Genomic DNA, 57443 nt, shown 5'->3' with positions numbered 1-57443 from the left:
GGCGGACTGTTAATCCGTATGTCACTGGTTCGAGTCCAGTCAGAGGAGCCATATTAGAAAAGCCCGCTTAGGAAACTAAGCGGGCTTTTTGCTTTTGCATTTTCTGGAAGGCGATGAAGAGCGAGAGTCGTCAGCCACCGTAAAATTCGTTATCATCCGCCACCCACTCCGTTTACGGCCAGTCTGATGCCTGCAATTATCGATACCTTTATCGCCCCGCCGTGCCATGACCAGATAGAAATTCTCTATCAGGACGAACATCTGGTACTGATCAACAAACCCGCCGGGCTGCTCAGTCTCTCGGGGAAGAATCCGCAAAACCTCGATTCGGTACATCACCGGCTGGTAAAGATATTCCCCGGCTGCACGCTGGTCCACCGTCTTGATTTCGGGACGTCCGGGTTGATGGTGATTGCCCGTAATAAGACAATTAATGCCGCACTCTGCCAGCAGTTCAGCAACCGCACGGTGACAAAAGAGTACAGCGCCCTGCTATGCGGGCATCTGGACGAAGATGAAGGGGTGATAGACGCGGCGATTGCTAAAGATCCGGCGCTGTTTCCGCTGATGTCGATTTGCGCAGTCACTGGCAAACCCGCCCGCTCCCGTTATCGGGTCACGGAGCGGATTTATCATGGGCTGGAATATGGGACGTTACTGCCATTGACGCGGGTAGAACTCACCCCGGAGACCGGACGCACGCACCAGTTGCGTATCCACTGCCAACAACTTGGCCATCCTATTTTAGGCTGCGACCTGTATGGTGGCCTCCGCCAGCCGGGTACGGAACGGACGCCGCGGCTGATGCTGCATGCCAGTGAGCTGCATTTTGTGCATCCCGTCAGCGAACAGCGTATCACTGCCCGTAATGCCAGCCCGTTCTGAAAACGTTGATTACCACATCAAATCATCAGGCACTTTAAAATCAGCATACGGATCTTCTTCATCCTGCTCTTCCTGACTCAGCGCACTGTTTAAGACAATACTGTTTGCATCGCGCTGGGCGATTTTGTCGGCAACGCTGGCGGGGATAATCGCGTACTGACTCTCACCGCTGCTCTCCACCACCATGCGGGCGATGGCCAGGCGACCACTGATGAGCTGCGCCTGAGTGGTCTTATCCACAAAGATTTTTTTGATTAAATTATTGTCTGTGAAGTTAAAACCAATGTCGCCTTTTGAATCGATTTTGTTCATTTCAATCAGCTGCTTTACCTGAGCTTTATATTCTTTCGATAAAGCCGCTTGCTTTTGTTGTTCGCTCAGCTCCTTATCACGCTCGAGTTGCGCCTTTTTATTTTCTTCCACCGCCTCTCTGGCCTCACGGGCCTGAACACGTGATTTTTTTGCCGTTCTCTGGACTTTGTCCATTTTTTTGCTGGACACTAATCCCGCTTTTAGCAGCTGCTCTTGTAAGGTAAGTTTTGTCATGTTCGTTTCTGAATCCGTTGAATAATAGGTGGGATTATACCTGTAATTTTTGATGCTATGCCAGATTGCAGGGGTTGAACACCGTGCAGCGTAATTTTCACCCCTCCCGCACCAATTAAACATTGGCGTCACCGGCCAGACACGCCATATTTAGGGTGACCTGATGATGAATGAAGAAAAAGGAAAAGCGTATGGATAACAAGTCCCTTACCGCTGTAGAGGCGATTGATAAACTCGAAGAAATGTACAATAACTCGGTCGCGGCACTGCGGGATGCGATTAAAGATTTCATCGTTCAGGGCACGCTGCCGGACGTGGCTGCACGCGCAGCAGGATTGTTCGTTTACCCGGAACTGCGCGTCAGCTGGGACGGCGTGACCCCTGCGAAAAATCCCACCCGCGCCTATGGCCGCTTTTCTCACCCCGGACGTTATGCCACGACCATCACCCACCCCGAGCTTTTCCACCGTTACCTGATCGAGCAGCTGTCTTTGCTTGAGGAAGAATACAATGCGGTGATTGAGGTCGTGCCGTCGCAGCAAGAGATCCCTTATTCCTACGTGATCGATGGTTCCGATTTGATGCTCGATCGCTCAATGAGCGCAGGACTGGCGAAACACTTTCCGACTACTGAGCTCTCGCAGATTGGCGATGAAACCGCGGATGGCCTGTATTATCCCGGTGACACATTCCCGCTCTCTCATTTCAATGCGCTGCGTGCTGATTTCTCCCTCGCGCGTCTGCGCCATTACACCGGGACGCTGATCGAGCATTTCCAGCCTTACGTGTTGTTCACCAACTACACCCGTTATGTCGATGAGTTTGTCAGCTGGGCGTGCGCACAAATTGCCGATCCCGACAGTCCGTACGAAGCACTGGCCTGCGCAGGCAGCGTGTTTATTACTGCTGATACGCTCTATCCTGAACAGGCCGTTTCGGATTTGGCGTGGAAAAAACATCAGATGCCCGCCTACCATCTTATCGCCCGCGATGGCGCCGGGATAACGTTAGTGAACATCGGTGTCGGCCCGGCAAATGCTAAAACCATTTGCGACCATCTGGCCGTATTACGCCCGCATGTCTGGCTGATGATTGGTCACTGCGGCGGATTACGCGAAACACAATCCATCGGTGATTACGTTCTGGCACACGCTTATCTGCGCGATGATCACGTTCTTGATGCCGTCCTGCCACCGGATATTCCGATCCCGAGCATTGCCGAAGTGCAGCGCGCGTTGTACGACGCCACCAAAAAAATGAGCGGTATGCCGGGCGAGGAAGTGAAACAACGTCTGCGCACCGGGACGGTGGTCACCACCGATGACCGTAACTGGGAGCTGCGCTACGCTGCCTCGGCGCTGCGTTTTAATCTCAGCCGCGCTGTGGCCGTGGATATGGAGAGCGCAACTATTGCCGCACAGGGTTATCGCTTTCGCGTGCCGTACGGCACCCTGCTCTGCGTCTCCGATAAACCGCTGCACGGCGAAATCAAGCTTCCGGGTCAGGCCAACAAGTTCTATGAAGGGGCAATTTCGGAGCATTTGCAAATAGGTATCTGCGCCATCGACCTGCTGCGTGCCGAGGGCGATCATCTGCATTCGCGCAAATTACGTACCTTTAACGAACCGCCTTTCCGATAATTGTTTTTTAACACTTTAATTACCCCGCTTCTTAAAAAAGACTTTGCATAATGCAGAGTCTTTTACCATCATAAATTAAAACGCTGTTCTACTTTCTGGCATCTGGAATTCTCTTGCAAAACGTCATCGTCTCTTTGCGCAAAACCATCGAGCGCACGCCCTGGTATCCGAAACGGCGTTCTTACCGCACCCTGTTCTGGCGTGAAATCACGCCCCTCGCTGTGCCTATTTTCTTCGAGAATGCCTGCGTTCTGCTGATGGGCGTCCTGAGTACGTTTCTGGTCAGCTGGCTGGGTAAAGAAGCAATGGCGGGCGTCGGGCTGGCAGACAGTTTCAACATGGTCATTATTTCCTTCTTCGCCGCAGTGGATCTTGGCACTACGGTCGTGGTCGCCTTCAGCCTCGGTAAGCTGGATCATGAACGTGCGCGTGCTGCGGCGCGACAGTCGCTGGCTATCATGACTGTTTTTGCAGTACTGCTGGCGATCGCACTCCAGTTTTCCGGCCATGTGATTATCGACATGATCGCCGGTAACGCCGAGCCACAAGTCAAAGAAATGGCGCTGTCTTATCTGCAAATGAGCAGCTGGAGTTATCCGGCGGCGGCAATTGCGCTTATCGGCTCCGGAGCGCTGCGCGGTGCAGGTAACACCAAAATTCCAATGCTGCTGAACGGCGGCATGAACATCCTCAATCTGGTGATCAGCAGCGTGCTGATTTATGGTTGTTTCGGCTGGCACGGGCTGGGCTTTATCGGCGCGGGTCTCGGGCTGACCATTGCCCGTTACATCGGTGCGATAGCGGTCATCGCGGTACTAATGGTCGGCTTTAATCCCTCACTTAAAATCTCGCTAAAAAGTTATTTCTTGCCGCTCAATACCAATATTCTGCGCGAAGTACTGGGCATTGGCATTCCCGCCAGCATCGAATCAGTACTCTTTAACGGTGGGAAATTACTGACGCAGGTATTCGTCGCCGGGATGGGCACCAATGTCATTGCCGGTAACTTTATCGCCTTCTCCATCGCGGCCTTGATCAACCTGCCGGGAAATGCGCTGGGCTCGGCGTCGACCATCATTGTCGGCACACGTCTGGGTAAAGGGCAAATAGCGCAATCCGAGCGCCAGCTGCGTCACATTTTCTGGCTGTCGACCTTCGGACTGTGCGTACTGGCGTTTCTGTCCGTTCCTTTCGCAGGCCTGCTGGCGCGTTTTTACACTAATGAAGAAGATGTCATCGACGTGGTCAAAATTCTGATCTGGCTGAATGCCGCGTTTATGCCCTTCTGGGCGGCATCCTGGGTTCTCCCCGCCGGTCTGAAAGGCGCGAGAGATGCCCGTTTTACCATGTACGTGTCGATGGTGGGCATGTGGGGCTGTCGAATCGTCGTGGGGTATTTCCTTGGGATCGTGCTCGGTTTCGGCGTCGTGGGCATCTGGCTCGGCATGTTCCTCGACTGGATCGTGCGAGGAGTCTTCTTCTACTGGCGCATGGCCAGCGGCCGCTGGCTGTGGAAGTACCCGAAGTCGAAGAGGACCGAGTAACTCCGGTTCATGCGCGCCGGTACATCCGGCGCGGGTGCCCGATCTTTCCGTAAAGCATTTCCACCCGTAAATCCCCCTTCTGCACACAGTGCTCCAGATACCGTCGCGCAGTGGTTTTACTCAGACGGGTTTCGCTCACCACATCATCCACTGAATAACAATGTTCTGCGTCAGTTGAGAAAATGCCTTGTACGAGATTCAGCGTATTTTCTTCAATGCCCTTATTAACTGTTTTCGGCACAAAATCCTTGGCCTGAAGCTGATAAAGAGTATCGACGTGTTGCTGATCGACCACCTTCCATGTACGTTGCGTCTGGCTGAACTGGATGAAACGTTCAAGCGATTGTTGCAGACGATTCCATAAGACAGGCTTAAGAATGTAGTCAAACGCCCCGCTACGGATTGCCTGACTACAGGTGTTCATGTCACTGGCCGCGGTAATGAAAATCACCGAACAGTTCGTTTTTTTCAGCAGGTCATTTTCAAGCAAAGAAATCCCCTGTCCGTCCGGCAGATAATTGTCCAGCAGCAACAGTTGCGGTCGCTTTTCTTCTATCAGTATTTTCGCCTCACGTAACGTATAGGCTACTCCGACCAGTCGCAGCCAGCGGTGATTATCAATCAGCTCGGCATACAGCTGCGCCAGCTGGTTTTCATCTTCCACAATTATCACGTCAATAAGTTCAGCTTGTGTCATTTAGAGTTTCCTGGTTTCTGAAAATTGAGGGGGATAAAGACCGTTGCCGCGATCGAGGTTGGCATGATCAGGAATAAAAACGGAGAAAATGGCGCCGGAGGGTGAATTCTCAGAGACTTCAATAAAGCCGCCAGCGCGATGGACGTAGCTGGCGACCAGATGCAGCCCTAATCCGTGGTCTCCCTCGTGTTTAGATGTCACGCCGAGAGAGAAAATTCTTTCCCTCTGTTCTTGCGCGATCCCAACACCGTGATCCGCCACTTCAATCACCAATTCATCAGCGCCAGAAACGATATAGACCTCTACCAGCGCTTTATCGCAGCCGCGCAATAACGTGGCCTCAATAGCGTTATCGAGTAAATTCCCGATGACCGACATTAGCTCGGTTTCGCTCAGCGTCGCGGGTAAACGCGTGAGTACGCAGGTTGGGTCAAAGACCAGTTCGACACCCTTTTCACGTGCACGGGCGTATTTCCCCAGCAGAAGCCCGCAAACGCCAGGTGAACAGAACCGGGCAGAGACAAAATCAAGCAATTCTTGTATGCTTTCAGACTGCGCCTCGATGTAGCAGATAGCATCCTTATAGCGCCCCATATGCAACAGACCCGCCAGAGTCGCCGTCCAGTTAAGCTGTTCATGACGCATAACTCGCAGATTGTCAGCATACCGCTGCACCTGGCTGAGCTGAATGCTCAAGCGGTCAATATCGCTGCAATCACGAAAAGTGATCACCCAACCCTGTAACTGGCCTTCAAGCATGATCCGCACGCGGCTGGCGATAACGGTCAGGTGGTTGAACAGACAGATTTCGTCGTGAATATCTTTTTCCAGCATCACTTCAGGTGAAAAGAAACTGACTGGCCTAATCACCTGTGCCAGTAACTGGCCCCGCAGTTCGCGAGAGGGCGCGTCCAGATCCAGCAGTTTTTTTGCTGCCTGGTTAATCACCGCGATGCGGTATTGGTCGTCAATGGCAATCACTCCTTCATAGATAGACTCCATCAGCGCCTTTTGCTGACGCACCAGCAGGCCAATTTCACGAGGTTCCAGCGAGAACATCTGCTTTTTAATCGAGCGGGAGAAAAACCATGAGAATGTAAACAGCGCCAGTAGCAACGTGGCAGCCGCCAGTAGAATACTGATGACTTTCTCAAGGGTCAGGCTATTGATATGGCTGGTGAGATAGCCTACGGATACGATACCAATTACCCGTCCTTCGCTGTTTACGATCGGTGCTTTGCTGCGCAATGATAATCCGATGCCACCGAGGCGGATGGTCGTAGTACTTTTCCCTGCCAGCACCTCAACGTTATCATCTCCCACCAGCGTTTTACCGACGCGGTCAGCATAGATCGAATGAAACAGATGAATAGCCTTACCGTCACCGATCACCATATAGCTGGCATCGCTTCGCGACGAGATACTTCTCATTAAACGGTTAATTGCGGAAATATCTTTCTCCTCCACGGCACTAATAAGTGAAGGAATAAGTGCAATTTCCTCGGCCTGCACTTTTGCGCGGGTCCCCATATCCTCATATAACTGACGTTCAATATCGCGATAGTAATACCCTCCCACCACAGAGAAGAGCAAAACAAATAAAACCACCAGATAAAGAAAGAGCTTTATCTGGAAAGAGGGTTTTAACCACATAAGAGCACCCATAATAAAAACAGAAGTAAATATAAAAATATTGAGATGACTTTATCACTCAGACGTTTTCATGCCAGTGTCTAAAACCAAAGTTGCGAGATGTGCCGCAGAACAATATCAGGTACCGCAAGCCCTGTACGGGGATCCACATAAATACCAACAGCTATTTCACTCAGAATTAACAACAATAATATAATTACAAATAACACCATAAAAACCATGGGAAAATAAACCCACCAGCTTCTTTAGTTTAAATTAAAACCATAAAAACCATTCACTCCTTTAAAATACCTTTTTAAATTTGCGGTACTTCACATAATACTGACTATTATCTCTTTTACACTCCCTGCACAAATTGACACAGGGGATTCATCATGAGTACAACCGACGATACTTATTCTGTTGCCGTGGGCTCTTCGCCCGTAAAACAACTCTCATTAAAAGAAAAGTGGTGGAATATTCTCGACACATGGAAAATAGGTATTATTCCGCTGCCTTTATTTGTTTTAGCTGGTGTGCTGATCGCTATCGACTGTATGGATGGCAAGCTGCCCAGCGATATCGTGGTAATGGTCGCCACTTTAGCCTTCTTCGGCTTTGCCTGCGGCGAATTCGGCAAGCGCCTGCCATTCATTGGCAAGATGGGCGCAGCGGCGATTTGCGCCACTTTCATCCCTTCTGCAATGGTGTATTACGGCTTGCTGCCGGATGTTGTGGTGGAATCGACCACTAAGTTCTATAAAAGCACCAACATTCTGTACCTCTACATCTGCTGCATTATTGTCGGCAGCATCATGAGCATGGATCGCAAAGTGCTGATTCAGGGCTTTATGCGCATCTTCTTTCCTATGCTGTGCGGCGAAGTAGTCGGCATGCTGGTCGGCATGGGCGTCGGTTTGGCGTTGGGTATGGAACCCTTCCAAATCTTCTTTTTCCTGATATTACCCATTATGGCCGGCGGCGTGGGTGAAGGTGCGATCCCGCTTTCCATCGGATATGCCGCTTTACTCCATATGGATCAGGGTGTAGCGCTGGGACGGATACTGCCTATCGTGATGCTCGGCGGCCTGACTGCGATTGTCATCTCGGGCAGTCTGAACCAACTCGGCAAACGTTATCCACACCTGACCGGTGAAGGCCAACTGATGCCGTCTTCAAAAAATGCCACAACAAGCTCCAGCGGACTGAGCGGCGGCGGCAAAGTTGACGTCACCACCATCGCAGCCGGCGCCCTTCTGGCGGTTCTGTTGTACATGATCGGCATGCTGTTACACAAAATCATTGGCCTGCCTGCACCGGTTGGCATGCTATTCGCCGCAGTTGCACTGAAGCTGGCACACGGCGTCTCCCCTCGCCTGCTCGAAGGTTCTCAGGTGGTGTACAAATTCTTCCAGACGTCCGTGACCTACCCGATTTTGTTCGCCGTTGGCGTTGCCATCACGCCGTGGAATGAACTCATCGCCGCATTCACCCTTTCCAATCTGCTGGTCATTGTCAGCACTGTCAGCGCACTGGTTGCCACTGGTTTCTTTGTCGGCAAGAAAATCGGTATGCACCCGATTGATGTCGCCATCGTCTCCTGCTGCCAGAGCGGTCAGGGCGGCACTGGCGACGTGGCCATTCTCACTGCCGGAAACCGCATGTCACTGATGCCATTCGCACAAATCGCGACCCGTATTGGTGGTGCGATCAACGTTTCGGTATCCCTGTTGATTCTGGGCAACTTCCTTGTCTGATGCACGTTCAGGCAAGTCCGCAAATAATTTTCATTGATTTAATTCAGGACACATTTATGAAACTGGCAAGTTATCTCTCTCAGGGGCGCAAGTCCTACGGCATCGCAACAGAGAACGGCATGATCGATCTTGGCCGTCGTATCGGTCAGCGCTTCCCGGATCTCAAATCTTTGCTTGCGGGCAACGGACTGCCACAGGCGCAAGCATTCGCTTCAAGCCCGGTCGATCTCGCGTTCAGCGACGTCAGGTTTCTGCCGGTCATTCAAAATCCGGAGAAGATCCTTTGCGTAGGTATGAACTACGCCGAAAAACGCAAAGAATTTGATCAGCATAATCCGGCACCGACACTGTTCGTGCGTTTTGCAGACTCTCAAACCGGCCACGCCAATCCCATCATTAAACCTAACCGCTCCGTGGAGTTTGATTATGAAGGCGAGCTGGCCGTGATCATCGGATCCGCGGGGGAAAACATTGCCCGTGAAGACGCTCTGTCACACGTCGCAGGTTATAGCTGTTATATGGATGGCTCTGCGCGTGACTGGCAGCACACCTGGTTTACCGCCGGTAAAAACTGGCGTCAGACCGGGGCATTCGGACCCTGGATGACCACCGCAGATGAGATCCCAGACCCGCACAGTCTGGCGATCCGCACGTGGCTGAATGGCAACATGGTGCAGGAAGACAATACCCGCAGCATGATCCACAAAGTCGCGGAACTTATTGAGTACATCAGCACCTTCACCTCACTGAGCGCCGGTGACGTCATCATTACAGGTTCTCCAGGCGGTGTCGGCAAGAAACGCGTGCCACCGCTGTTTATGAAACCCGGTGATCGCATCGAGGTAGAAATCGAAAAAATTGGTCATCTGAGCAATGTGATTGTTGCACAAGAACGGCAGATGGCTCCTGCCCCTGCGGTGCTCTGATATTGAAGAATGAATACTGACAAAACAAAGCCCGGTAACAGATTTAAGGAACGCACTATGTTCAGCCATGAAGATCCGGACTTTCACGTGATCTCCGTCAGCCAGCCGCCGCAGGGCATGTTGGAAGATATTCGCGCCCTGTTGCAACAAAGCCAGCTCGGCATGGATGACGACATTGAGAGATTCGTGGTCGCCTGCGCTGGCAAACGGGTGATCGGTTGTGCCGGGCTGGTCAGTAGCACGATTAAATGCGTAGCAGTCGCTGCCGACTGGCGCGGAGGAAATCTTAGCGCCCGGCTGTTGGGGGAAGTGGAAAATCTGGCCGTTCAGAGCGGGCATTTTCATCTGTTTCTCTACACCCGTCCCGCCAATCTCGAACGCTTTCGCAGCTGCGGTTTTTACCCGCTGGTGCAATGGAATGACGTGGCTGTGCTTATGGAAAATACGCCCGTCGGCATTCGCCATTACTGTCGCTCGCTGCAACGCCATGTTCACAGCGGCCAGCGGATTGGTGCGGTGGTGATGAATGCTAATCCGTTTACTCTCGGCCACCGTTATCTGGCGGAACAGGCTGCGACGACGTGCAACTGGCTGCACGTTTTTGTGGTGAGCGAGGACGTCTCTTATTTTCCATTTCAGGAGCGACTGGAGATGGTTCGTCAGGGCGTCGCCGACCTGACAAATGTGACGGTTCATGCCGGCTCGGAGTATCTGATTTCACGGGGTACGTTTCCCGGCTATTTCCTTAAGGACGCCGGACTGGTGAATCAGGCCTGGAGCGTGATGGATTTGCTGATATTTCGTCAATATATCGCCCCGGCACTAGGCATTACGCACCGTTTCGTCGGCAGTGAACCTTTCTGCCCGGTCACGCATCAGTACAACTGCGATATGTACGATTGGCTGGAAACACCCGCGAGCTCCGCATCACCGCCGCTGGCCGTGGTAGAACTGTCGCGAAAACGCCACGGCAATGGCAAAGCCATTTCGGCCTCTGAAGTTCGCGCGCTGCTCGAAATGCATCAGTTGCCGCGCATCCGCGACATCGTGCCGGATAGCACTTATGCCCATATAGCACAGCACTATTGCACCGTCCTGACCTCTGGCGGGATAACCGCAGACGAACTGACACGGAGAGACGTGTTACAGGTTCAACATCATTTTGCTGACGCATAACGTTTCTTTGTGTAGCCATAAACCTTGCAGGAAAACATCGAATGAACATTGTTAAAGAAGCACTGGCAGGTACGGTGGAATCCAGCGATTTGCTGGTGAAAATCGCCCCCGCCAGTGAGCTGAATGTGGTTATCAACAGCGAGGTGGCCAAACAGTTTGGCGATCAGATCCGCAGTGTTGTTTACGACACGCTGAACGCGCTGGGTGTTACCGCCTGTTTGCTGATTATAGAAGATAAAGGCGCGCTGGACTGCGTCATCCGCGCCCGCGTACAGAGCGCGATACTGCGTGCTGCTCACGCCGAAGACATCAACTGGGAGACATTACGATGAAAAAACTTCGCCGCAGCATGCTGTTCCTGCCGGGTGCCAGCGCCGCAATGTTGTCCACGGCGTTTATCTACCGCCCGGATTCCATCATGTTTGACCTAGAGGACGCTGTTTCCCTGCGCGAAAAAGACAGCGCCCGTATTCTGGTCTTTCATGCGCTGCAACATCCCATGTATCGCGACATTGAAACCGTGGTGCGGATCAACCAGCTCTCTACACCGTTTGGCCTCAAAGATTTGGAAGCCGTGGTGCGCGCGGGCGCAGACGTGGTCAGGCTGCCAAAAACCGATACGCCGGAAGATATCTTTGAGCTGGAAGCGCATATCGAACGTATCGAGAGAGACTGCGGCCGCAGGGTCGGATCCACCAAAGTAATGGCCGCGATTGAATCCGCCATTGGTGTGATCAACGCCGTCGCCATCGCCCGCTGCTCAAAGCGCCTTATCGGTATTGCTCTGGCGGCTTTTGACTACGTGATGGATATGCAAACGGAGCGCGGCGACGGTACAGAATTATTCTACGCACGCTGCGCGGTACTTCACGCCGCGCGCGCTGCCGGAATTGATGCCTTTGACGTGGTGTACTCCGACATTAATGACGATGCGGGTTTCCTGCGTGAAGTCGAGCTTATCCGCAAAATGGGGTTCAACGGTAAATCGCTGATTAATCCGCGACAGATAGAACTGCTACATAACGCTTACGCACCGACGCAGGAAGATGTGGATTACGCACACCGCGTTATCGCTGCTGCCGAAGAAGGCGAAAGCAAGGGGCTGGGCGTGATCTCCCTGAACGGCAAAATGATTGACGGCCCGATCATCAATCACGCACAGGTGGTGCTTGAACGCGCCAGTGCTTCCGGCATGCGCCGCTAGTTCACACTTTGCAGGAAACTAAAATGAGTCATTTGACTGAGGCATTGCACGTTAACTCCCCCTATATGAACGATAAGCATCTGCAACATCTGGTGCCTTTTGAAGGGGCACACCGCGCGACGCCCTATCTCGCCAATCCGGACGCCCGTTTGCACCGCAAACTATGCAATTCACTGGAGCACGCTATTGCACGCAGTGGACTGAAAGACGGTATGACTATCTCCTTCCATCATGCCTTTCGCGAGGGCGATCAGGTGATTAACTGCGTCGTCGAAACGTTGGCACGTCTGGGGTTTAAAAATTTGACGCTGGCCTCCAGCTCCCTGATGTCGTGCAATGACGCGCTGATCGAACCGATTCGAAGCGGTGTCATTAGGAGAATTTATACCTCAGGAATGCGCGGCAAGCTTGCGGATGCCATTTCTCATGGCCTGATGGAAGAACCGGTTCAAATTCATTCGCACGGCGGTCGCGTCAAATTATTGCAGGACGGCGAACTGAAGATCGACGTCGCCTTCCTGGGGGTTCCATGTAGCGACGAGTTTGGCAACGCCAACGGCACACACGGAAAATCCTGCTGCGGTTCACTCGGCTACGCGATGGTAGATGCGCAATTTGCCCGCACCGTTGTCCTCCTGACCGAAGCTCTGGTCCCCTTCCCGAACCTGCCCGCCAGTCTGATCCAGGATCAGGTGGATTACATAGTAAAAGTCGATCAGGTGGGCGATCCGGCAAAAATCAGCGTCGGTGCCGCCCGCGTCACCAGTAACCCGCGTGAACTGATGATTGCCCGCACCGCCGCCGAAGTCATTGAACATTCGGGCTACTTCAAAACGGGTTTTTCGATGCAAACCGGTTCTGGCGCGGCGGCCACCGCCTGCACCCGTTTTATGGAGGAAAAAATGGAGCGCAACCAGATCACTGCCCGTTTTGCCCTTGGCGGCATCACAGGCAGTCTGGTGGATTTGCATGAAAAAGGGTTGATCGAAACATTACTTGATACTCAGTGCTTCGACGCTCAGGCAGCGGCCTCGCTTGAGCGGAATCCACAGCATGTGGAAATCTCCACTAACGTTTATGCCAATCCCGGCGCTAAAGCTGCGTGCTGTGATCAGCTGGATATCGTGATTTTAAGCGCACTCGAAATCGATACCGACTTCAACGTCAACGTGATCACCGGTTCTGACGGCGTGATGCGCGGAGCCTCGGGCGGACATTGCGACGTCGCCAGCGCCGCCAATTTAACGATCGTAGTCGCGCCGCTGCTGCGCAGCCGGATCCCGACCGTCGTTCGCCGCGTAACAACCCGCGTCACACCAGGAGAAAGCATCGATGTGCTGGTGACCGATCACGGCATTGCGGTGAATCCGGCGAGACCTGAAATCCGGCAGCGACTTATTGATGCAGGAATGAGAGTCATGGATATCGAATCACTGTATCAGCGGACCATCTCCCTGACCGGCGTGCCGAAACCTATCGAGTTCACTTCACGTATCGTGGGGGTTATCCGCTACCGCGACGGCAGTGTTATCGATGTCGTTCATCAGGTAAAAGAGGACGCATAATGATACATATGACGCCTGTGTTTGCAGGCGTCAGTCTGGAGGAAATGCTGGCGGCGAAAGAACAGCGCGCCGCACGGCAAACCAACTGGCTGACACATTTCTCACATACGCTGATTTCGCTCACGCTGGTATCGCCGGGGCCGATGAAAGATTCGCTGACTTACCGGCAGGTGATGCGTGAAGCGTTACGGTGCGCCGAAGACACACTGCAGCGGCACAGTTGGCTTGTGCTGAAACACCAGGTTCTCTGGTTGCCAACCGGCGCAGAGGCGTTTTGGTGCATTGAGCACACTGCGCAAGAAGTGAAAGCGGCAATGGTTGAACTGGAGCATTCGCACGTACTGGGTCGGCTGTGGGATTTCGACGTGATTTGCCCGCAGGCGGGTGTCGTTGGCCGCCGGTCGCTGGGTTACGCTGGCCGCCGTTGCCTCATCTGCGAAGAACCGGCACATGCCTGCGCTCGTTCGCATCAGCATCCACTGGCGCAGGTGCTGGCAAAGATGGAGGCGCTGATCGATGGCTGGCAACGCACTCACTGATTTACCCTTTTCCACGCATACTGGCGAAATCAATATCACCGAACGGGCTACGCTGGCGCTTCGCGAAGAAGTCTGGCTGACGCCCAAACCGGGTCTGGTCGACAGCGCCAATAACGGTGCACATTCCGACATGAGTCTGCCGCTTTTTCTGCGCAGCATCGATGCTATCTCACCGTGGCTGAAACAATTTTACGCCCTCGGTCAGCAAAGTTTTTTGCAACCTGCGGGCTCAATGCTGATGGTTATCCGTCCTGCCGGGCTAGCCTGCGAACAGGCAATGTTTAGCGCAACTCGTGGCGTGAATACTCACAAGGGCGGAATTTTCTCTTTGGGATTGCTCTGTACGGCGGCAGGCCGTCTGACGGCACGCCAGCTGCCGCTCACGCGTTCCGGTTTATGCGCAGAAGTGGCTGCGATGACGCAAGGGCTGGTCGAACGTGAACTGATGCCCTTCCGCCGTCCGGTGACCGCCGGTGAGCGCCTGTTTCAGGCACACGGAATGACTGGCGCGCGCGGAGAAGTGCAGAGCGGATTCCTCACCCTGCGTCGTCACATCTTCCCGCACTGGTTTGAGGAAACTTGCCCGCATCGCCGCAGCCTGAGCGCACTACTGCGCCTGATGGCGGTAAATCCGGACACCAATCTGGTGTCACGCGGCGGGCTGGGCGGGCTGCATTTCGTGCAAGGCTATGCCCGGCGGTTACTGGGATCCGGCTGGAGCACGGAGGATTTACAGGAAATGGATCAGGCACTGATCGCCCGAAATCTCAGTCCCGGCGGCAGCGCGGATTTGCTGGCTGTTGCCACTGTGCTGATGGCTTTTCCATAGTGAACGCTACATCAGACTTAGTGTCGATGCGGGTTGCCAGCCATAGCAACCCGCAGTAGTCCTCTATGTGCCCACAATCTTGTCGGGGCCGGACTTACTCATAAAGGGCGAACCACGCAAGCTGGAACCTTTGTCACTCCCCCTTTTCATTTAGATCACTTAATAATCAATCTATTACCTTCACCTTGCCAACTCATTACCGCTCTCGCTCGAATAATATAGATCCTAGATCAAAAAAAGTCATTTAAATCTTAACGGGTTGATATTAATACACTCTTCAATAAATAATTACTAATTAATAAATAAAGTATTTCCATCATTTTTTAAGCATTAAAGTTTTTTCAATAAAGTTAATCCTAATTTATTCTATTGAAAAATGAACTTTTCTAGCCTAATTATTTTCGAGGGTTTTTATGCAAGATAAAATCAACATCCTTATTAACCAATATGGCGGAAAACATAATAAACTCGTGCAGGCCGATTACATTAAAAACAATCAATGGGGACGTATAGACCCAACGAAGAGAAAAGGTGCCTGGGTTTCTAGTTTCTATAATCCGACTCTCAAACAAGTAGTATATGGTCTGGATGATGGTGTTTACGCAGGGTTGGTAAGCGCATATCTTGCTACGGGCAGGCATTAGGTGTAAGAGTCAGCCAGGATACTATAAAATTCTTCGATCCAAACTTCGGGGAATTTATTTTGCCGTATCATAATGGCAATGGTGAAAATATGGGTTCATTTATCGGAAGGTTTTTACAAATGATCTATCCAAAACTTGATAGGTTTGATGTTCTTCATTTCAAAGTTTTATAATCAATATGATCTATTAAAACCACGCTTCATCTTAATACATAAATCTCCTCATTATTATCCTTCCGAATTAGCGTAATGCTTTATCGGTTTCCTTTGAAATATTAGGGTAATAATTTGGGTAATGACTGTTGGGTTACCAGCGTTAAGAGAGTTTGCCACATATCTTGCTGCAAACTCTCTATAACGTTATGAAACTTTATTCAGCAATGACCGGTTTTTGCAAATCCACCGACGTTTTAGATTTCTGGCAGCAGAGATAGATAATCCCTAACAGCGGGATCCAGCCGAGGAGAATACCCAGTACCACATTCAGCATGGCGTAGGTCTCAGGCGTTGCATATTGATTTAGGATGATGTTCAGCAATCGTGAAATGACGCCCGCCAGATAGACGCCGCCAAACCACCAACCGGAGCGGCCAATGTCGTGCATACGGCGGATACCGACGGCGAGCAGTGGCAACGCCAGTACGAGCGCGAAAAGGCTATACGCCATTCCGGCATACAACACGCCGATGTAAGGATCGCCCGCCATAGAGAAGAATGACACGATGCCCATCACCAGCAGGACCATCAACAAGATATTACCCAGCGTGAAGACCCAAAACTCCTTTCTGGTCGCCCTGCCCGCAAATTTCACATAGCCTTTCCAGCCCTGTAAATAACACTGCCATAAGGTCATTCCTTCATTTCCTTTTGTCTTTTTAAAAGTCTGAGGGATTTAAACCGTTTCTTACTGGCCGCGCAACTGCGAAGCAAGTTTATCGAGCTGATCGGCGATCTGGTTCAGGTCTTTGTCCTGTCCGCCCGGTGCACGGGTGGAATTACGCACAACCAGCCTGGCCGGTAAGACTTTAGAAACAGTAACGTCATTTTTAGTCGCCAGCAGACGTTCGACCGCCTCTTTGCTTTGCAGATCCAGATCCAGCGACACCGTGGTCAGCGCCGGATGGAAGAACGCGCTGTCGTAGGTGTCATCGTAGCCAACGATCGACACCTGCTGTGGAATGGCCACATTATGCTGATGCAGCGCGCTGATAACGCCCAGCGCCATCTGGTCATTTCCCACCAGTATCGCGGTAAACTGCGGCGTTTCACGCAGCATTTGCAGCGCGTTGTAATAGCCACTTTTCGCGCTCCAGTCGCCGTGAATCACCGTCACCGGTTCTAACCCTTTCTCCATCAGCGTCTCCTGCCAGCTTTTGAGACGCAGGCGCGATGACACCGAATCCTCCGGCCCCGCCAGCAGCGCGAACTCCCGGTGGCCTAACTCCAGCAGATACTCGACGCTGGCGCGCGACCCGTCGGCAGGATTGAAGCAGACGTTAAACACCGGGCTGGTCGGATCGACGTCGACGAACAAGCACAAAATGTCGCGATTGTTCTCGTAGATCTGCTCCGCTTCGGCACTTTCCAGCGGGATGTTGATAATAACGCGATCGACCCGCTGGGATTTCAGCTCGTTAATGGAATCCTGAATGCTTTGATTCACGTCCTCGTCAATCATCGAAATCAGCACCTGATAACCGGCCTGATACGCATATTTTTTGACGGAAGCGGCTATTTGCGAAGGAGCGTGGAGCGCCAGCGACGTGGTAACCAGCCCCAGTGTGAAACTTTGTTTACCGACCAGCTGCTGTGCCAGTCGGTTCGGTACATAACGCAGGACTTCAATCGCCTGCTCGACTTTAAGACGGGTGGCGTCAGATACGTTGGCGGACTTGTTCAAAACCCGCGAAACGGTCTGATAAGACACGCCAGCGTAGCGGGCAACATCTTCTAATGTCGAACTTTTCGATTTCATTCTCTTTCCCTGCCTGGAATCTGTGAACGTAGCTTACCCCCACATCAATCGACTCAAACTACGGGATCTCATCTAAAAGTTCAATCTGGCGTACCAGATACTGCATAAGTTATACGTTAACATTGCATAATCTTGTGATTTAAATCACTACCCGTTTATTTATACGCCACAAGTTCTGGATCTAAATCACAATTCAGAATGTGTAAAATTGATCATTATTGTTTCTGGGTATCTTATAGATTCCGTAAATGTGAACGTCATACAATCATAAGGAAAAAGAATGAAACACAACTTACGCACTCTGGCTGTGGCGGTTTCCCTCGCCATCACGGCAGGCCCTGCAGTGGCAAACGATATTGATTTTCATGGCTATCTGCGTTCAGGGCTGGGTGTTTCCGGCAGTGGCAGCTTAGAACAGTTCCAGAAAAATAAAGTCGGTCGACTGGGCAACGAAAACGACACTTACGGTGAAGTCGAACTGGGCAGTGAAGTCTACAAAAAGGACGACGTGAGTTTTTATGTCGATTCCATGGTCAGTATGGTTTCCGACGGCTCAAATGATGATGAAAGTACCGTTAACGACGACGCGCAGTTCGGCCTGCGTCAGCTGAATCTGCAAATCAAAGGGCTCGTGCCCTGGGATAAAGATGCGGTGATCTGGGGCGGTAAACGCTACTACCAGCGCCACGACTTACACATCATCGACACCAAGTACTGGAATATCTCCGGTGCGGGTGCCGGGGTGGAAAACCTGAAGCTGGGCGAAGGTGCGCTGTCTGTGGCGTGGATCCGAGGCGATGCCAATGACGTAGATTACCGCGTCGACGGCGACAATGACGTCAACATCAACTACATCGACGTGCGTTATGCCGGGATCAAACCGTGGAGCGGTGCGTGGATGGAAATCGGCGCTGACTACGCCATGCCGAATCTCACGCACGATCAGAAAGAGTACGGCGGCCTGTATGACGCGGATAACGGCGTGATGCTGACCGGCGAAATCAGTCAGGACATGTGGGGCGGCTATAACAAACTGGTTTTACAGTACGCGGACAAAGGCCTGGCGCAGAACATGATCTCCCAGGGTGGCGGTTGGTATGACATGTGGAATTACACCAATGATGCCACCGGTTATCGCGGTATCATCACGGGTCTGATCCCCATCACCAGCAAGTTCAGCCTTAACCACGTGCTGACCTATGGCCACGCGGATAACATCACGGCATACACCGACACGACCGAACTGGTCTCGCTGGTCGGCCGTGCGCAGTATCAGTGGACGGATTATGTCCGTACCATCGGTGAAGTGGGTACTTTCTACCAGAAAGATGATTACAAGAACGGCTCCAACTACAAGCAAGGCGGCCAGAAATACACCCTGGCGATGGGTCTGGCGGCAGGTCCTGAATTTATGTCTCGCCCTGAACTGCGCGTGTTTGCGTCTTATCTGAATGACTCAGAGCACGGCGATACGTTTGAAGATCATACTAAATCCGACACCTGGAACTTTGGGGTTCAGGTTGAGGCCTGGTGGTAAGTTGTTTGTTCATGAAGTAAATGCTGTGCCTGAAATACCGTAATAAAATAAATCTGTGTCTGATTACACTAAGAAATAACCTCATTGTTCTAAATGCTCAGGGTTTAACGCATTTTGTCTTGTAGGGGATCGTGACGTTTTTTGTACCCACGCAGCATCATAATTATTAAAGCGTTAGGATAAACAAAAAGGCAGCCAATTTATCCGGCTGCCTTTTTATTTCACTGCGTTTTAAATTTCACTTTGTATTCAAATAATCTTAATTGCTCTGTAAGCCAAACTTCTCAGTCATCAGTTTCTTCAGGCTGTCGGACTGCTTACCGAATATCGCATGCACTTCCTGGCCGATAATCACCACGCCAATTGCGCCGGTCTGCTGGATAGCGCCTGAATTAACGCGCTTTAATTCTCTGACCTTCACGCGCAGACGGGTAATACAGGCATCGACATTTATAATATTATCGTGCCCGCCAAGCGCTTCTATTAATAACGCTACGTCGGTGGACGGTGGTACTTCATCTTTCAGGTTTTTATTCTTCGCCGAGAACACATGCATAAAGTCTTTAATATTGACCATGATTAATCCTCTCTTGCAGAAATGAAAAAACGTGCAGCAGGGAATATTCCCCGCGGCACGTCAGGAGTAAAACTTATTGTGTGATTTTACGCGTCAGGATCTGACAGCCAAATGCCGGTAACGTCAGTTTTCGCGGCAGATTTCCACCGTGAACGATATCCTGATAATCCTGCGGCAATGTAACGGTCTGGCTGTCAGCATTATAGTTTTGCAGGAAGATAAACTCACTTTCGCCATCAGTGCGGCGTGCGGCGGTAACCCCTTCCGGCAGCAGCGTATCGATAGCACGCGGCAACTTCATTTCATTCGCCAGCGCAGTAAAGAAATCGGTATGGAACTGCTGGTCGTTACGCGATGCCACGTAATACGCCTGCCCTTTACCGTACAAATTCACGGTCACGGCCGGATTACCGGCATAGAAATCGTCGCCGTAGGTGGCCAGCGCTGCCGCCCCTTCCAGATGGATCACTTCGCAAAGCTGCGAGGCGCGGTACGGGCCGCTGAGCCCCAGCGCGTTGCCTTCGACACCCGCAACGCTGTTGTGCTGGTCATCGGTCAGGCTGTCGATCTCTTCCGCCCAGATACCCAGCACCGGACGCAACGGTCCGGGGAATCCATTAAGGAAGCATAAATCGGTTTCGTTGACGATGCCGCTCCAGTAGGTGGCGACAAAGCGTCCGCCTGTCTGAACGAAGTTGCTGATGCGTTCACCGACGCCTTCACGCACCATATAAAGCATTGGGGCGATCACCAGATGGTAGCCCTGCAAATCACAGTCTGCGTTGATAACGTCCACCGCAATTCCCTGCGCCCACAGGGCACGGTAATGATCGGCGACGGTATTTTCGTAATGCAGCCCGGCGTTACGCGGCCCCATCGCATCATCCATCGCCCAGCGGCTTTCCCAGTCGAAGATGATGGCGACTTTGGCTTCCACGCGGCTGCCCGCCACCGGCGCTAATGCCGATAAAATCGAACCAAGTTCAGCGACTTCGCGCCCGACGCGGGTATCTATGTGCCCGACGTGATCGACTACCGCACCGTGGAATTTCTCGGATGAACCGCGGCTTTTACGCCACTGAAAATACTGGACGGAATCGGCTCCGTGGGCGACCGCCTGCAAGGAAGACAGAATGTGCATTCCCGGTTTTTTAAGTTTGCTGGTCGGCTGCCAGTTAGTGAAACTCGGCGTCGATTCCATCAGCACAAAAGGCTTACCCTGCTTGAGGGTACGCATCAGATCGTGATACATCGCGGTATAGGCAGCGAGACCGATATCATCCTTTCGGGTGTGCCACATCGGGTAGCTGTCCCATGAGATGAAATCCAGCACTCCGGCGAGTTTCCAGTAATCGTAATCGTAGAAATATTCCATGAAGTTGGTGGTCGCGGGCAACGCCGGATTTTCGGCTTTCAGCGGTCGGATCTCTTCGCTGCAAAAACGCGTGACCTGAAAGGTGTTAAAGCGCCGCCAGTCGAGATTTAAACCGTGCACGCCACTTTCACCCTGCGGCGATGGCGATTCAAGCTGTGACCAGCCGGTATAAGTATGGCTCCAGAAGGTGCTCCACCAGGCTTTGTTCAGCGCATCGAGCGTGACATAACGGGCTTTCAGCCAGTCGCGGAACTGCTCCTGACAAGTATCGCAATGGCATTCGCCGCCATATTCATTGGAGATGTGCCAGCCAATCACCGCCGGATGGTGCGCGTAACGCTTCGCCAGCTGGCCGTTCATCAGCTGCACTTTTTCGCGGTAAACCGGTGAGCTCATGCAATGATTGTGACGCCCGCCGTGCAGGGCGGGAACGCGGTCGCGCCCGACGCGCAGAACCTGCGGATATTTCTGCGACATCCAGGCCGGACGCGCGCCGCTTGGGGTGGCGAGAAACACCGAAATACCGTTTTCATGCAGGCGGTTTAGCACCTGATCCATCCAGTCAAAGGTGTAGCGGCCTTCTTCAGGCTCCAATGCTGACCAGCTGAAAATCCCCACTGACATCACGTTGCAGCGTGCTTCTTTCATCATTTCGACATCGCGCACCAGCACGTCGGGGTGATCCAGCCATTGCTCGGGGTTATAATCCGCGCCGTGTAACAGACCGGAAACCTTACTGCTCAGAAGAGGGAATTTCGTCATGCTTAATCCTTTAAATCCGTAAGAAATAGACAGTGCTCCCCGGCCAAGGCGACCGGGGAAAAGAGAATCAGTTGAAAACTTTGATGGAAGGTAAAACCTGACCTTCACAGCTGAACAGCGCCTGGTTTTCGCGGGCGTTGCCCTCTTTCCAGTGGTCGTTGATGTAGGTCATTCCGGCCGATGTCGCCCAGCCCGCGCCGTTCACCGGGATCCAGGTGGGTTCCCAGTAGAACAAGCCTTTGCCACGGTTCCCCGGCACGGCTACCAGACTTTTGATCATGTCGCTGAGGAAATCGGCCTGCCCCTGTACGGTGCCCGGATAACCGCCGTCTTTGGCTTCTTTCTCGTTGAAGCTGTTCTCGGCGGCATCGCAGTTTTTAGTGCTGTAGCCATACGCTACTTCGACAACGATCACGTCTTTGTTGTAGCGTTTACTGATGTCGTCCATGTTAGTTTGCAGCGCGGAAATCGGGCCGTTCCAGTAGGTGTAAAACGACAGGCCAATAACGTCGTAAGGCACGTTGCGTTGATTAATCTCATCGAACCACCAGCGGAAGGTATCGTTCTTAGTGCCTTCGGCCAGATGCAGCATAATTTTAATTTTCGACGGGTCTTTCTCATCCGCCCGCACGCCGGAAATTGCCGCATTCAGCAGTCCGGCCAGACGGTCAAACTCGCCGCCGCCCTCACCCCAGCTTTTGCCCTCAGGCCACAAGATCCCTCCGTTCATTTCATTGCCGACCTGCACCATATCAGGCACCACGCCCTGCTGGCGGAACTGCGCTATCACATCACGGCTGTAATCGTGAATGGCGGTTTTCAGCTGCGGATAATCCATCTTCGCCCAGCTTTTTGGCCTGAACTGTTTGCCCGGATCGGTCCAGAAGTCGCTGTAATGGAAGTCGAGCAGGATTTTGAAGCCCTGCGCTTTGGCACGCTTCGCCAGTTCCAGCGTGGTCGCCAGGTCGTTATTGCCGCCGCCGTAGGGCTTGCCCGCTGCATCTTTCGGATCGACCCACAAACGCAGGCGCACGTAGTTAAAACCGTTCTGTTTGAGGATCACTATCGCATCCTGCTGCTTGTGGTTCTCATCAAAGAACTTGCCGCCGTGCTTTTCCACATCAATCAGTGTGGAAATGTCCGCGCCTTTGATGAAATCTGCCGGAACGTTGGCGACCTTTTTTATGCTGACGTTTTCCGCCACGCAGGAAAATGACATCGCCAGTAACAGGCAGGCAACCGTACTTTTGTTGAAAATCTTTTTATTCAGGAAAGTCATGATGATCATCCTTTAGTACTGCCAGCGGTCAGGCCGGAGACGAAGTATTTTTGTAAGGCGAGATAGAAAATGGCAACGGGAACCGCGATCAGCACCGCACCGGCGGCGTACATTGTGTAGTTCGCCCCCATTTTCTGCGCGACCAGGTTGTACAAGCCGATCGGCAGCGTGTATTTATCCGGTGTGCGCAAAATGGTGCTGGAGAGAATGAAATCCCCCAGCGGCCCGGTGAAAGAGAACAGTGCAATCACCGCCAGAATGGGCTTCGACAGCGGCATGATGATTTCGATAAAGATGCGGAAATTGCCCGCACCATCCATTCGCGCCGATTCATCCAGATCTTTCGGGATGGCGTCCAGATAGCCTTTCATCAGATACGTATTCATCGGGATCATGCCGCCGACGTATATCAGCACCAGTGCCAGATGGCTGTTAATCAGCCCCAGCAACTGCGCCAGTACAAAGATGGCAATCAGCGCCGAAAACTGCGGGATCATTTGCAATAACAGGAACAGCATCAGCCCGTCTTTTCGGCCTTTAAAGCGAAAGCGCGAGAAGGAATAGGCGGTGAAACTGACACAAATCAGCGTCAGTACCATGGTCAGGAAACTGATTTTCATTGAGTTCCAGTACCAGCCGACATAGTTCACGTCGCCGTTAAACAGGTCTTTGTAATGCTGGAACGACACGTTTTCCGGAATAATCGACGTACTGAGCAGGCTGTTACCGGCATTCAGCGACGCGCCGACGGTCCAGATCAGCGGATAAATAATAATGACCGCCACGATCAGCAACAAAAAATAGCTCAGCGACAGGCGGATAAACTTACTTCTTTTAATACTGCTGTTCTTACTCATCAACCGACTCCCGCTTACGCCATATCATCTTGTTTAAATGAATTGGTTGAACGGAATTGCCACAATGCAATACCGACAACAAATATTGACAGCAAAATCGTAATAGTCGCGGCAATGGCATATTGCGATGAAGACATGGTGAGTTTATATATCCATGACACCAGAATATCCGTTCCGCCCGCATTCGATCCGGCCACTGCCGGGCCACCGTTATTAAACAGGTAGATAATATTGAAGTTATTAAAGTTGAAGGTGTATTGCGTAATAATAATCGGCGCAATCGAATACAGTACCAGCGGCAGCGTAATGGTTTTTAATTTCTTCCAGGTACTTGCGCCGTCCATCGTCGCCGCTTCATATAAATCATTCGGGATCGCCTGCAACACGCCGGTGGTCATCGCGAAGACAAACGGGAAGCCCAGCCAGGTCTGCATCATGATAAGCGCAGTTTTGGTCCAGAACGGATCAGTCATCCACGCTTTCGGCTCAATCCCCAGCGCTGCCAGAATGCCGTTGTTGATAACGCCGAAGGAATCATTAAACATCCCGGCGAACACCAGAATGGTCACGAAGCCAGGCACCGCCCACGGCAAAATCAGGATGGTGCGGATCAGCGCCTTGAAGCGTAAATCTTTCTGATTCACCAGAATCGCCAGCATCACGCCAACGGTGCACTGCAGCGTGGTTGCCAGTACGGTCCAGACCACCGTCCACTGTAAAACGTCCAGCAGCGTTGAGCGCCAGATATTGAGCGTGAAGATATTAATAAAGTTTTTGAACCCCACCCAGTCAACTAATTTCGCCGGTGGCGTGTGGTATAGATTGTAATTAGTGAAGGCGATGGAGAAGCCGAAAATAATCGGAAATACCACCACAAACACCAGCAAAATAAAACCTGGCGTGATCATCAGATAAGGAAACCCTTCGCGCAGCAATAAATGATATTGCTTTCTGACGCCGGGTAATTCCATACCCAGATCACGTCGCTTGCCGTTTACCCAGGCATCGCGCAGGCTCCAATAATAAAAGGCGACGCCAAAGGCAGCGATCAGGACGCTGATAATCCCTTTAGCTAAAAGAAAGATGGAATTATCGCGTGGAACTTCTTCGCCCAGCGTATATAACCCCCACAAGCCCTGTTGCAGAAAATCATAAAACACACCGGCGAAGCAAAACAGAATGATAAAAAAGATGACTCCCTTGGCCCATTGTCGGTTATAGAACTGACCAAAACCGGGGATCAGCGCCACCGTCAGTGCCACCGGCGCATGATGGCTGACGGAATCGGGCACGTGGTTTTCCTCGTCAAGACGCATAGACACAAAGATATTCCTTTTACTGGTGAGGGAGTGAAATCACTCCCTCCTTTCAGACGTACAGGTTAGTTAGCGAGTTTGTAGCGAATTACTCGTTGCTGGCTTTCGCCGCTTCGATTTGCATCTGAATGTTCTTCACGGCGTCATTGAGCGCAGCCTGTACCGGCTGCTTGCCGGTTACACCGAGCTGAATGCCGTTATTAGCGGGTCCCCAGACTTCCTGCATTTCCGGTACGCCCGGCATGGCCGTTGCGTGGGTAGACTGCAATGCCACGGCGTTGGCTTTTTCATCGTTCTTAATCATCGGATCATTGACCAGCGCAGTCAGTGCCGGGATTTCCTTGGTCACTTCGTAGCGCACTTTGGCGTACTCAGGCTGGTTGATGAAGGTGATGAATTTCTCCGCCAGCGGTTTCTGTTTGCTGTAGGTCGATACCGCATACCCTTTTACGCCGAGGAATGAGCTCATCGGTTTGCCATTCGGCAGCAGAGGTAACGGCTTCACGCCGTAGTTAATGCCTGCCGCTTCATAAGGCTGGAACGCCCACGGGCCGGTGATCACCGCGGCTGCTTTCTTCTCGGTAAACAGAGAATCGATAGCATTCAGGCCGTTATCGCCAGTAATTCCTGCCGGGAATAAACCGTCGGCATAGAATTTTTTCAGGTAGGTGACGGCTTCAACACTACCCGGTTTATTCAGGCCGATGTCTTCGACATTCAATTCGCCTTTGGCGTCTTTGCCGAAGATGTAGCCCCCCATGGAGGAAATTGCGCCGTAGGCGTAATACACCTCATCGAACTTGGCCAGCAGGCCATATTTGCCTTTCGCCCTCTCCTCTTTAGAGAAGGCGTAATATTCATCAAGGGTATCCGGTGCTTTTGGCAGCAGGTCTTTGTTGTAAATCAGCACCAGGGTTTCGACCGCTTTTGGCACGCCGTAGGTTTGCCCTTTCTGCTGGAATGCGTTGATGGCCGACGGCGTAAAGCTGTCGGTAAAGGCTTTGTCGAGCGTTAGCGGAGCCAGTAATCCTTGAACCACGGCGGTGCCCAGCTGGTCATTCGGAATAACTACCACATCAGGACCAATTCCCGCCGGGCCATCCAGACGCAATTTTTCGGTTTGTTGCGCGTAAGGCGTTTCTTGCACCACCACTTTAACGTTGTTCTCTTTTTCAAAGGCTTTAACGGCGTCGGCAATACCTGAAGATTTCTTAATATCTTCCCAGACGAGTAACTGCCCCTCGGCTGCCCGGACGGCCTGGCTGCTAAGGCTTAAAGACATCAGTACCAAGGCAGTAAGGTGTGTGATTTTCATTGTTGCTCCTGGATGTGAAGGTATAACATTTTATGTGTGTGACCTGACGACCCCCAATCAACACCCATGCTAAAAACCCTTTTAAAACCTGCAAGCACGGTGATCAATGTCGTTTCTCAATTCGTGTTATACGTTAAACTTTGAATATCAAAATCACTACCAAAAGATGTGTATTGTGTGATCTCCTCTCCAAAATTCGAACCGCCCTGTGCAAACGTTTACACAAGGTGGTTATAGTCCGAAATATCAGCGGTATGAATCTTTAAGAGGTCAAACATGTCCAGCATCAGACTTAAAAATGTGGTGAAGCGTTTCGATAAAACTGTGACGCTGCATAACATCAATATTGATATTGAAGACGGTGAATTCACGGTGTTCGTCGGGCCTTCCGGCTGCGGAAAATCCACATTGCTGCGCATGATTGCCGGGTTGGAAGAGATTACTGAAGGTGATGTGTATATCGGTGAGCAGCGCGTAAACGACGTTGATCCTTCACGCCGGGGTGTGGCGATGGTGTTTCAATCTTATGCGCTCTATCCGCACATGACGATTGCCGAGAACATGGGTTACGGATTGAAAGTGAACGGCGTGCCGAAAGAGGAAATCCGCCATCAGGTGGAGATGGTCGCCAAAACCTTACAGCTTTCCCATCTGTTGGACAGAAAGCCGAAACAACTTTCCGGTGGCCAGCGCCAGCGAACGGCCATTGGTCGCGCGATAGTCCGCAATCCGCAGGTCTTTATGTTCGATGAACCCCTTTCAAACCTTGATGCCGAACTGCGCGTGGACATGCGTCTGCACATTTCGAAACTGCATCAGGAACTGAAAACCACCATGGTGTATGTCACTCATGATCAGACCGAAGCGATGACGCTGGCGGACAAAATTGTGGTGATGAATTATGGCAAAGTGGAACAGATGGGTGCGCCGATGGATCTCTATTACAACCCGGTGAATAAATTCGTCGCCGGTTTCATTGGTTCGCCGAAGATGAATTTCCTGCCTGCGGAGGTGGTAAGCTGGCAGCCTGAGCAGCTGGAAGTACGTCTGACACCGGAGAAAACCCTGACGCTGGCTCTGCGCACCAGCGAACTGGCCACCGGTGATACCATTACACTTGGCATCCGCCCGGAGCATTTGTTGTCCAAAGAGACGGAGAATCAGCTGGAGTTTAACTGCGAAGTGGTCGAGCGACTGGGCAACAGCACCTACCTGTTCGGCCAATGCTATGGGACTGACGGTTTCAAAATGCTGCTGCCGGGTGACATGGCGTTCAATCCTTACCAGAGTCTGACCACGTGGTTCGACGCCCAACGTTGCATGGTGTTCAACGACGCAGGTTTGCGCATCAGCGCCGCCAGTTTGTCTCATCTGCACTGACCTTCTCATCTACCCTTTCAAAATTTGGGCGTAAAAAAACCGGGCATAAACCCGGTTTTTACTTTTTGGCGGCAACGAAATTACTTGGTTTCGTTGGCTTTGATTTCGCCCATCGCTTTCAGTTTTTTGGACATCTCACGACGTTCTTTAGACAGGTCTGCATTGCGAATGATGTAGTCATCAACGCGATCTTCATAGTCGCCGCGCATGCTGGCAATGATCGCCTGAATTTCGTCGATGCTCATGCCCGGTTTGATGTAATCGCTCAGGTTGTCGAGCAGCAGAACGCGCTTCTGGTTGTCGCGGATTTTCTTTTCGTTGTCAGCAATTTCACGTTGTAATTTATTTTTACGACGGAAAATACGCACGAACTCCAAAACGTTCTGGAAGCTAGGCTTATTGATATTGTCCATTTTAACACCTTCGATTAAGTTACACAGATTCAGTGACTGACTTGTCGCAACCGCTTTGCCTACAAAGAATAACAACTTAGCAAAAAGCGTAGCAAAATTCGTGCTGCGCGCTCAGATAATCGTCCAATAGCCCCATCTTACCCGTTTTAGGCCGCAGACAAAAATCCCTTCACGCTTTCGGCGTTTTAACGCTGCTTATTTGAGCTTCTTCTTTCTGCATCACCATGGTGATCAGGTCACCCATAGACCTCAGTTGCTCCGCGACCTGTGCGCTCAGCCAGACATAGCCATACACCTGTGCTTCCAGGTGGTTGGCCGCATTCATTTCAGTCATCAGCGCTTTCAGCTCTTCCGCCGATTCATTCAGCTCGTTGGAGATTTTCAGTTCATCGCCACGCGTACCGTTGAGCAGCATCAGGCTCAATTTTTCCAGCGTATCAAGCATCAGCAGCTGTGCGCTGCGCAACGTGCGGGCATTGAGCATCAGAAAATGGCTTTCGCGGGAACTCCAGTAGGCATCAGCCAGCAGCTCCAGCGTGCATAATAAATTACGGCTGAGTGTCTGGATGGCGTCGAACGCCTCACGCGGAACCCGGGTTTCTTTACTCGATGGCGCAAACAGGGAACGCATCTTGACCATCTGGCTCATGGCATTTTTCAGCTTACGATCCAAATGCGGGCGTTCCAGCAGGTTTGGCGACAGCCACGCGCTGTATATTTTATTCAGAGACATCAGATAATCGGCCATCTGCATCCGCCAGTGAATAAAGGCGCGCTGCGGATAAATACTGGCAAACAGTAGCGCGAGCAGAGATCCGAAAATCACATCGCCGGAACGCCACAGCGCCATTTCCATATCCCCCGGTCCAGCCCCGCATACCACCGCCAGGGTAATACCGATCAGCAGCGCCATATAAGGCCGTTTGCCAAGGGTCAGATACCCGCTGACAAACATCACCACTGCGCACCAGACCAGCATCACCGGCAGAGAATAGAGTTCAAGCCACAGGGCAATCAACCCCGACGCAGCCCCCAGCACCGTGCCGGTCACGCGTTCCATCACCCGCTGAACCACATTGCCCCAAAACGAAATCGGCCCCATCACCACCACCAGCGTGATCAGCGGCCATGTGCCTTCAGGAATATTGGTCAGGCGCACAATAAGGAACGTCAGGATAAACGCCAGCGCGATACGCAACGCATGGGTGATCCGGTAGTTGCGGTAGATGACGGTATCCAGCGGAGAAATTTTCTTGTCGAGACGCACGTTTAGCCAGCCGTAGGCGAGAGTTCAGAGATGGCGTTAGTTTAGCTGAGTTAGTAAGGCGGATCACCCCGGTTTGGTCAGGGTTTTGGGGGATGGTTACGGAAAATCTCTGCGTTTTTCGCGCTCTCTTCCAGAGGCGATGATTTTGTCATGACATCACGGCGACGGATGGTATCCTATCTGAAGTTTCATCCCCCATTCCCGCAGTGATAAGGTTATCTTCGTAATGTCAGACAAGCCGCAAAAAACCTTTTATTTTCACGACTACGAAACCTTCGGTAAGAATCCGGCGTTAGATCGTCCGGCGCAGTTTGCCGGAGTCAGAACTGACGAAGATTTCAATATCATCGAAGAGCCATTAGTGATTTATTGCCGCCCTTCTGACGATTATCTGCCTGAGCCGGAAGCGGTGATGATTACCGGCATTACGCCGCAAATCGCGCTCGAACGTGGCCTGAACGAGGCGGAGTTTACCGCACAAATTCATCAGGCTTTCAGCGTGCCGGGTACCTGTATCGTGGGGTACAACAACATCCGTTTCGACGATGAAGTCAGCCGCAATATTTTGTATCGCAACTTCTACGACCCTTATGCCTACAGCTGGCAAAACGGCAATTCCCGCTGGGATTTGCTCGACGTGATGCGCGCCTGCTACGCGCTGCGTCCGGAAGGCATCAACTGGCCGGAAAATGACGAGGGTTTCCCGAGTTTCCGCCTTGAGCATCTGACCAAAGCCAACGGTATCGAACACGAAAATGCCCATGACGCGATGGCCGACGTTTATGCCACCATCGCCATGGCGAAGCTGGTGAAACAGGCGCAACCAAGGCTGTTCAGCTTCCTGCTGGAACATCGCAGTAAGCACAAACTCAACACATTGATCGACATCCCTTCGATGGCACCGCTGGTGCACGTTTCCGGTATGTTTGGTGCCGCGCGCGGCAACACCGCGTGGGTCGCTCCGCTGGCGTGGCATCCCGAGAACAAAAATGCCGTGATCATGTGTGATCTGGCCGGTGATATGTCCACGCTGCTGGACCTTGATCCTGACCAGATGCGCGAGCGCCTTTACAGCCGCCGCGACTCGCTCGAGCCCGGCCAGTCTCCGCTGCCGATCAAGCTGGTACACATCAATAAATGTCCGGTGCTGGCCCCGGCCAAAACGCTGCTGCCGGAAAACGCCGAGCGTTTAGGGATTGATCGCAAGCGTTGTCTGGAGAACCTGCAACTGCTGCGTCAGAATCCGCAGGTGCGCGATAAGGTGGTGACAATGTTCGCCGAAGCCGAGCCCTTTGTCGCATCCGATGACGTTGACGCCCGCCTTTACGACGGTTTTTTCAGCGACGCCGATCGCGCTGCGATGCGTATTCTTCTCGAAACTCGTCCCGAGAATCTCCCGGCGCTGGATCTGACATTTAATGATTCACGTATCGAACCCCTGCTGTTCCGTTTCAGAGCGAGAAATTATCCTGAGACCCTGACAGACGCCGAACAAAAACGATGGATGGCGCACCGGCAGACGAAACTCACTGACGAGCGTTTCCAGAATTATGCGTTAGAGCTTGAGGCGCTCTATAACTTGCATGAGGGGGATTCTGAGAAGATAGCGCTTCTCAAGGCGCTGTTTGAATATGGGAAACGGTTAGCTTCGTAGAGTGCAGAAGCCGCTCCGTTCGGCAGGATTTTTTGATCGCGCCATCTCAGCATTTTTGAAAACAAATGTTGATTGAGCACAGTATTAGGTTTTTGAAATGATCCGAGCGGGTGAAGTTGTGACCCAGGAGCCTGTGGCCGCGTTCAAAAATCACGCCGGAGGGAGAGGTGGAAAACCGCGCGGCTTTTTGCGCGGGTTGTAACCCGACCGGAGGGCACCGCGCAGCGGCGGGATTTTGCGGCAATAGCAGAAGCCGCTGAAACATAGCCGGGATGCATGGCACGTGTTTGAAAAAGCGAGGAGAGTGCAGAGAGGAAAAGCATTTTCCTCTCTGCTCGGTTTCGGCGCACCGCGTTAAGTGATCACTGCAATTAAGAAACCGAAATAATCTGGGTCAGATTTAAAAAGCCGCCATTGCAGCGGCCTCCTGCAAAAGAAAGTTTCCGGCCCTTTCCAAAGGGCCATCCCTTACGCCTCGGGCGCGATTTCCCCGCTCATCTGCGGTGGCTGCTTCCTGAAAGCATTGGTAATAAACGCCAGATACCCTAATCCAATTGCGCCCCACACCAGACCCAGCGTCATTGAGCTGGACTCCAGATTCAGCCACAGAGCACCGACGGTCAGCGCACCAATCACCGGCAGAATCAGATAATGGAAGTGATCCTTAAAGGTACGGTTACGCTTCTCACGGATGTAGAACTGCGAAATCACCGACAGGTTCACGAAGGTGAAGGCCACCAGCGCACCGAAGTTAATCAGCGCCGTTGCGGTCACCAGATCGAACGTTATCGCAGACATCGCCACAACCCCAACCAGCACCACGTTGAACGTCGGGGTGCGCCATTTCGGATGCACATAACCGAAGACTTTCTCGGGGAAGACGCCGTCGCGGCCCATCACATAAAGCAAGCGTGAAACACCTGCGTGAGCGGCCATACCAGACGCCAGAACGGTCACGCAGCTGAAGCACAGAATGACAGACTGAAAGAACTTACCGGCCACGTACAACATGATTTCAGGCTGGGAAGCGTCCGGATCCTTGAAGCGCGAAATGTCCGGGAAGTACAGCTGCAGGAAGTAAGACACCACAACAAAAATGATGCCACCAATCAGCGCCGTGAGGAAAATCGCTTTCGGGATAACTTTACCCGCGTTTGGCGTTTCTTCGGACAACGAGCTGATACCGTCGAAGCCGAGGAACGAGAAGCACAGGATAGTCGCACCGGTAATCATCGGCACCACATGCGCGTTTTCACTGAAGAACGGCTTAGTGGTCGCCAGCGTTCCCATGCCTTCGCCCATGTACACGCCATGCACCAGCAGCCCGAGGAAGACCACCATGATCGCAACCTGAACGACCACGATAATGCTGTTCAGGTTCGCTACAACTTTAATGCCGCGCAGGTTGAACGCCGTCATCAGCGCAACCAGCGCGGTGACGAAGATCCATGACGGAACGCCCGGGAAGATGGCTTCCAGGTAAATTTTTGCCAGCAGGATGTTGATCATCGGCATGAACAGGTAGTCCAGCAATGAGGACCAGCCCACCATAAAGCCGACGTGCGGACTGATCGCCTTCTGCGCGTAAGTATAAGCGGAACCGGCGGACGGGAAACGACGCACCAGTTTGCCGTAACTCACGGCGGTAAACAGAACGGCAATCAGCGCAAAGATGTACGCCGTCGCGACGTGACCATCGGTCAGGCCGGAAACGATACCGAAAGTATCGAAAATGGTCATCGGTTGCAGATAGGCAAGACCCATCATCACAACCTGAACCAGCGTCAGGGTTTTACGCAGTTGTGCACGCTGAGGTGCCGGAGAGGCAGAAACATTAGCAGACATGGCTCAGCCCTCCCTGGATTGCAGACACCGGGCGTTTAAACGCCTCTGAACGCAACGTACAGGGAAAACTTCGTGAGTTATTACCAGTAAACGGGGGATTGATCTTCACATCGCTGAACACGGAGGTGAAGGCTGAGCGAAGGTGGCCGCAGCTGAAAGAAGCACCGGCGGGCACCGGTACAGGTTTGAAGTATTGCCCCATTTTACATTTCCTCATAGTGGCGACCGTTTTGAATTTGGGATCGCACACGAACCTTGTTATCTATCCGGATCTGGGTCCGGCCTCTGTTGAATTAGTTTGGGTACTGCACATGCAAAAAAAATAACCGGCGCCTTTAAGCGTCGGTTATCTGCAGTGCGGCGTATTTTGCACAAATCACGCATGAATGACAACAATCAGTGGCGTTCAGTTACAATTTCTTTTCCAGCTTTGAACATCATGCGCATGTTCATTAACCGTTAACTAGGCGTTACGCAGCATCCAGTCAATTTCTGTCTCTGTTACGCGGCGTTCAAACTGCAATAACTCATCTGACTTACAGGCGTGATAAACCTGCGAGAAGCGCTCGCCGAGGTATTTTTTCAGCGCCGGTTGTTCATCAAAGTCATATAAAGCATCACTCTGGCGAATAGGCAACGGAATACCCTCCTGTTCCAGACCGTTCCCCGTCACCGGTTCCGGCAGCGGTAAATCGTTGTCCAGCCCGTACAGCATCCCCGCCAGCACGGTGGCGACGACTAAATACGGATTGGCATCAGCACCGGCCACGCGGTATTCAACACGGTGATCGGCCACGCCACCGCACGGCACACGCAGCGCAACGGTGCGGTTGTTATGCCCCCACGAGGCCTGCGTCGGCACGTACATGCCCGGCTGGAATCGGCGGAACGCATTAACGTTCGGCGCTAATACGGCCATAGAAGCAGGCATCAGGGCAATCATCCCCGCCAGTGACCGTTTCATTAATTCGGAGTCTTCGCCATTGGCGTTGGCAAACAGGTTTTTGCCATTATCGTCGAGTACACTCAGGTGGATGTGCATCCCGCTGCCCGCATACTCGTCATAAGGTTTCGCCATAAAGGTGGCGTCCATTTCGTGATTTTCCGCCACCAGACGTACCAGACGTTTGAGCATCAGAGCGTAATCGCAGGCGCGCAGAATATTTTCGCTGTGCTGCAAATTGATTTCGAACTGTCCCGGAGAGGACTCCGCCACTGCGCCAGAAGCCGGTAAGCCCTGAATGTGCGCCAGACGGTCGATGTCACTTAGCACATCAGCAAAGTGATCGAGATTATCCACGGAATAGACCTGCGTATGCATGCTGCGCTCTTGTGTGCCAGGCGTACACGGCGGCTGGATATAGCCTTCGGCATCGCGCTGCCTGTCGAGCAGATAGAACTCCAGCTCTACCGCTACCACCGGGAACAGGCCCCGCTGGCGCAATGTTTGCCAGATATGATTCAGCACATTGCGGGGTTCAACGTTAAAGGGAGTACCATCTTCGTCAAGCATGGTCAGCAGAAGCTGCCCGGTATGTTCAGGGTCAGAGGCTGAAGGCGTCAGGGTACCGGGAACGGGAATACAGTTGCGGTCGGGTTCGCCAAGCTCCTGCCCGAGGCCCGCTTCTTCGACGACATTACCGAGAATGTCCATGGCGAAGACCGAAGCCGGGAAGTAACAGCCTTTTTCAAGTTTACGTAAAGAGGAGACGGGAACGCGTTTGCCGCGGAAGGAACCATTGAGATCGGTGAGCAGGACGTCGACGTGAAGGGTAAGTGGGTGACGCTCCAGGTATTGAGACACTTCATCCTGGAACGCGCTACTTCGCTCTTCAATGTGCTTAGCAAGAGGTTCATTCTCGCTAATCTCTTTCTTAATTTCATTCATCAGTTGAGTCGCTTGCATAGGTTTTCCGCCATTTGCTGGTTTCCGGCGTCATTAGCACCACCATGATGCCTGCCGGTTAAGCCTTACCGTTTGATTACTCCGTTCAACGCAGTTTTCTCATGAGTCTTCATTCTCGATTATCAGGGTGATTCGTTTAAACGCCCGACCATGCTCAAAATATAGGCCATATGATTAACCCTAGCCTTAACATTAATTTTTTGCAACACCTACAATTTGATAACAACTCAGTTTGAAATACCATCAATGCGCTGCTAAATTGGTCAGAAGAAGGCCGTAATCATTGAAATAATTCCAAACAGCTACGTAAGGAGAGACGCCTGCTGTCGATAAATTCATCCACTCAACGAGGCGGTAATATGGGCAATATATTTTCCACGGCATCCGCTGGAAAACAGACCAGCTACAGACCGATCATTGGGGTAGTAATGTGTGAAAACACTGTCGATGAAAACCCTGCTCTCACCGTCCACGAGAAGTATCTGGACGCCATTTTCAACGCAGACGCCCTGCCCGTCTGTTTGCCGCATGAACTGGCGGCGCGCGAAGGTGCAATAGATCAGATCCTGCGCGGTCTCGACGGCATCTTCCTCACCGGCAGCCCCAGCAATGTTGAACCTCACCAGTATGGTGAAGAAGCTGTCGAGGAACTCGCTGATCCGGGGCGCGATCGACTGAGCATGCAACTTATCCGTGCCACGCTGGATAAAAAAATCCCTTTATTTGCCGCCTGCCGGGGTTTGCAGGAGCTGGTCGTAGCAACCGGCGGCAGCTTGCATCGCAAGGTGCATGAGGTGCCGGGTTATATGGATCACCGCGAAGACACCAGCCTGCCACATGATGATCAATATAACGTCGTGCATTCGGTGAATATCGAACCGGGCGGGTTACTTTCAGAATTGTTACCTGATTATCAGCAGTTTCAGGTGAACTCCCTGCACGGCCAGGGAGCAAAAACGCTGGGAGCACAATTGAATGTGGAAGCGCGCGCACCGGATAATCTGGTTGAAGCCGTGAGCGTTCGCGACCATCCGTTTGCCCTGGGGGTGCAGTGGCACCCTGAATGGCACAGCCTGACGGACCCGGTGTCTCGTCAGTTGTTCAACGCTTTTATTAATGCCTGTCGCAAAGGCCATCAGGACCGGAGCGCTCGCGAGGAATAGACGGATGAGCGAAGTCAGTCTGGCGCCTGGTCGCCGGCTTTCTGAAATTCGTCAGCAACTCGGCATGTCCCAACGCAAAGCCGCCGAGTTGTCTGGCCTGACCCACAGCGCCATCAGCACTATCGAACAGGATAAAGTCAGCCCCGCCGTGAGTACGTTGCAAAAGCTGTTACGGGTGTACGGGCTGTCGTTATCCGAATTTTTTGCCGAAGCCCGCGAGAGTGACAAACCCAAAATTGTCATCAATTCGGCAGACTTGATTGAAATCGGCAGCCGCGGCGTATCCATGAAAATGGTACACAACGGCACGCCTAATCACGCGGTCGCCATGCTGCTGGAAACCTATCAACCGGGCAGCACCACCGGCGACAAAATCAAACATCAGGGAGAGGAAGTCGGCACCCTGTTAGAAGGGGAGATTATTTTAACCGTCAACGGTCAGAGTTACCCGCTGCGTGCCGGGCAGAGTTATGCCATTAATACCGCCAACCCACACAGCTTCAGTAATATTTCCACGCGGATTTGCAGGATAGTTAGCGCACATACCCCTAATACCTTCTAGTTGTCGCAGGATCTGGGCCTGACAACGGGAACCAAAAGAAGGATGTCACTATGAGTACTCACACGCGAAGTCTCGACGCTGCCGGCGTGCCCCACACCGACAGCTACTATGCCAGCTCCGTCAACGCACACGCACCGTGGCCGGAGCTGACTGACAATATAGAGTGCGATGTCTGTATTGTCGGCGCCGGTTATACCGGTATCTCTTCTGCTTTATATCTTTGTGAAGCCGGTTACGACGTGGTGGTGCTGGAAGCCGCCCGCGTCGGCTGGGGCGCCAGCGGGCGCAACGGCGGTCAGGTGGTCAATTCTTACAGCCGCGATATTGATGTTATCGAAGACCGCTACGGCCACCAGACCGCCGATATGCTCGGCAGTATGATGTTTGAAGGCGCGAACATTATTCGCCAGCGCATCGATCAGTACGCTATTGACTGTGACTACCGGCCTGGTTGTGTATTTGCCGCGCTAAGTTCGCGCCAGCTTACGAAGCTGCGTGACCAGCAAAAGCTGTGGAACCGCTACGGTCATACCGATTTAACTCTGCTGGATGAAAGTGCTATTCGCCGCGAGATCGCCACCGACCGCTACGTCGGCGGGCTGCTTGATAAGAATGGCGGGCACATTCATCCGCTGAATCTGGTGCTGGGCGAAGCCGAAGCCATACGCCGTCACGGCGGGCGCATTTTCGAAGGCTCGGCAGTCACACGCATTGAACACGGCGATCCGGCTCACGTACACACTGCGAAGGGGCAGGTGAAAGCGAAGTATGTGATTCTGGCGGGCAACGCCTATCTCAGTCAGCAGCTCGCGCCGCGTCTCACGCGTCTGAGCATGCCGTGCGGTTCGCAAATTATCGCCACTGAACCGCTGTCAGAAGATATGGCGCTGTCATTACTGCCGAATAATTACTGCGTGGAAGACTGTAATTATCTGCTCGATTACTTCCGTCTTACCGCTGATAACCGGATGCTGTATGGAGGCGGCGTGACTTACGGAGGGAAAAATCCGCCGAATATAGATTCGGTGATCTTGCCCAAACTTAACCGCACCTTCCCGCAGCTGAAAGGCGTAAAAATCGATTATCGCTGGGGTGGGAATTTCCTGCTGACTCTCTCACGCCTGCCACAATTCGGACGACTGGAGAACAACATTTACTATATGCAGGGCGACAGCGGACACGGTGTGACGCTGACTCACCTGGCCGGGAAACTGATCACCGAAGTGCTGCGCGGCGACGCCGAGCGTTTTGACGCATTCGCCCGCCTGCCGCACATGCCGTTCTTCGGTGGCCGCAACTTCCAGGTGCCTTTCACCATGCTCGGCGCGGCCTATTATTCCCTGCGTGATCGTCTGGGCGTCTAACCCGATCCCCGCAGGTTCTCTGCGGGGTTTAGCCCTTACCAGATACCGGAAATTCCTGATCAGTGCCCACTTCGGGCAACTCATCGAGTTCCGGCTGGATCCCTTGCGAAATGTAATCTTTCGCCGCGATAGCCTGTTCGTTGCCCGCACCGTCACGGATAACCACATGTTTGATGCTGCCATCTTCAAGCACTTCACGGTGTACGCCGGTAAATTCAGTCATTTGCTGATCCTTTTTTATCATTGCTAAGAGACATCACTCATCCTTAAGCATAGTTTTATATTCTTAAGTGCAACTAATAAAAATCCGAAATGACCTCAGCAAGGGGCTCATTTTCCTGATAAATTAGACACCTCATCATTGATGATGAAACCGTTTTTTCCCCGCAATACTCACGCCCTACAAGGAGAACGCTCTTGGACGCCAGCACGATCAACACACTTTTCTTCATTGGCGCCCTGTTAGTCGCAGCGAGCATTTTGCTCAGTTCGTTCTCTTCTAAGCTCGGCATCCCTATTTTGGTCATTTTTCTCGCCATCGGCATGCTGGCGGGCGTCGACGGGATCGGCGGTATTGCGTTCGATAATTATCCCGCGGCCTATCTGGTCAGCAACCTCGCGCTGGCGGTGATTCTGCTCGACGGCGGGATGCGCACACGTGCGTCCTCTTTCCGCGTGGCGCTGTGGCCGGCCCTCTCGCTGGCAACGGTTGGCGTTCTGATCACCGCCGGGCTAACCGGCATGGCGGCGGCGTGGCTGTTCCATATTGATCTGATGCAAGGCCTGCTGATTGGTGCGATTATCGGCTCGACTGACGCGGCGGCGGTGTTCTCGCTGATTGGCGGCAAAGGACTGAACGAACGCGTCAGCGCGACGCTGGAAATCGAATCCGGTAGCAATGACCCGATGGCCGTGTTCCTGACCATTACGTTGATCGACATGATCTCCAAAGGCCAGCACGGGCTAAGCCTGATGTTTGTAGTGGACGTCGTGCGCCAGTTTGGTCTCGGCATTGTGTTTGGCGTCGGCGGCGGCTGGTTGCTGCATAAACTCATCAACAAAATTACGCTGGCGGCCGGTTTATATCCGCTGCTGGCCTTCAGCGGCGGTTTGCTGGTGTACGCCGCAACCATGTCACTTGAAGGCAGCGGCATTCTGGCCGTTTACCTGTGCGGGCTGATGCTAGGCAACATGCCGATCCGCAACCGTCACGGGATCATGCAAACTTTCGACGGGCTGGCATGGCTGAGTCAGATCGGTATGTTCCTGGTGCTCGGCCTGCTGCTGACGCCGAGCGATTTGCTGCCGATTGCCGTTGCGGCGCTGGCGCTGTCGCTGTGGATGATCCTGCTGGCGCGCCCGCTGTCGGTGTTCGTCAGCCTGATCCCGTTCAAAAACTTTACCCTGCGCGAGCGGTTCTTTATCTCATGGGTGGGCTTGCGCGGCGCGGTGCCAATCATACTGGCAGTCTTCCCGATGATGGCCGGCCTGCCGAACGCCACGCTGTTCTTCAACGTTGCATTCTTTATCGTACTGGTCTCACTGCTGGTGCAGGGCACGTCACTGGGCTTCGCGGCCAAAAAAGCCAAGGTGCTGGTACCCCCGCAGCCGACGCCGATTTCACGCGTAGGGCTGGATATCGATGTATATAACGACTGGGAGCAGTTTATCTACCAGTTAGGCTCGGAGAAATGGTGCGTCGGCGCGGCGCTGCGTGACTTGCAGATGCCGCAGGAAACGCGCATTGCCGCCCTGTTTCGTGGCAAGGAAATGTTGCACCCGACCGGCAGTACACGGCTGAAGGAAGGCGATATTTTGTGTGTGATCGGCCAGGAAAAACACCTGCCGGAGCTGGGCAAACTGTTCAGTGACAGCAATAAAGTGGTGCTCGACGACCGCTTCTTCGGGGATTTCATCTTGCAGGCCGATGCGCCGCTGGATGCGATTTCACAGCTCTACGGCCTGAATCTGGAAGATAGCGTGGATCAGTCGCAGTCGCTGGGGCATTTTGTCATCAGATTGCTGGGCGGCGAACCGGTCATCGGTGACCATATCGAATGGGACGGCCTGACGTGGACGATTGCCGAGATGGATGGCAACCGGGTCAGTAAAGTTGGGGTAAGGATTGTGACGGAGAAGGCCTGAATCTGCGTGGCGCAAATCGCAATAAAAAATGCCTGTTCGTTTAACACGACAGGCATTTTTTTTATGCTGACTTAACCTTCAGACGCGGTTGCTGTTACTGAGCAGCTTGCGGGTCTTTGTCGTAGTCTGAACAGGACTGATAGCCTTTGTTCATGACATGACCGGTGTCGTTATAGCTGACAAAGTAAGTCTGTGCTTTACCATCACGCGGAGCCACTGCATACGTCTGGCAAGTGCCTTTCGCATGGATGAGCGTCGCTTCTGTTGACGGTGGCCCTGCAATAGCGCGAACCTGAGATTTCGTCATACCGACTTTAACATCGCTGACCACTGGCTCTTTCACGTAGCTCGCTGCGCGGTCATAAGTCTGACAACCTGCCAGTACAGACACTGCTGTAGCAACCACAAGTAACATTTTCTTATTCATAACATCTCCTCCTGAGGCCATTTTCTATTTTTGTATAAGCCACTTAAGCATAGAAGACATAAGGCATTTATCCAGTGAACAGGACTTCTATTTGTTGAAAGCTACAGTTTTTAAGTTTTATCTGATAAGCCTGCCTGTTATTTGACCCGTCTAAAACTGTCTGAGAAAAGATGATTTTCAGACAATTTTGTTCTATACCTGAATGAGGTAAGCCATTGAGATGAAAGGAGCACGACCTGATGCTTGTGGACCGACGTCGGTTTGTTACGTTGCTGGGGGTCATCGCGCTGATGCCACTGCCCCGCGCTGGCTTTTCAACCCCCAGAGAGGTCGCGATGGAAATACTGCTCATTGATAAACCGTCTAACGGCGTGCCTAACAACAAACTACCGGTGATGATTTACCATCGCGTTATCCCGCCTAACGTCGTCGACAACGCCGACTATCTCGAACACCTTTTCCGTTCTAATGGCTGGCCGCCGCAGTGGCGCTATCCGGTGTACACCTTTACTCATTTTCATTCGAATACTCATGAGGCGCTGGGCGTGTTTGCCGGAACGGCGAGATTACAGCTCGGTGGCGAGAACGGAAAAATCATTGAAGTAAAGGTGGGAGATGTTCTGCTCTTACCGGCGGGCATCGGGCATAAACAAATTTCCGCCGACGAGGAATTTATGCTGGTGGGTGCATATCCGCCCGAAATGAAAGCCGATCTTTGTCATGACGAGCCCGCGCAACTGGCGGTGCGAACCAAAGCGGTCATCGCCGTGCCGCTGCCTGCGACCGATCCGGTAACCGGACACAGTGAAGGCAGCATGCTGGCGTGGCATAAGAAGTAAAAAACGAGGGTATTACCACGGCAATTGCATTACCTCCTCCCCTTGATACGTCCTGACTGAACAATATCAGTGAGGGGGGGGCATCGCATGAAATGACTATTTTCGGGTAATGATTATCTGTGCTAAGACTTGAGCCCCGCGATAAGTGTTTTGTATTTTAGAATTAATATCCATCAGTGAAAATTGTTTATTGACTTTAAAAAGACCAATATTTGGATCAAGATAATATATCTCTTCGGGTGCCAGGCTTATTGTGGCTACAGCATGCAAGTCGCCATTGTGGCCAGCTATATCGACAGTCAAAATAGTGCCATGGGGTTTTCCTGAATATTTCACACCTTTAGCAGCCAGTAAACTATTCAATTCATGACAAGAATAAATCAGCCCTGGAACGCCAGTTTTGATTTCTAACTCTCTCTGTCTGTTATTTTTAAAATTAACAGTAATCTCATCGAATGAAGTTTTACTATCACAATGGCTCTTCCTATACCCAATAGCGCGCATCTCATTATTTACATGCCGCCGCCTGACTCTTTCCAGGAAATTTTGAAACTCCTGTTTTTCAACAGGAATTCGCGCATGCATTTGTGGAGGCGTTGAAATGAACCATGCTGGGAGCCAGGTTTGTAGGAAATTTTTTTGTATTGTTACCGGACGGTCTTTTAAAACATCGCCAAGCCAGGTCAGACAAAAACCCATACAGAAACCTCTGGAATTATGCGTCTCAATAAACTTCTGATATTGCGTTTCAAATGAAATGATTAACTCCATTTTATCGTTCCTTTACCTGGTGAAATTCAATTTTTTTTAATCAACCACCCACTGCATATTGCCTATCCTTGTAAGCTCACAGATGGACGGGGTTGCAGAATAATTTTTCTTATCAAAAAAAACAATGAATAAACCGAAAGCAGTAATAATAAAACCCATTAAATACATTAGTTAAATGAACAAGCCGTAATCTATACATAATACTTTATTTATATGATTTATTAAACATCACTCATGCCTTCTCAAAATCCACGCGTGCTACTCAGAACCAACAACACCCGATGAAAATCCAGACTCGTAGATCACGAAATTATCTCCTCATCTTTCCTGAGCGGTTCCCCGCTACCAGTAAATGACAGAAATATGACGGAACGGCCTGATAGCCGTCCGTAAATACAGGGATTTTTTTATAAGGCTTGTCACGTTAAATCAATGGACGCTGCATAATACTGACCCACTCGCCGTTGACTTCGCGGCGCTCGGCTTCCAGCCAGCCGAGACGGCCATATAGCCCTTGCTGGTCGGGCGTATACAACCATAACGTATCAATACCGGCCGCACGTGAACGCTCGATACAGGCTTTGACCAGCGCCGAACCGATCCCCTTCCCGCGCAGATGATGGCAGGTGAACACTTCACCCAGCCAGTATTTGCGCTCGGCGACATCGCTAAGCTCATAGCGCATCACGCCAGCGGTTCCCACCACCTGCTCGTTTTCATCCAATGCGATTAACACACACTGGCGGCCACGGCTGAGGAGGCGTTGCTCAAGTCGTTGACGAATAAAATCTTTTTGTGCCCAGTGGGCGAAATCAGACCATTCACCGTGAAGATATTCGGTAACGGTCTCAAGGTATTGCGGGACATCAGCCAGACTGGCGATTTTTAGGGTGCCCGTAGGAGAGATGTTTTGAGTCATGGAGTAGCCGTTTTAAACAATCAGGGGCAACCAATTTGCGGATTCCCCCTGCGAGTGTCAAGCCGCAGACATGTATTCCATCGCTATCAGGCATTGATAGTCAAAACGGTGTACTACTAGCGGCTGATAATTATCTGATCTGCTATGCGGGGGTTTTCATAGGTACTCAGTACATTCTCGGCTATTTCCAGCGTAATATTCGCGCTATCGACTTTAAAGAGCCCAAGATTGGGATCAAGAAAATAGGTCTCTTTAGGTGAAAGTCTAATTGCAGCAATGGCATGGGCAAAATTTGTTTTAGGAAACCATAATGAAATAATCGTGCCTTGCGCACGCCCTGTAAAATCCAGCCCCTGCGTCGCGAATAAATTATCAAACTTCCGATAAGTATATTTCAGTCCCGGATTTCCACTTTTTTCTTCCAAAAAAAGTTGACGCTGATTCTTTTTATTGACCAATATCTCTGCGCGAGTGAGATGATTAAATGGATCATTATTTTCACTTTTTAACTCATAGCTTTTCTGTCGTTTAAAAGCGCGTTGGAATAGAGAATCTAATGAGGGGGTTGCTTTTTCACAACCCCTGCATAAATTATCCTTTAGGGAAAACCCAAACATGTTGCTCCGGCAATACCAAATGGCAATGTTGTGGATCGCGTACATCAGTGCCATAGGCGCGGATGACAAAATCATCTCCCGCGGTGCGGAACAGATATTCCCAGCGGTCGCCAAGGTACATGCTGGTCAGCAGCGGCAATTCCAGCTGATTGTCGCCCGGTCCGTCGGCCAGCACCACGCGTTCGACGCGGATCACCGCCGTGCCCTCTTGCCCGCTCTGGACGCCCTCCCCCGCCTGCCCCCACAGCGCCCAGCCTTTACCTTCGATGCGCGCTTTTCCGTCGCGCACTTCGGTGACTTTGCCGTGCAGTCGGTTGTTACTGCCCATGAATTCAGCGGTAAACAACGTTTTCGGCGAACCGTACATTTCCTGCGGCGTGCCCTGCTGTTCGATTTTGCCGTTGTTGAGCAGCAGGATGCGATCAGAAATTGCCATCGCTTCGTTCTGATCGTGCGTTACCATCAGCGCCGACAGACCAAGCTTGATGATCAGTTCGCGCAGGAATACTCGGGCTTCTTCGCGAAGTTTGGCATCGAGGTTAGATAACGGCTCGTCGAGCAAAATCACCGGTGGGTTATACACCAGCGCACGGCCAATCGCCACGCGCTGTTGCTGACCACCGGAAAGCTGATGCGGATGGCGTTTGCCAAGATGCCCCAGACCGAGCTGATCCAGTACCGCCTGCACTCTTTGTGTGATTTCACCCGACGTCACTTTACGTAGTTTCAGCGGATAGGCTACGTTTTCGAAAACGGTTTTGTGCGGCCACAGCGCATAAGACTGGAACACCAGCCCGAGATTGCGCTCTTCGGCGGGAATTTCGCTGCGCGGTGTGCCGTCGTAGACTGTATTTTTGCCGATGATGATCGTGCCTTGGGTGGGCTTTTCCAATCCGGCGACCGCACGCAATAAGGTAGTCTTGCCACTGCCCGATGGTCCGAGTAAGGAGACCACTTCCCCGCGTTTGAGATCCATCGACACGCCTTTGAGCACCGGATTGTCGCCGTAGGTTAAGTGCAGATTTTCGACCGATAATTCAATCATGTAATTTGACTCCAAAACGAAGGGCAATACCCAGACCTAACACCACCAGCAGGATGTTAATAAAGGAGAGTGCGGCGACGATATCAATCGCCCCGGCGGCCCACAGGGAAACCAGCATCGAACCGATAGTTTCCGTGCCGGGCGAAAGCAGATACACCCCGGTGGAATATTCACGTTCGAAAATCAGGAACATCAGCAGCCAAGAGCCGATCAGGCCGTAGCGTGACAACGGAATGGTGACGTGGCGGGTGATTTGCCCGCGGGTCGCACCGGCACTGCGTGCAGCCTCTTCCAGCTCCGGTCCGACCTGCAACAGCGTCGAGGAAATCAACCGCAGACCGTACGCCATCCATACCACCGTATATGCCAGCCAGACGCTGAAAATCGTGCTGCGCAGCGATCGCAGCCAGACCACCAGGTTATCGCGCAGCCACTGCGACCAGGGCATTCCGGAAAGCCAGCCCGATTTGAGCGCGTTGTCCAGCCACATCGGCAGGAACAGGAACACCCACAGGAAGGCCAGACCGGCCAGCAGCCCCGGAACCGCGCGCGGCACCAGCACGCTGTAATCGAGGAAACGCGTCACGCCGTCCGGTTTGCGATGCATGGCAATGCCGATAAACAGATAACACGCTACGGCTAGTGCCCCGCCGATCACGCCGATAGCCATCGAGTTGACGATGGCGCGTAGCAGATTGGGCTGCTCCCAAATGGTACGGAAGGTATTGAGTGACAACTCATCCCACAGAGACACACCGACGCCCCAGTTGGAAATAAACGCTCGCAGAACCACACCCAGAAGCGGTACGCCGATGGTCACGGTCAGCCAGAAAGCCACCACCGCACCGGCCACCCAGCGCCATTTCCCCAGTGGCAGAGCCCGCGCCTGCGACGCTTTTCCCTTAACGGTAACGAAGCGGTTGGCGGTGCGCATCAGGCGGCGCTGCAACATCACCAGCGGAATGGTGATACAAATCAGCACTACAGCGACGGCTGCCATCAGGTGATAAGAAGGTGTACCGAGTTTGTTAGTCAGCTGATAGAGATAGGTGGCCAGTACCATGTTGCCTTCAGGGTCGCCGAGCACCAGCATCAGGCCGAACACTTCCAGCCCGAGGAAGAACAGCAACACCGTCGCATACAGAATAGACGGGCGCACCATCGGCAGACTGACGGCAGTCATAACCTGCAACGGCGAAGCACCGGCGGTTCGCGCGGCCTCTTCGACGTCAGAACCGACACTGCGCAGCGCGGAAGAAATATAGAGATAAGCGTGCGGAACGTGTGTCAGGCCGGCAATCACTACGATGCTCGACATGTCGTAGATGTTCCAGGGCACGAACCCGAGGACCGCCTGCGCCCACAGCGAGAAGAAGCCCACTGGCCCGGCGGCAACCACATAACCAAACCCCAGCACCATCGGCGAGACGAAAATCGGCACCAGAATCAGCGGCTCGATAATACGTCTGCCGGGCAAATCGGTACGTACCATCAGGAACGCCAGAATTCCGCCCAGCGGTATAGCGATCACCACCAGCCCGAATGCCAGAATAAAGCCGCTTTTCAGCGCTTTATAGAAATCCGGATCGGTAAAAATAAATTCAAATGACTCGAGACTCCACTCCTTCGACGGTGAGAAGAAAGGCGCGGAGAGAAAACTTTGTATTACGATGAACGACAGCGGAATGTAGATAACCAGCGCGGTTATCAGCACCACAATGCCACGCGGCAAACTTTGCCACTTTCTGCGCAATGCATTCATGTTACTTCCCTTAGGTCAGGAACCCTGAACAACGAAATCAGGCAAGAAGGGAGGCTTACGCCTCCACAAACGCTATTTTGATGCGGCGGTACGCCACTGTTTGATGTAATCCAGACGTTTTTTCTGTTGCAGGTATTCCAGCAGGGTTTCATCGACCGGAATCGGCTTGAGTGCGTTACCTAACATTTTGGTCAGGCCGTCGATGTCGTTTTTACCTTCGATATCGTTACGGATGGACGGAATATCAGCCTGATTCGCCAGAATGCTTTGGCCTTTTTCAGACAGCACGTAATCCAGCCAAAGTCTGGCGGCATTGCTGTTTTTCGACTCCTGACTGATGAAGGAAACGCGGGACAGCACCAGCGTGTAATCCTTCGGATAGGAAATGCCGAGCGACGGATCGGTCTTGGCACGGGCTTCGGCGTAGGAACCGAGGATGTTAAAACCGATCAGGTTTTCACCCGAAGAGACCCTTTCCATCATAGTGCCAGTGGAAGACTGTACCGCTAACCCGCCTTTGGCGACGTCAGCCAGCGTTTTGAAATAATTGGGATCGGCTTTGAAATCCTGCACCGACAGCATGAAACCAAGACCGGATTTCTCGATGTCATAGGTGGTGACTTTTTTGCTGAATTTGTCGGTCTGGCTGGCGATAAGTTTTGCCAGCGCCGCATGTGAATCAGGGACGTCGCCCGCCGGGATCAACCTTTTGTTATAGATAAACACCACAGGCTCGTAGGTGGTGCCGTACGCTTTGTCTTTCCACACCGCCCATTTCGGCAACTGGCTCTGCTCCGGCGATTTATATTCCTGAGCGTAGTCGGTCGCCAGTTTCAGCGCGGTGTCCATCGATGAACTCCAGACCACATCACCGCTGGTGCCGCCCGCGGCCTGCTCGCTGATATAACGGTTGTACAGTTCGGTACTGTTCATGTCGTTATATTCGACTTTGATACCCGGATACGTCGCCTCAAACCCCTGAATCAGCGGGCCTGCGGCTTTAGTGTCAGTGGTTGAATACACCACCACTTTGCCTTCTTTTGTCGCAGCATCGACGATTTTTTGATAATCGGCCGGATACCCCTGAGGTAATGCAGACATTGCAGAGGAAGAGATCAGTACAGCGGAAGCAATCAGAGAGAGACGTAATTTATTCGACATTATTGTTAACCTCTAGTTACATTTGAGAAACTAAAAATCAACATAGCGCATAACATCTGACAGGCAATAGGGTAAATTTTTTATCTTCCCGAAGTGTGATTCGGGGCGTTTTTTAGGCAATTAACACCATTAAAACCACGGACAAAAGAGTTTATCAGGCCATCGAAATGGCCTGATGGAGGGACGAAAAAGAGAGCTGGTTAATTAAAGTATCCGGCGGTGTCGATATCTTTCAGCAGCCCCTGATGCTCCGGCTGCCAGCCCAGCTTCTCACGGGTAAACTCGCTGGAGGCTGGGTTATTAAGCCCGGCAAAGTGTGCGAACCAGCCAAAGTGCGCGGCAGCACTTTCCGCCGTTTTACTTTCCACCGGCAGATTCAGATGTTTGCCAATCAATCCTGCAATCGCTTTAAAGGGCACGCCCTGCTCAGCGGTGGCGTGGTAAATGGCATTACGCGCCCCCTTCTCCAGCGCCAGCCGGAACACACGCGCGGCATCCAGACGATGCACCGCAGGCCAGAGATTTTCACCGTCGCCGGTATAAGCAGAAATACCCTTATCACGCGCCATGGCAATGATCGTCGGCACAAACCCGTGATCGCCTGCACCATGAACCGAAGGCGGTAAACGCACCACTGACACATTAACGCCCTGTTTTGCCAGCGCCGCAGCCGCCAGTTCAGAGGCGATACGCGGGTTCATTCCCTGGGGATCTGGCAAGTCCTGTTCCGTCGCAGGACGCTGGTGACTCACCAGCGCGGTCCCGGAGGTGATAATCAGCGGTTTTTCCGTGCCCACCAGCGCCAGGCCCAGAGCGCCGATCGCCAGCCGGTCTTTTTCACAGTTCTCCAGAAACTTAGAAAAATCATGAATAAACGCGGTATGAATCACGCCATCGGCCTGCGCTGCACCGCGTTTAAGACTGTCGAGATCTTCAATGCCGCCACGATGCACTTCTGCACCCGTGGCCGCCAGCGCGTCTGCCCCCGCGTCTGAACGCGCCAGGCCAAGCACCTGATGTCCCGCCTTGAGTAAATCCGCTACTACCACAGAGCCGATAAAACCTGTCGCACCTGTCACGAATACACGCATGTGGAATCCTCTGTTATTTACCGGAAAGGCTAACCTGTGGGAACGACTATAGGCGCTGGCGTAGAGACGATCTATGCGCTAATGTCCGCATTATCTTTGCAATCGTCCGGAGTTAACGATGGATCCTCTTTCCGATGTGTTATCGCTGCTAAAACCCCGCAGCACGATGTCAGCGGGTTTTAAAGCGGGAGGCGAATGGTCGATACAATTCCCCGAACACTACCCGTCGATAAAATGTAATGCGATTATGCGCGGCGAGTGCTGGCTTTCGGTGAATTCAGTTCCAGGCGCGGTGCATTTACAGGCTGGCGACTGTTTTGTTTTACCCAGCGGCAGACCTTTTCGCCTCGCCAGCGATCTCTCGCTTCCGCCGACGGATGCCACGCCAATTTTTACCCAGACGCGCGAAAGTGGCACCGTGACTTATAACGGCGGCGAGGATTTCTATCTCACCGGCAGCCGTTTTTACGTCAGCGGCAGCAATGCCCCGGCTCTTCTGGCGATGTTGCCGCCGGTTGTGCATATCTCGAAAGAATCCGACAAAGACATTTTGCGCTGGGCGGTTGACCGGATGATTCAGGAACAGCACGACCCGCAACCGGGCGGCTCGCTTATCGCTCAGCATATGGCACACGTGATGCTGGTGCAGGCGCTGCGGATGCACATTAGCAGTCAGCTGCCCGGCGTGGAAAGCGGATGGTTTAAGGCGCTGGCGGATAAACAGTTATCCAGGGCGCTGAATGCGATGCATGAAAATCCGGCCCACCGCTGGACCGTTCAGTTGCTGGCAGAATGCGCGGGGATGTCACGTTCAGTATTCTCACTGAGATTTAAACAGGCTGTCGGCAGCACACCGCTGGAATACCTCACCCGCTGGCGCATGTTGCTTGCCGCAGACCGACTGACTCAGGGTAAAGAGCCGGTTTCTGCCGTGGCGCTGGCGCTCGGCTATGAATCAGAAAGCGCTTTCAGCACGGCATTTAAACGGACGTTAGGCAGTTCGCCACGTCAGTATGGCCAGAAAGAAGCGACTTTTCAGTAAGTAAGAGATTTCAGAACGAGGGAATGAGGGAATGAGGGAATGAGGGAATGAGGGAATTTAAGGCACAAAAAAAGCCGCTAATTACTTAGCAGCTTTAATGCGTTGTTTATGGCGGAGGAGGAGAGATTCGAACTCTCGAATGGTTTCCCATCGCCGGTTTTCAAGACCGGTGCCTTCAGCCGCTCGGCCACCCCTCCGTAAACAACAAGCACTTCGCGACGTCAGTCGTTCAGTACGGGGCGTAGTATACAAGACCGGTAAAAAGATGCAAACATTATTTTCAGTCTAGTTTGTTGATTTTATGAGCATTTAAGCCACACACGTTTAAACTCACCCAAATCACAGGCACAAAAAAAGCCGCTAATTGCTTAGCAGCTTTCTTGTGTTGTTTATGGCGGAGGAGGAGAGATTCGAACTCTCGAATGGTTTCCCATCGCCGGTTTTCAAGACCGGTGCCTTCAGCCGCTCGGCCACCCCTCCGCAACGAAGCGAACTATAAACAGTGCCGATCCTCTTGTAAAGCCTGATTCCGTTCAATTGCCTGAAAAACAGGCATTCAAATCACAAATGACGATTTAAGCATCATTACGGCGATTTTGGCGTCAGGAAACCCCGCCCTGCCACGTTCGGCGAGGTAAAGAAGGGTAAAACGACTTTAATGACGCTGTGCAACTACTTACACTTCAGTCTGATTGTATTTTCACCGACTTCCACCCTCTTATAAGAGTGAGAATTTTATTATGGATCGTTACGTTGCCTCTTCGTCATCGCGCGCAGGCTCGTTGTTAAGCACACACCGGGTATTGCGTAATACGTATTTCCTGCTGGCCCTGACCCTTGGCGTTTCGGCCATAACTGCAACGGCGAGTACTGTTCTGCGTTTGCCATCCCCTGGCTTCCTGCTGACGATTGTCGGTTTTTACGGTTTGATGTTCCTGACTTATCGTACGGCAAACAGTCCGGCCGGTATTCTTTCTGCCTTCGCGCTGACCGGTTTTATGGGTTACACGCTGGGGCCGTTGCTGAGCTCTCTTCTGGCCGCCGGTGCGGGTGACATTATTATGCTGGCGCTCGGCGGGACTGCGCTGGTGTTCTTCTGTTGTTCTGCCTACGTGTTGACCACGCGTAAAGACATGTCGTTCCTGTCAGGCATGATGATGGCTGGCTTTGTCGTGCTGCTGGTCGCGGTGGTCGCGAACCTGTTCCTGCAAATCCCGGCGCTTTCTCTGGCGATTAGCTGCCTGTTCATTCTGTTCTCGGCGGGGGCAATTTTGTGGGAAACCAGTAATATCATTCACGGCGGCGAAACCAATTATATTCGGGCCACCGTCAGCCTGTATGTTTCGCTGTACAACGTGTTCGTCAGCCTGCTGAGCATTCTGGGCCTGTCATCGCGTAACTGATGACGTTTTATCAGGTGTAGTCATCTGCCAATTAAGGCCGAAGTAAATTGCAGCCCCGCTTACCGCGGGGCTTTTTATTTTGTCAGGCACGGCTTTTTGCTAGACTGGCCGCTGCATTTTTACAGGTTTGAGGTTATATGCTGGAGTTTGACGGTCAGGTTATTGAAACCGACGCTCAGGGTTACCTGAAAAACAGTAACGACTGGCAGGAAGGCATGGCGCCGCTGCTGGCGGAACAAGAAGGCATCGAGCTGACCGAAGCGCACTGGGAAGTGGTGCGGTTTGTGCGTGAGTTTTATCTGGAATTTAACACCTCACCCGCCGTACGCATGCTGGTGAAGGCCATGGCACAAAAATATGGCGAAGAGAAAGGTAACAGCCGCTATCTGTTCCGGCTGTTCCCCAAGGGACCGGCTAAACAGGCCACGAAAATTGCGGGGCTGCCGAAACCGGTGAAATGCCTGTAGCACTTTGACTCAGTATCTGATTTTGAAATCAGTGTAATTGCCGGGTGCAGTCGGCTCACTGAGTACGCGATCCACCCGCGCATGTTTAGGCCCGCCCTGTTTCAGCCAGGCTAACAGTTGATCCACTTTTTCCTGCTCGCCGCACATCACCACTTCAACGCTGCCGTCTTCCAGGTTTTTAGCGTAACCGGTGAGCCCTAATGCGGTGGCCTGATGTTGCGTGGAAAAGCGAAAACCGACGCCCTGCACCATGCCATGTACCCAGGCGGCTATACTGACTGTTGCCATAATAATCTCTCCGTTAGCGGTATGGTTCGTTGCAATTTCACCTGCATGACCGGACAATGTCGCTCTTTTTTGTCTCCGAACCGACAGAACCTAATTCTATGACTGCACGTTTAATTCTGGCCAAAGGCCGTGAAAAATCTCTTCTGCGCCGCCATCCGTGGGTGTTTTCCGGCGCTGTTCAGCGCGTCGATGGCAAAGCCAATTCCGGCGACACTATTGATATTGTAGACAGTCAGGGCAAATGGCTCGCCCGCGGTGCCTATTCACCGTCATCTCAAATTCGCGCCCGCGTCTGGACTTTCAGCCAGGAAGAAGAGATCGACATCGACTTCTTTATCCGCCGTTTGAAGCAGGCGCAAAGCTGGCGTAATTATATCGCCAAACGCGACGGACTGGACGGTTACCGCCTGATTGCCGGTGAATCCGACGGTCTGCCGGGTATCACCATCGACCGCTTCCAGAACTTCCTGGTCCTTCAGTTGCTGTCTGCCGGAGCGGAATATCAGCGCGCGCCGCTGATTGCTGCCCTGCAACACTGCTACCCGGAATGCGCAATTTGGGATCGTTCCGACGTGGCCGTGCGTAAGAAAGAAGGTCTGGAAATGGTGCAGGGGCATGTGCTGGGCGATGAGCCGCCTGCCCTGCTGCCGATTCAGGAACACGGCATGAGCCTGCTGGTGGATATCAAAGAAGGTCATAAAACCGGTTTCTATCTCGACCAGCGCGACAGCCGTCTTGCCGCACGCAACTATGCGGCGGGCCGTGACGTATTGAACTGTTTCTCCTATACCGGCGCATTTGCCGTTTCGGCGCTGATGGGCGGTTGTACCAAAGTTACTAACGTTGATACCTCTCAGGCGGCACTGGATGTGGCACGTCAGAACGTAGAGCTGAATAAATTGGATCTGTCCAAAGCCGAGTTTGTACGCGAAGACGTGTTCCAGCTGCTGCGTAAATATCGCACCGAAGGCAGACAGTTCGACATGATTGTGATGGATCCGCCGAAGTTTGTGGAGAACAAGAACCAGCTGGCAAGTGCTTGCCGTGGTTACAAAGATATCAATATGCTGGCGCTGCAACTCATGCGTCCCGGCGGTATCCTGCTGAGCTTCTCCTGTTCCGGCTTATTGCCAACCGATCTGTTCCAGAAAATTCTGGCCGACGCCGCACTGGACGCCCATCGCGAAATTCAGTTCGTCGAACAGTTCCGTCAGGCCGCCGACCATCCGGTCACGGGCGCATATCCGGAAGGTTTATATCTGAAAGGTTTCGCCTGTCTGGTGACAAACTGATTGATCACGGTGTGCTGTTTTAGCCGCACACAGGCGAATGTTTAGCGGATTAAGTGGTCGAAACTTGAAACAGCGCGTTTTATCTCCATATAGAAGATAAGACACTACTTTCAGGAGATGACTATGATTGCCAGTAAATTTGGTATCGGCCAGCAGGTCCGCCACAGAATGTTGGGCTATTTAGGCGTGGTAATCGATGTCGACGCGGAGTATTCGCTGGAAAAATCTGATGTCGCTGAACTCGCGACCGACGACTCTCTGCGAGCCGCACCCTGGTATCACGTGGTAATGGAAGATGACGAAGGTCAGCCAGTGCATACCTATCTGGCTGAAATCCAGATCGACCACGAGGCAGCGCGGGCGCACCCAGAGCAAACATCTCTGGATGATTTAGCCGCTTCGGTTCGCAGCCAGCTTCAGGCGCCACGCCTGCGTAACTGATGGTCCGCAGTACACGTTGAAAAACCGGCCATTACAGCCGGTTTTTTTATCTCGATTTTCGCCGTTAACCGCCAGCAAAACTTTGCTTTCATTAAACATTGTTCGTTAAAACTATTGAACTATTGTTCAATGCCCAAACGTGGGATTTCGATTTTCGGGCAGCGATCCATCACCACTCTCAACCCGGCCTCTTTTGCCAGCACGGCCGCCTGCTCGTTAATCACGCCAATTTGCAGCCACAAGACTTTCGCTTTAATCGCGATCGCTTCCTGCGCCACACCGTAAGCGGCATCGGCATTTCGGAACACATCGACCATATCTACCGGATGCGGGATTTCCGCCAGTGTGCCGACGACTTTCTGGCCAAACAACTCCTGACCGGCGAGTTTAGGGCTGACCGGCGTGACCTCATAGCCCTGCGAGAGTAAATACGCCATGACGCCGTAACTTGGACGCCCCGGATTGTCACTGGCACCAACCAGTGCGATGGTTTTCACATTCTGAAGAATGTCGCGGATCTCATTGTCTTGCACGGGATTATCTCCTTTGACCTGTCTGAGCTAAGTGTAACTCAGCATCAAGATTCCGACAGTGTGCCGCCCATAAAAGGGGCGCCTAACGTAAATCGTCAGCGTGCGAATTTAAAACATTTTGTAAAACTTTGACACACTCTCAGCGTTACTGAATAATAGAAGATGAAGAAGGTTGTGTTTGAGGAGAGAAGAATGAAAGTCTGTCATGCGCTGGTCGCATTAGCGAGTCTCAGCCTGATGGCGTCAGCTTCGGCGACCTCCCTAAAACTTTCACCGGACGTGGATGTTCTGGTGATCGACGGCAAACTGATGTCAGGAGCCATTCTCAAAGGTGCGGAAAGCCTCGAACTCGACGGCGGTCAGCATCAGATCTTGTTTCAGGTCAGTAAGAGTGTCCATTCTGCTGCACTGCAAACTCCCCTGCTTTACCATTCTCCGGCGTTTATCGTCACCTTCAATGCGCAAGGTAACCGCTCTGTTTCCTTTTCTCTGCCTTCATTAAACAGCGAAAAAGAAACCGTACAGTTCAGCCACGCGATGAATTATCAGCTGGTGAATGAACAAGGGCGTCAGATAAAAACTCAGCGCGATGTGCTGAATATGTTTAATCCCGAACATGTCGCAGACGCTGAAAAACTCATGATGACCTATAATCTGTCCGGCGCGCGCGCAGCCGTGCCGTCGTTTGCCAAAAATAACGCTGAAAGAAAAACGGTAATGACTCACGAAACGCCTTCGCAGATTGAGATAACCTATCTTCATCCGCTGTGGACACGTCTCGCCGCCAATACAGGTATCGAACAGTTTTTGCTCTGGTTTAAACTCCCGGTGAAACAGGAACAAGCGTCGTAACTTAATCTACATCACGCATTCTCTTTCTTAACGCCAAATTATTGCCCCCGCGCTATGCAGTAAAACCCAGTTTCAGTATTCTGTGATCCACTCTTACTTTCGCGTTGAAGGGAATTTGATGGAATTCACAACCCGCACGATCGCCAAACAAAAGCATATTGCTCTGGTCGCGCACGACCATTGCAAAAATACTCTGATGAAATGGGTGGATAAAAACGTCGCTGAGCTTTCGAAGCATGTCCTTTATGCCACCGGCACGACGGGAAATCTGGTTCAGCGAAACACCGGGATTAATGTCAAAAGTATGCTGAGTGGCCCGATGGGCGGCGATCAGCAGGTCGGTGCGCTGATCGCGGAAGGCAAAATTGATATGCTGATTTTTCTGTGGGATCCGCTCAATGCGGTTCCGCACGATCCGGATGTCAAAGCGCTGCTGCGTCTGGCAACGGTGTGGAATATCCCTGTCGCCACCAATCTCTCTACCGCTGATTTTCTGATCCAGTCGCCGTTGTTCCAGTCTGAGGTTGAAATCACTATCCCTGACTATCAGCGCTATTTGTGGGCACGCTTAAAAGAATGATTCAACGAAGGCCCGGCCAATTTAACACTCCGGGCCTTTCAGTTATGGTTTTCGCTGCACCGGCACGCCGATATCTTCCAACTGCCCGATAAACACCGACGGACGCGCTTTATCCTGCATTAGCCAGACCTGATGCTTTGCACGGGTCATTGCCACGTACAACAAGCGCCGCTCTTCCGCATCCATGAAATTCTCCGGCTCCGGTAGTAACGCCTGTTCCAGCACTGATTCACGCGCCGGCGCGGGAAATCCATCATTACCTTCATGCAGCCCGACGATAATCACGTATTCAGCCTGCTGACCTTTACTGGCGTGAATGGTCATAAATTCCAGGTTAAGTTTCGGCCAGCGCGTAGCTGCTTTCTCCAGAATTTGCGGGCGAAGATGGTGATAGCGAGCCAGCACAACAATTCGCTCATCTGCCGTGACATAACCACTGAGCTTATCCAGCAGTTTTTCCATTTGATCCTCAGGAAGGATCACGACGTTTTTCTTGTTGCCCTTCGTCAGGCTGTTAAGCGGTTTTTTCAGCTGATAAGGATTCTGCTGGACGAACTTATTGGCGATTTCACCGATGCGATCGTTAAAGCGGTAAGTTGTATCGAGCGCACACTGCGCGCCTTCGCCGAAGTTCTCTGCAAACGCGGTAGTCAGTGAAAGTTCAGCGCCGCTGAAACGGTAAATCGCCTGCCAGTCATCGCCCACGGCAAACAGGCTGGTGTGCTTGTTGAGCTTACGCAGCGCGGAAAGCAACTGCGCGCGCTGCGGCGAAATATCCTGAAATTCATCCACCAGAATGTGTTTCCATGGGCTGACAAAACGGCCTTTATCCAGAATGTTAACGGCCTGATGGATAAGCCCGGAAAAATCGACGGCGCCCTCTTCTTTCAGCGCGGTTTTCCACGCTTTCAGGAACGGGGCCATCAGGCGGATGCGTTTCTGGAAAAGCTCTTTCACCTCTTCCGGCGCGGCTTCAATCATTTCCGCCTGACTGCCGCCGTGCATGCGCATCAGGCTCAGCCAGCGTTCAAGACGGCTGCCCAGACGTTCGGCCAGCGCTTTATTTTTCCAGTAATCGCCTTCCGGCACCGTCCATTCCAGCTCTTCAGTCATCCACTGACGCCAGCCGCTTGCCTGCACCTTTTTCTCGGCGCACTGTTGTTGCCAGGTTTTGATAAGCAGGCTGCGGCGAGCTTTAGCGTCGGTTTCAAGTTTGCTTATCTTCGGTGCTTTCTTGCTACCTTCCTGAATAATCTGTAACGCCAGCGCATGGAACGTTTTAGCTTTGATACCCTCGGTGTGCAGACGCTCTTTAATGCGGGTGTTCATTTCGTCAGCGGCCTGACGGCCAAACGCCAGTAGGAGAATTTGCTCCGGGTGCGCTTCCTGGCGGCGCAGCAACCAGCCCGCGCGCGCCACCAGCACCGAGGTTTTACCGCTGCCTGCTCCCGCCAGTACCAGAACCGCATCCTCACCATTGACCACGGCGCGGCACTGACTGTCGTTAAGCGGGGAAACTTCAACGGTGTCAAAGAAGTCACGATTATCAGCAATTACCCGTTCAGTCCAGGCCAGATTGCGCCGCTCTACGCTGCGTTTACCCTGTTCGAGCCAGCGCAGGCAGGTCTGATAATCGTC

The 57443-nt window shown here is 52.3% G+C and carries 56 protein-coding genes and 3 tRNA genes (2 of these 59 only partly in view); 29 read left to right on the top strand and 30 right to left on the bottom strand.

All coding sequences use genetic code 11. The features are described from left to right. Both GE278_08115 and GE278_08110 read left to right on the top strand, forming a co-directional pair. Nucleotides 1–51 (top strand) — tRNA-Asn (locus GE278_08115) (it extends 25 nt beyond the left edge of the window). Nucleotides 52–186: 135 nt separating this feature from the next. Continuing rightward, nucleotides 187–885 carry an RluA family pseudouridine synthase gene (locus tag GE278_08110; protein QLK60729.1) on the top strand — a complete coding sequence of 233 codons (699 nt, stop codon included), beginning with the start codon at nt 187–189 and terminating at the stop codon, nt 883–885. Between the two features lie 9 nt (nt 886–894). Here GE278_08110 and GE278_08105 read toward each other — a convergent pair whose 3' ends face one another. Further along, nucleotides 895–1431 carry a DUF2058 family protein gene (locus GE278_08105; protein QLK63240.1) on the bottom strand — a complete coding sequence of 179 codons (537 nt, stop codon included), beginning with the start codon at nt 1429–1431 and terminating at the stop codon, nt 895–897. Nucleotides 1432–1622: 191 nt separating this feature from the next. Between GE278_08105 and GE278_08100 the strand changes: the two genes are divergently transcribed. After that, a complete protein-coding gene (locus GE278_08100) occupies nt 1623–3071 on the top strand; it encodes an AMP nucleosidase (protein QLK60728.1) in 1449 nt (482 codons plus the stop codon). A 113-nt stretch (nt 3072–3184) separates the two neighbouring features. Then, nucleotides 3185–4615 carry an EmmdR/YeeO family multidrug/toxin efflux MATE transporter gene (locus GE278_08095; protein QLK60727.1) on the top strand — a complete coding sequence of 477 codons (1431 nt, stop codon included), beginning with the start codon at nt 3185–3187 and terminating at the stop codon, nt 4613–4615. 7 nt (nt 4616–4622) lie between these two features. Here the strand turns inward: GE278_08095 and GE278_08090 are convergent, their stop codons facing one another. Beyond that, on the bottom strand, nt 4623–5312 hold the full coding sequence (locus tag GE278_08090) for a response regulator (protein ID QLK60726.1): 690 nt from the start codon (nt 5310–5312) through the stop codon (nt 4623–4625). Continuing rightward, nucleotides 5313–6965, bottom strand: coding sequence for a GHKL domain-containing protein (locus GE278_08085; GenBank protein QLK60725.1), 1653 nt, complete (start codon nt 6963–6965; stop codon nt 5313–5315). It abuts the gene before it with no gap. Between the two features lie 374 nt (nt 6966–7339). Between GE278_08085 and GE278_08080 the strand changes: the two genes are divergently transcribed. The 10 genes from GE278_08080 to GE278_08035 all read left to right on the top strand — a co-directional run bounded on the left by GE278_08080 (nt 7340) and on the right by GE278_08035 (nt 15757). Then, nucleotides 7340–8701 (top strand): malate permease, encoded by a 1362-nt coding sequence (locus GE278_08080; protein ID QLK60724.1) that lies wholly within the window; start codon nt 7340–7342, stop codon nt 8699–8701. A gap of 56 nt (nt 8702–8757) precedes the next feature. Then, nucleotides 8758–9627 (top strand): FAA hydrolase family protein, encoded by an 870-nt coding sequence (locus GE278_08075; protein ID QLK60723.1) that lies wholly within the window; start codon nt 8758–8760, stop codon nt 9625–9627. Nucleotides 9628–9684: 57 nt separating this feature from the next. After that, nucleotides 9685–10803: a [citrate (pro-3S)-lyase] ligase gene (citC, locus tag GE278_08070; GenBank protein ID QLK60722.1), complete on the top strand. Its 1119-nt coding sequence runs from the start codon at nt 9685–9687 to the stop codon at nt 10801–10803. 41 nt (nt 10804–10844) lie between these two features. Continuing rightward, nucleotides 10845–11135 (top strand): citrate lyase acyl carrier protein, encoded by a 291-nt coding sequence (citD, locus tag GE278_08065; GenBank protein ID QLK60721.1) that lies wholly within the window; start codon nt 10845–10847, stop codon nt 11133–11135. Beyond that, nucleotides 11132–12007, top strand: a complete 876-nt coding sequence (gene citE / locus GE278_08060; protein ID QLK60720.1) for a citrate (pro-3S)-lyase subunit beta — start codon at nt 11132–11134, stop codon at nt 12005–12007. The genes citD and citE overlap by 4 nt, the downstream gene beginning before the upstream one ends. A gap of 23 nt (nt 12008–12030) precedes the next feature. Then, on the top strand, nt 12031–13572 hold the full coding sequence (citF, locus tag GE278_08055; GenBank protein ID QLK60719.1) for a citrate lyase subunit alpha: 1542 nt from the start codon (nt 12031–12033) through the stop codon (nt 13570–13572). Next, entirely contained in the window at nt 13572–14111 is a 540-nt protein-coding gene (gene citX / locus GE278_08050) for a citrate lyase holo-[acyl-carrier protein] synthase (protein QLK60718.1), read from the top strand. The genes citF and citX overlap by 1 nt, the downstream gene beginning before the upstream one ends. Continuing rightward, entirely contained in the window at nt 14089–14940 is an 852-nt protein-coding gene (citG, locus tag GE278_08045; GenBank protein ID QLK60717.1) for a triphosphoribosyl-dephospho-CoA synthase CitG, read from the top strand. The genes citX and citG overlap by 23 nt, the downstream gene beginning before the upstream one ends. A 413-nt stretch (nt 14941–15353) precedes the next feature. After that, a complete protein-coding gene (locus GE278_08040; GenBank protein ID QLK60716.1) occupies nt 15354–15584 on the top strand; it encodes a hypothetical protein in 231 nt (76 codons plus the stop codon). Further along, nucleotides 15560–15757: a hypothetical protein gene (locus tag GE278_08035; protein ID QLK63239.1), complete on the top strand. Its 198-nt coding sequence runs from the start codon at nt 15560–15562 to the stop codon at nt 15755–15757. The genes GE278_08040 and GE278_08035 overlap by 25 nt, the downstream gene beginning before the upstream one ends. 196 nt (nt 15758–15953) lie before the next feature. On the opposite strand, the gene GE278_08030 is transcribed toward GE278_08035, so the two are convergent. Continuing rightward, nucleotides 15954–16436, bottom strand: a complete 483-nt coding sequence (locus tag GE278_08030) for a DUF805 domain-containing protein (GenBank protein QLK60715.1) — start codon at nt 16434–16436, stop codon at nt 15954–15956. 51 nt (nt 16437–16487) lie between these two features. Further along, nucleotides 16488–17558: a LacI family DNA-binding transcriptional regulator gene (locus tag GE278_08025; protein ID QLK60714.1), complete on the bottom strand. Its 1071-nt coding sequence runs from the start codon at nt 17556–17558 to the stop codon at nt 16488–16490. 280 nt (nt 17559–17838) lie between these two features. On the opposite strand from GE278_08025, the gene GE278_08020 reads away from it, so the two are divergent. Then, nucleotides 17839–19095 (top strand): maltoporin, encoded by a 1257-nt coding sequence (locus GE278_08020; protein ID QLK60713.1) that lies wholly within the window; start codon nt 17839–17841, stop codon nt 19093–19095. Nucleotides 19096–19354: 259 nt separating this feature from the next. Here GE278_08020 and GE278_08015 read toward each other — a convergent pair whose 3' ends face one another. From GE278_08015 to GE278_07990, 6 genes are all read right to left on the bottom strand, one after another. Further along, nucleotides 19355–19672 (bottom strand): PTS sugar transporter, encoded by a 318-nt coding sequence (locus GE278_08015; GenBank protein QLK60712.1) that lies wholly within the window; start codon nt 19670–19672, stop codon nt 19355–19357. 73 nt (nt 19673–19745) lie between these two features. Continuing rightward, a complete protein-coding gene (locus GE278_08010; protein QLK60711.1) occupies nt 19746–21809 on the bottom strand; it encodes a beta-galactosidase in 2064 nt (687 codons plus the stop codon). 67 nt (nt 21810–21876) lie between these two features. Then, entirely contained in the window at nt 21877–23088 is a 1212-nt protein-coding gene (locus GE278_08005) for a cellulase family glycosylhydrolase (GenBank protein QLK60710.1), read from the bottom strand. 5 nt (nt 23089–23093) lie between these two features. Further along, complete coding sequence (locus tag GE278_08000) at nt 23094–23945, bottom strand: ABC transporter permease subunit (GenBank protein ID QLK60709.1); 852 nt, start codon at nt 23943–23945, stop codon at nt 23094–23096. Between the two features lie 14 nt (nt 23946–23959). Further along, nucleotides 23960–25267, bottom strand: coding sequence for an ABC transporter permease subunit (locus GE278_07995; protein QLK60708.1), 1308 nt, complete (start codon nt 25265–25267; stop codon nt 23960–23962). 82 nt (nt 25268–25349) lie between these two features. Beyond that, nucleotides 25350–26576 carry an extracellular solute-binding protein gene (locus GE278_07990; protein ID QLK60707.1) on the bottom strand — a complete coding sequence of 409 codons (1227 nt, stop codon included), beginning with the start codon at nt 26574–26576 and terminating at the stop codon, nt 25350–25352. A 276-nt stretch (nt 26577–26852) separates the two neighbouring features. Here GE278_07990 and ugpC point away from each other — a divergent pair, with 276 nt between their 5' ends. Next, a complete protein-coding gene (gene ugpC, locus GE278_07985; GenBank protein QLK60706.1) occupies nt 26853–27956 on the top strand; it encodes a sn-glycerol-3-phosphate ABC transporter ATP-binding protein UgpC in 1104 nt (367 codons plus the stop codon). 80 nt (nt 27957–28036) lie between these two features. Here the strand turns inward: ugpC and GE278_07980 are convergent, their stop codons facing one another. Both GE278_07980 and GE278_07975 read right to left on the bottom strand, forming a co-directional pair. After that, complete coding sequence (locus GE278_07980; protein QLK60705.1) at nt 28037–28369, bottom strand: DUF496 family protein; 333 nt, start codon at nt 28367–28369, stop codon at nt 28037–28039. A 169-nt stretch (nt 28370–28538) separates the two neighbouring features. After that, the gene (locus GE278_07975) at nt 28539–29636 is read right to left on the bottom strand and encodes an FUSC family protein (protein ID QLK60704.1); all 1098 of its coding nucleotides are present in this window, start codon (nt 29634–29636) and stop codon (nt 28539–28541) included. 226 nt (nt 29637–29862) lie between these two features. On the opposite strand from GE278_07975, the gene sbcB reads away from it, so the two are divergent. Further along, a complete protein-coding gene (gene sbcB, locus GE278_07970) occupies nt 29863–31290 on the top strand; it encodes an exodeoxyribonuclease I (GenBank protein ID QLK60703.1) in 1428 nt (475 codons plus the stop codon). A 468-nt stretch (nt 31291–31758) separates the two neighbouring features. Here sbcB and GE278_07965 read toward each other — a convergent pair whose 3' ends face one another. The 3 genes from GE278_07965 to GE278_07955 all read right to left on the bottom strand — a co-directional run bounded on the left by GE278_07965 (nt 31759) and on the right by GE278_07955 (nt 35023). After that, nucleotides 31759–33135, bottom strand: coding sequence for an amino acid permease (locus tag GE278_07965; GenBank protein QLK60702.1), 1377 nt, complete (start codon nt 33133–33135; stop codon nt 31759–31761). Further along, nucleotides 33125–33337 carry a hypothetical protein gene (locus tag GE278_07960; GenBank protein QLK63238.1) on the bottom strand — a complete coding sequence of 71 codons (213 nt, stop codon included), beginning with the start codon at nt 33335–33337 and terminating at the stop codon, nt 33125–33127. Before GE278_07960 ends, GE278_07965 begins: the two co-directional genes overlap by 11 nt. 261 nt (nt 33338–33598) lie before the next feature. Next, nucleotides 33599–35023 (bottom strand): glutamine synthetase, encoded by a 1425-nt coding sequence (locus GE278_07955; GenBank protein ID QLK63237.1) that lies wholly within the window; start codon nt 35021–35023, stop codon nt 33599–33601. A 377-nt stretch (nt 35024–35400) separates the two neighbouring features. Here GE278_07955 and puuD point away from each other — a divergent pair, with 377 nt between their 5' ends. The 3 genes from puuD to GE278_07940 are packed head-to-tail and all read left to right on the top strand — an operon-like array spanning nt 35401 to nt 38130. Then, entirely contained in the window at nt 35401–36204 is an 804-nt protein-coding gene (gene puuD / locus GE278_07950; GenBank protein ID QLK60701.1) for a gamma-glutamyl-gamma-aminobutyrate hydrolase, read from the top strand. Between the two features lie 4 nt (nt 36205–36208). Beyond that, the gene (puuR, locus tag GE278_07945; protein QLK60700.1) at nt 36209–36766 is read left to right on the top strand and encodes an HTH-type transcriptional regulator PuuR; all 558 of its coding nucleotides are present in this window, start codon (nt 36209–36211) and stop codon (nt 36764–36766) included. A 50-nt stretch (nt 36767–36816) separates the two neighbouring features. Continuing rightward, entirely contained in the window at nt 36817–38130 is a 1314-nt protein-coding gene (locus tag GE278_07940; protein QLK60699.1) for an FAD-dependent oxidoreductase, read from the top strand. A 28-nt stretch (nt 38131–38158) separates the two neighbouring features. Here GE278_07940 and GE278_07935 read toward each other — a convergent pair whose 3' ends face one another. Next, nucleotides 38159–38353, bottom strand: coding sequence for a hypothetical protein (locus GE278_07935; protein ID QLK60698.1), 195 nt, complete (start codon nt 38351–38353; stop codon nt 38159–38161). Nucleotides 38354–38547: 194 nt separating this feature from the next. Between GE278_07935 and GE278_07930 the strand changes: the two genes are divergently transcribed. After that, nucleotides 38548–40275, top strand: coding sequence for a potassium/proton antiporter (locus GE278_07930; protein ID QLK60697.1), 1728 nt, complete (start codon nt 38548–38550; stop codon nt 40273–40275). A gap of 94 nt (nt 40276–40369) precedes the next feature. Here the strand turns inward: GE278_07930 and osmE are convergent, their stop codons facing one another. Next, a complete protein-coding gene (gene osmE, locus GE278_07925) occupies nt 40370–40702 on the bottom strand; it encodes an osmotically-inducible lipoprotein OsmE (protein ID QLK60696.1) in 333 nt (110 codons plus the stop codon). 239 nt (nt 40703–40941) lie between these two features. Here osmE and GE278_07920 point away from each other — a divergent pair, with 239 nt between their 5' ends. Beyond that, nucleotides 40942–41541: a cupin gene (locus tag GE278_07920; GenBank protein ID QLK60695.1), complete on the top strand. Its 600-nt coding sequence runs from the start codon at nt 40942–40944 to the stop codon at nt 41539–41541. 96 nt (nt 41542–41637) lie between these two features. Here GE278_07920 and GE278_07915 read toward each other — a convergent pair whose 3' ends face one another. From GE278_07915 to GE278_07885, 7 genes are all read right to left on the bottom strand, one after another. Further along, nucleotides 41638–42312 carry a hypothetical protein gene (locus GE278_07915; GenBank protein QLK60694.1) on the bottom strand — a complete coding sequence of 225 codons (675 nt, stop codon included), beginning with the start codon at nt 42310–42312 and terminating at the stop codon, nt 41638–41640. A gap of 424 nt (nt 42313–42736) precedes the next feature. After that, nucleotides 42737–43231, bottom strand: coding sequence for a GNAT family N-acetyltransferase (locus GE278_07910; protein QLK60693.1), 495 nt, complete (start codon nt 43229–43231; stop codon nt 42737–42739). A 116-nt stretch (nt 43232–43347) separates the two neighbouring features. After that, entirely contained in the window at nt 43348–43848 is a 501-nt protein-coding gene (locus tag GE278_07905; protein ID QLK60692.1) for a hypothetical protein, read from the bottom strand. Next, entirely contained in the window at nt 43823–44893 is a 1071-nt protein-coding gene (locus GE278_07900) for an ATP-binding cassette domain-containing protein (protein QLK60691.1), read from the bottom strand. Before GE278_07900 ends, GE278_07905 begins: the two co-directional genes overlap by 26 nt. After that, entirely contained in the window at nt 44886–46655 is a 1770-nt protein-coding gene (locus tag GE278_07895; protein QLK60690.1) for an ABC transporter permease subunit, read from the bottom strand. Before GE278_07895 ends, GE278_07900 begins: the two co-directional genes overlap by 8 nt. A 72-nt stretch (nt 46656–46727) precedes the next feature. After that, nucleotides 46728–47816, bottom strand: a complete 1089-nt coding sequence (locus GE278_07890; GenBank protein ID QLK60689.1) for an extracellular solute-binding protein — start codon at nt 47814–47816, stop codon at nt 46728–46730. Nucleotides 47817–48016: 200 nt separating this feature from the next. After that, a complete protein-coding gene (locus tag GE278_07885) occupies nt 48017–48907 on the bottom strand; it encodes an NAD-dependent epimerase/dehydratase family protein (protein QLK60688.1) in 891 nt (296 codons plus the stop codon). Nucleotides 48908–49025: 118 nt separating this feature from the next. Between GE278_07885 and GE278_07880 the strand changes: the two genes are divergently transcribed. Then, a complete protein-coding gene (locus tag GE278_07880; GenBank protein ID QLK60687.1) occupies nt 49026–49949 on the top strand; it encodes an AraC family transcriptional regulator in 924 nt (307 codons plus the stop codon). 109 nt (nt 49950–50058) lie between these two features. Here GE278_07880 and GE278_07875 read toward each other — a convergent pair. Next, a tRNA-Ser gene (locus GE278_07875) sits at nt 50059–50146 on the bottom strand. Nucleotides 50147–50341: 195 nt separating this feature from the next. Further along, nucleotides 50342–50429: transfer RNA gene (locus GE278_07870), tRNA-Ser, on the bottom strand. A gap of 260 nt (nt 50430–50689) precedes the next feature. Here GE278_07870 and yccA point away from each other — a divergent pair. After that, on the top strand, nt 50690–51352 hold the full coding sequence (yccA, locus tag GE278_07865; GenBank protein ID QLK60686.1) for an FtsH protease modulator YccA: 663 nt from the start codon (nt 50690–50692) through the stop codon (nt 51350–51352). Nucleotides 51353–51489: 137 nt separating this feature from the next. Continuing rightward, nucleotides 51490–51819, top strand: a complete 330-nt coding sequence (gene tusE, locus GE278_07860) for a sulfurtransferase TusE (protein ID QLK60685.1) — start codon at nt 51490–51492, stop codon at nt 51817–51819. 9 nt (nt 51820–51828) lie between these two features. On the opposite strand, the gene GE278_07855 is transcribed toward tusE, so the two are convergent. After that, nucleotides 51829–52107 (bottom strand): acylphosphatase, encoded by a 279-nt coding sequence (locus GE278_07855; GenBank protein ID QLK60684.1) that lies wholly within the window; start codon nt 52105–52107, stop codon nt 51829–51831. Nucleotides 52108–52205: 98 nt separating this feature from the next. On the opposite strand from GE278_07855, the gene rlmI reads away from it, so the two are divergent. Next, nucleotides 52206–53399, top strand: a complete 1194-nt coding sequence (gene rlmI, locus GE278_07850; protein QLK60683.1) for a 23S rRNA (cytosine(1962)-C(5))-methyltransferase RlmI — start codon at nt 52206–52208, stop codon at nt 53397–53399. A 123-nt stretch (nt 53400–53522) separates the two neighbouring features. Further along, nucleotides 53523–53840, top strand: a complete 318-nt coding sequence (gene hspQ, locus GE278_07845) for a heat shock protein HspQ (protein QLK60682.1) — start codon at nt 53523–53525, stop codon at nt 53838–53840. A 119-nt stretch (nt 53841–53959) separates the two neighbouring features. On the opposite strand, the gene GE278_07840 is transcribed toward hspQ, so the two are convergent. After that, nucleotides 53960–54373 carry a CoA-binding protein gene (locus tag GE278_07840; protein QLK60681.1) on the bottom strand — a complete coding sequence of 138 codons (414 nt, stop codon included), beginning with the start codon at nt 54371–54373 and terminating at the stop codon, nt 53960–53962. A gap of 192 nt (nt 54374–54565) precedes the next feature. Here GE278_07840 and GE278_07835 point away from each other — a divergent pair, with 192 nt between their 5' ends. Both GE278_07835 and mgsA read left to right on the top strand, forming a co-directional pair. After that, entirely contained in the window at nt 54566–55225 is a 660-nt protein-coding gene (locus GE278_07835; protein QLK60680.1) for a DUF2057 domain-containing protein, read from the top strand. A gap of 118 nt (nt 55226–55343) precedes the next feature. After that, on the top strand, nt 55344–55805 hold the full coding sequence (mgsA, locus tag GE278_07830) for a methylglyoxal synthase (protein ID QLK60679.1): 462 nt from the start codon (nt 55344–55346) through the stop codon (nt 55803–55805). A gap of 42 nt (nt 55806–55847) precedes the next feature. On the opposite strand, the gene helD is transcribed toward mgsA, so the two are convergent. Next, nucleotides 55848–57443, bottom strand: the 3' portion of a protein-coding gene (gene helD / locus GE278_07825) for a DNA helicase IV (protein QLK60678.1). It continues 459 nt past the right edge of the window; only the last 1596 of its 2055 coding nucleotides appear in the window; its start codon lies beyond the right edge, outside the window; it ends in the stop codon at nt 55848–55850.

This window comes from Enterobacteriaceae bacterium Kacie_13 (assembly GCA_013457415.1).
Classification (GTDB): domain Bacteria; phylum Pseudomonadota; class Gammaproteobacteria; order Enterobacterales; family Enterobacteriaceae; genus Rahnella.
The sequence above is the reverse complement of the archived record's forward strand: the minus strand, read 5'-3'. Positions and strand labels throughout refer to the sequence as shown.

What these genes read in the sequence shown, in the direction of transcription:
- GE278_08075 (QLK60723.1), top strand. Translation starts at nt 8,758, where the DNA reads ATGAAACTGGCAAGTTATCTCTCTCAGGGGCGCAAGTCCTACGGCATC.
- GE278_07960 (QLK63238.1), bottom strand. Translation starts at nt 33,337, where the DNA reads ATGGGGCAATACTTCAAACCTGTACCGGTGCCCGCCGGTGCTTCTTTC.
- rlmI (QLK60683.1), top strand. Translation starts at nt 52,206, where the DNA reads ATGACTGCACGTTTAATTCTGGCCAAAGGCCGTGAAAAATCTCTTCTG.
- GE278_08085 (QLK60725.1), bottom strand. Translation starts at nt 6,965, where the DNA reads ATGTGGTTAAAACCCTCTTTCCAGATAAAGCTCTTTCTTTATCTGGTG.
- GE278_07900 (QLK60691.1), bottom strand. Translation starts at nt 44,893, where the DNA reads ATGATTGAATTATCGGTCGAAAATCTGCACTTAACCTACGGCGACAAT.
- GE278_07880 (QLK60687.1), top strand. Translation starts at nt 49,026, where the DNA reads ATGGATCCTCTTTCCGATGTGTTATCGCTGCTAAAACCCCGCAGCACG.
- GE278_07835 (QLK60680.1), top strand. Translation starts at nt 54,566, where the DNA reads ATGAAAGTCTGTCATGCGCTGGTCGCATTAGCGAGTCTCAGCCTGATG.
- GE278_07980 (QLK60705.1), bottom strand. Translation starts at nt 28,369, where the DNA reads ATGGACAATATCAATAAGCCTAGCTTCCAGAACGTTTTGGAGTTCGTG.
- GE278_08040 (QLK60716.1), top strand. Translation starts at nt 15,354, where the DNA reads ATGCAAGATAAAATCAACATCCTTATTAACCAATATGGCGGAAAACAT.
- hspQ (QLK60682.1), top strand. Translation starts at nt 53,523, where the DNA reads ATGATTGCCAGTAAATTTGGTATCGGCCAGCAGGTCCGCCACAGAATG.
- GE278_07940 (QLK60699.1), top strand. Translation starts at nt 36,817, where the DNA reads ATGAGTACTCACACGCGAAGTCTCGACGCTGCCGGCGTGCCCCACACC.
- GE278_07990 (QLK60707.1), bottom strand. Translation starts at nt 26,576, where the DNA reads ATGAAAATCACACACCTTACTGCCTTGGTACTGATGTCTTTAAGCCTT.
- GE278_08090 (QLK60726.1), bottom strand. Translation starts at nt 5,312, where the DNA reads ATGACACAAGCTGAACTTATTGACGTGATAATTGTGGAAGATGAAAAC.
- GE278_07885 (QLK60688.1), bottom strand. Translation starts at nt 48,907, where the DNA reads ATGCGTGTATTCGTGACAGGTGCGACAGGTTTTATCGGCTCTGTGGTA.
- GE278_08000 (QLK60709.1), bottom strand. Translation starts at nt 23,945, where the DNA reads ATGAGTAAGAACAGCAGTATTAAAAGAAGTAAGTTTATCCGCCTGTCG.
- GE278_07905 (QLK60692.1), bottom strand. Translation starts at nt 43,848, where the DNA reads ATGTTTGGGTTTTCCCTAAAGGATAATTTATGCAGGGGTTGTGAAAAA.
- GE278_08010 (QLK60711.1), bottom strand. Translation starts at nt 21,809, where the DNA reads ATGACGAAATTCCCTCTTCTGAGCAGTAAGGTTTCCGGTCTGTTACAC.
- GE278_08025 (QLK60714.1), bottom strand. Translation starts at nt 17,558, where the DNA reads ATGAAATCGAAAAGTTCGACATTAGAAGATGTTGCCCGCTACGCTGGC.
- GE278_07965 (QLK60702.1), bottom strand. Translation starts at nt 33,135, where the DNA reads ATGTCTGCTAATGTTTCTGCCTCTCCGGCACCTCAGCGTGCACAACTG.
- mgsA (QLK60679.1), top strand. Translation starts at nt 55,344, where the DNA reads ATGGAATTCACAACCCGCACGATCGCCAAACAAAAGCATATTGCTCTG.
- GE278_07890 (QLK60689.1), bottom strand. Translation starts at nt 47,816, where the DNA reads ATGTCGAATAAATTACGTCTCTCTCTGATTGCTTCCGCTGTACTGATC.
- citF (QLK60719.1), top strand. Translation starts at nt 12,031, where the DNA reads ATGAGTCATTTGACTGAGGCATTGCACGTTAACTCCCCCTATATGAAC.
- tusE (QLK60685.1), top strand. Translation starts at nt 51,490, where the DNA reads ATGCTGGAGTTTGACGGTCAGGTTATTGAAACCGACGCTCAGGGTTAC.
- citD (QLK60721.1), top strand. Translation starts at nt 10,845, where the DNA reads ATGAACATTGTTAAAGAAGCACTGGCAGGTACGGTGGAATCCAGCGAT.
- GE278_08005 (QLK60710.1), bottom strand. Translation starts at nt 23,088, where the DNA reads ATGACTTTCCTGAATAAAAAGATTTTCAACAAAAGTACGGTTGCCTGC.
- GE278_07855 (QLK60684.1), bottom strand. Translation starts at nt 52,107, where the DNA reads ATGGCAACAGTCAGTATAGCCGCCTGGGTACATGGCATGGTGCAGGGC.
- sbcB (QLK60703.1), top strand. Translation starts at nt 29,863, where the DNA reads ATGTCAGACAAGCCGCAAAAAACCTTTTATTTTCACGACTACGAAACC.
- citC (QLK60722.1), top strand. Translation starts at nt 9,685, where the DNA reads ATGTTCAGCCATGAAGATCCGGACTTTCACGTGATCTCCGTCAGCCAG.
- GE278_08100 (QLK60728.1), top strand. Translation starts at nt 1,623, where the DNA reads ATGGATAACAAGTCCCTTACCGCTGTAGAGGCGATTGATAAACTCGAA.
- puuR (QLK60700.1), top strand. Translation starts at nt 36,209, where the DNA reads ATGAGCGAAGTCAGTCTGGCGCCTGGTCGCCGGCTTTCTGAAATTCGT.
- GE278_08020 (QLK60713.1), top strand. Translation starts at nt 17,839, where the DNA reads ATGAAACACAACTTACGCACTCTGGCTGTGGCGGTTTCCCTCGCCATC.
- citX (QLK60718.1), top strand. Translation starts at nt 13,572, where the DNA reads ATGATACATATGACGCCTGTGTTTGCAGGCGTCAGTCTGGAGGAAATG.
- GE278_07920 (QLK60695.1), top strand. Translation starts at nt 40,942, where the DNA reads ATGCTTGTGGACCGACGTCGGTTTGTTACGTTGCTGGGGGTCATCGCG.
- ugpC (QLK60706.1), top strand. Translation starts at nt 26,853, where the DNA reads ATGTCCAGCATCAGACTTAAAAATGTGGTGAAGCGTTTCGATAAAACT.
- GE278_08015 (QLK60712.1), bottom strand. Translation starts at nt 19,672, where the DNA reads ATGGTCAATATTAAAGACTTTATGCATGTGTTCTCGGCGAAGAATAAA.
- citG (QLK60717.1), top strand. Translation starts at nt 14,089, where the DNA reads ATGGCTGGCAACGCACTCACTGATTTACCCTTTTCCACGCATACTGGC.
- yccA (QLK60686.1), top strand. Translation starts at nt 50,690, where the DNA reads ATGGATCGTTACGTTGCCTCTTCGTCATCGCGCGCAGGCTCGTTGTTA.
- GE278_07910 (QLK60693.1), bottom strand. Translation starts at nt 43,231, where the DNA reads ATGACTCAAAACATCTCTCCTACGGGCACCCTAAAAATCGCCAGTCTG.
- puuD (QLK60701.1), top strand. Translation starts at nt 35,401, where the DNA reads ATGGGCAATATATTTTCCACGGCATCCGCTGGAAAACAGACCAGCTAC.
- GE278_08080 (QLK60724.1), top strand. Translation starts at nt 7,340, where the DNA reads ATGAGTACAACCGACGATACTTATTCTGTTGCCGTGGGCTCTTCGCCC.
- GE278_07915 (QLK60694.1), bottom strand. Translation starts at nt 42,312, where the DNA reads ATGGAGTTAATCATTTCATTTGAAACGCAATATCAGAAGTTTATTGAG.
- GE278_08110 (QLK60729.1), top strand. Translation starts at nt 187, where the DNA reads ATGCCTGCAATTATCGATACCTTTATCGCCCCGCCGTGCCATGACCAG.
- citE (QLK60720.1), top strand. Translation starts at nt 11,132, where the DNA reads ATGAAAAAACTTCGCCGCAGCATGCTGTTCCTGCCGGGTGCCAGCGCC.
- GE278_08030 (QLK60715.1), bottom strand. Translation starts at nt 16,436, where the DNA reads ATGACCTTATGGCAGTGTTATTTACAGGGCTGGAAAGGCTATGTGAAA.
- GE278_07935 (QLK60698.1), bottom strand. Translation starts at nt 38,353, where the DNA reads ATGACTGAATTTACCGGCGTACACCGTGAAGTGCTTGAAGATGGCAGC.
- osmE (QLK60696.1), bottom strand. Translation starts at nt 40,702, where the DNA reads ATGAATAAGAAAATGTTACTTGTGGTTGCTACAGCAGTGTCTGTACTG.
- GE278_08105 (QLK63240.1), bottom strand. Translation starts at nt 1,431, where the DNA reads ATGACAAAACTTACCTTACAAGAGCAGCTGCTAAAAGCGGGATTAGTG.
- GE278_07895 (QLK60690.1), bottom strand. Translation starts at nt 46,655, where the DNA reads ATGAATGCATTGCGCAGAAAGTGGCAAAGTTTGCCGCGTGGCATTGTG.
- GE278_07955 (QLK63237.1), bottom strand. Translation starts at nt 35,023, where the DNA reads ATGAATGAAATTAAGAAAGAGATTAGCGAGAATGAACCTCTTGCTAAG.